The organism is Azospirillum sp., from assembly GCF_035627195.1.
In the GTDB taxonomy this organism is placed as follows: domain Bacteria; phylum Pseudomonadota; class Alphaproteobacteria; order Azospirillales; family Azospirillaceae; genus Azospirillum.
The window spans coordinates 1-54630 of sequence record NZ_DASPMG010000243.1; the positions used below are offsets into that span (position 1 = coordinate 1).

Below are 54630 nucleotides of genomic sequence, written 5' to 3' on the forward strand. Positions count from 1 at the left end.
GGGGCCGGACGACGGCTATCTGCTGGCCGCCCCGCTGACGCACGGCACGTCGTGCTACGTCACGCCGATCCTGGCGGCCGGCGGGCGGCTGGTGTTCCTGGAGGACAAGACGAGCCCGGCCGGCGTGCTGGAGGCGCTGGAGAGCCGCCACGTCACCCTGAGCTTCGTGCCGCCGACGCTGATCTACATGATGGAGCAGGAGCTGGCCGGCCGACGCCCCAACGCGCCGCGCCTGCGCCACCTGATCTACGGCGCTGCCCCCATGCCGCCGGAGAAGGTGCGCCACGCGATCGAGATCTTCGGCCCCGTCATCGGCAGCAACTACGGCCAGACCGAGGCGCCGCAGGTCATCACCGTGATGACGGGGAAGGACTATGCCAACGGCACGCGGCTGGCGTCCTGCGGCCGGCCGGGCCTGCTGGCGCGGGTGGAGGTGATGGACCGCGACGGCCGCATCCTGCCGCCCGGCAAGGAGGGGGAGATCATCGTGCGCGGCGACCTCCTCATGCTCGGCTACCTGGACATGCCGGAGGCGACGGCCGAGACGCTGCGCGACGGGTGGCTGCACACCGGCGACGTCGGCGTGTTCGACGAGCAGGGCTACCTGACCATCAAGGACCGCCTGCGCGACGTGATCATCACCGGTGGCTTCAACGTCTACCCCAACGACGTGGAGGCCGTGCTGGTCCGCCACCCGGCGGTGCAGGAGGCGGTGGTCTTCGGCGTGCCCGACGAGAAGTGGGGCGAGGCGGTGCACGCCGCCGTCAAGCCGCGCGCGGGCGCCGTGGTGGACCCGGAGGCCGTCATCGCCCACGTGAAGGCCGAGCTGGGCTCGGTCAAGGCGCCCAAGCGGGTGCACGTGGTGCCGGAGCTGCCCCGCAACCCCGTCGGCAAGGTGGTACGGCGGGAAGCGCGGGAGCGGATTTTGGGAACCCCTTGACGTCGGGTTTTCAGACGTTGGGTTTTCGCTGGCGCTCAACCCAACCTACGGCGCCGTCGTAGGTTGGGTTGAGGCCAAAGCCGAAAACCCAACGTCGAAAACTCACACCAGCCGGGCGTTCAGGGTGATCTCCGTCCCGGCCAGGGCCTTGGACACCGGGCAGTTCTTCTTCGCACCCTCGGCCTGCTGCTGGAAGGCGGCGGCGTCGAGGCCCGGCACCTCGGCTTCGCAGTCCAGCTCGATGCGGGTGATGGCGAAGCCCTCGCCCACCTTCTCAAGGTGCGCGCGCGCCGTGGTGTGGACGCGCGTCGGCACGTGCCCGGCCTTGGACAGGCCGGCCGACAGCGCCATGGAGTAGCAGCCGGCGTGCGCGGCGGCGATCAGCTCCTCCGGGTTGGTGCCCTGGCCGTTCTCGAAGCGCGAAGGGAACGAGTAGGCGCCCTCGTAGGCGCCGCTGCCCAGCCGCATGGTGCCGCTGCCCTTCATCAGGTCGCCCCGCCACTCGGCGTCGGATTGACGTACCGCCATGCTCTCCTCCCGTTGTGGGTTGCCGTTGCCGACAGGAAGCTAGCGCGCCGTCACCGTTTGGGGAGGCCGAGCAGCGCGATCCAGCGGTCGACCAGCGCTGCGTCGCGCTCGCCGTCGCGCACGAAGCCGTCGATCAGCGGGTGTTCCAGCGGCAGCACCTCGATGAAGGCGCGGCGGTAGAGGGTGAAGGCCTTGCGCTCGCGCTGGATCAGCGCCAGCACCTCGCCCGGCGGCGTTGCCGGGGCGCCGGCCCCCACCACCGGGTACTGGACGGCGAAGCTGCGCAGCTTGACCAGCACGTCGGCGAAATCCAGCAAGTCGATGGCCGCCGTCAGCTCCTTGCGGTCCGCCGGGCGCACGGTGCGCGGCAGGCGGCGCAGCTGTTCCACCAGCCGGCCGCGCACCTCGGCGACCAGCTGGCCGGCCTCGCGCCACTGGCCGCGGGCAAAGAGTTCGGCGAAGCGGCGCTCGGCGGCAAGAACGGTGAGGCGCGCCGCCACCTCGCTCAGCTTCGGCTCATCCGGAAGCTCGGCCAGCACGGGGCGCAGACGGTCCAGCGCGGCTTCCAGCGTCTGCGCCTCCTCGACGGCGCGCGTGGGGTCGGCGCCGTGCGCCAGCACGCCGCGCACCGCCCGGTCGCCATCGGCCAGGGCCGCCTCGATGCGCTGCTGCTTCTGGTAGCCTGGGTACCAGCTCACCACCGCCGCACCGCCCAGGCCCAGCGCCACCACCGCCACCGCCGCGCCGATCACCAGCGGACGTGGGAGCCGGCGGCGCGCGGGTTTCGTCGGCGGCTTGGGCGTGAAGATCGGTTTGCGCTTCGGTGCGGGCTTCGTTTCGGGTGTCGGGGGTGGAGGCGCCTCGGCCGGCGGCGCCCCGTCCACCTCGTAGCGGAAGGCCAGCGATCCCAGGCGCACCTCGTCGCCCGGCCGCAGCCAGGCGGAGCGGACGCGCTCGCCGTTCACGAAGACGCCGTTGCTGCTGTCCAGGTCCTGGATGCCCCAGGTGCCGTTGCCGCCCAGCAGGCGGGCGTGCCGGCGCGACAGCTTGGCGATGGGCAGCACGTGCGTGCAGCCCTCCTGCCGGCCCAGCGTCACCTCCGTGCCGGGCGTCAGCGCCAGGGCCTGCGCCACCGCCGGGTCCGCGCACACCAGCCGCGCGGGCGGCGCCGCCCGGCGGGCGGGCGCGGCGGGTCCGGTGCGGCTGTCCTGCGGGGAATCGGGCATCGGCGGCGGGGATGGGCGAAACGGGATGGGCCGGACGGGGGCGGCATCTTGGCACATCCGCCCCGCCGGACGGGACCGTTTTGTACCGCGGCTTGGCGGCCCGGCGGTTTGGGCGTATACCTAGCGTTCAGCAAGCACCGGCCCGATCGACGCCCGGTTGCAGCGGGGAGCGACGTGAACGACGCGCAGACCAGAGCGCCCGGCGAGCCGGGCCACGAGGCCGCGGCTTCGTCCGGACGGCGCTGGTCCGTGGCCGGCGTGCTGGCGGTCGTGGCCCTGGCGGGCGCGGGGCTGTGGCTGTCCACCCGGCCGGGGCCGCCGCCGGCACCGCCTGCCGAACCGCCGAAGCCGGCGGTGGCGGCAAAGGTCGCGGCGGAGGTCACGGTCGTTGCCGCCGAATCACCGCCCCCTGCACCGTCCTCAGCCGTCGCGCCGGAGCCCCCGGCGCCCGATCCAGCCGTCCAGGCGGCACCCCAGCCGGACCCCGCGCCGGAGCCTCCTCCACCGGAACCCGTTCCCGAACCGCCCGCCGAACCGCCGCCCCCCGCCCCGCAGCCGACCCTCGCCGGGGAGTTGGAGCGCGTGCGCCCGGTACTGGAGCAGCTGCGCTGCTCCCTGCTGCGCGCCGAGGGGGCGGAGGGCGCACTGCTCATCGCCGGCACGGTGACCAGCGAGGCCGACCACGCCTACGTCCAGCGCGTCGCCGCCACGGTGGCCGAGCCGCTGGCCGCCAAGGTCGACGTCGCGGTGGCCAAGCGCGGCCTGTGCGAGCCGCTGACGCTGATCGCCCCGCTGCGCGCCGCCAACACCGAACAGGCGGAGCCGCTGACCGTCGCCATCCGCGCCGTCGGCGGCACGGTGACCGCCGGGCAGGAGCTGGTGCTGGACCTGCGCGGGCCGGCCTTCGCCGGGCATCTGCAGGTGGACTACTTCACGCTGGACGGCGGTGTCGTGCACCTGCTGCCCAACCCGCTGGAGCCGACGGCGCCACTGGACGCCGGTGCGGTGCGCCGGCTGGGCGAGCGGGGCGGCGGCGGGCGATTCTGGTCGGTGCGCCCGCCCTTCGGGCAGGAGCTGGTGATCGCCATCGCCAGCGTCACCCCGCTGTTCGCCACCCTGCGGCCGGAGGCCGAGCCGGCCGCCGCCTACCTGCCGGAACTGCGCAAGGCGCTGGACGACGCCGCCAAGGGCTCCCCTGCGCCGGTCGCCGCCGCCGTGTTCGTGACGACGGCGCCGGGGCCTTAACGGCTGGCCGGACCGCGCAGGCGCTCGCTGCGGCGGCGCAGCCATTCCAGGGTGGCGAGCAGGATCACCGACAGGGTCGTCAGGATCACCGCGGCGGCCGTGATGGTGGGGCTGATGTTCTCGCGGATGCCGGCGAACATCTCGCGCGGCAGGGTGCGCTGCTCCGGCCCGGCGAGGAACAGCACGGTCACCACCTCGTCGAACGACGTGGCGAAGGCGAACAGCGCGCCCGACGCCATGCCCGGCAGGATCAGCGGCAAGATCACCCGGCGGAAGGTCAGCAGCGGCGGCGCGCCGAGCGAGGCGGACGCCCGCGCCAGGTTCATGTCGAAGCCCTGCAAGGTGGCGCTGACCGTGATCACCACGAAGGGTGTGGCGAGTGCGGTGTGCGCCAGGATCAGCCCGGCGTAGTTGCCGGTGAGGCCCAGGGGTGCGAAGAAGAAGTACACGCCCACCGCCGCGATGACGACCGGCACCACCATCGGCGACAGCACCACCGCCATCACCAGAGGCTTCCACCGGCTGTTCCACTGCGCCAGCCCCAGCGCCGCCAGCGTACCCAGGGCCATGGACAGCACGGTGGCCGCGATGCCGATGATGAAGCTGTTCTTCAGCGACAGCATCCACTTGTCGGACGTGAACAGGTCCACGTACCAGCGCAGCGACAGCCCCGGCAGCGGGTAGGTCAGGTACGTCTGCGAGCTGAAGGACAGCGGCACGATCGCCAGGATCGGCGCCATCAGGAAGACGAACACCAGCGTCGCCGCGACGACGGTGGCGCCCCAGCCCAGGCGCTGGCTGAGCACGCGGGGGGCGTGGTTGTCGGACATCACTTGAGCCCTCCCGTCATCTGCTGGCCGTGCACAAGCTTGCCGTAGACCACGGCGAGCACGAGCGTGCACAGCAGCAGCACCGCCCCCAGCGCCGAGGCGAGGCCCCAGTTGACCGTGTCGGTCGTGTAGAAGGCGATGAAATAGCTGATCATCTGGTCCGCCGCGCCGCCGACGAGCGCCGGCGTGATGTAGTAGCCGATGGCCAGGATGAAGACGAGCAGGCCGCCCGCCCCGATGCCCGGCAGCGTCTGCGGCAGGTAGACGCGCAGGAACGCCTGCGTCGGGGTGGCGCCCAGCGAGGTGGCGGCGCGCACGTAGGCCGGCGAGATCGCCTTCATCACGCTGTACAGCGGCAGGATCATGAAGGGCAGCAGCACGTGCGTCATCGCCACGAAGACGCCGACGCGGTTGTAGATCAGGCGCAGCGGCTCCTCGATAAGGCCCAGCCATTGCAGCGCACCGTTGACCACCCCCTCGCTCTGCAACAGCACGATCCAGGCGCAGGTGCGCACCAGAAGCGAGGTCCAGAACGGCAGCAGCACGAAGATCATCAAGAGGTTCGACGGCCCCGCCGGCAGACTGGCCAGCAGGTAGGCGACCGGGAAGCCCAGGATCAGGCACAGCACGGTGACGCCCAGCCCGATGCCCAGCGTGCGCAGGAAGACGTCGCGGTAGATCGACTGCTCGTCCGGCGCATTGACGACGGCGCCGTCGGCGTTGCGCTGCAGGTCGAGTGCCGCCAGCAGGTAAAAGTCGGTGACCGGGCCGCCGGCGTTTTTGATGGCGGCCCAGGTCGTGCGCTGCCCCCAGGCCGGGTCCATGGCGACCAGCGCCGCCTTGGCCTGCCCTTCGGCCGGCACCTCCTTGATCTTGCGGGCGGTGGAGGTGAGCAGCGTGCGGAAGCCGTTGACGGCGTAGTTCAGCCGCTTGGCCGCCGTGGCGACGGTGCGGTCCTTGGTGGCCTGCATCAGGTCGGCGGCGAGCGCGCGGTAGGCCGGGTCGCCCGGCAGGTCGCGCCCGTCCCATGTGGCCAGCGCCGCCACGGTGTTCGGCATCACCTGCTGCACCTCCCAGTCGTCGACGCTGCGCCACAGCATGCCGCCGATGGGGATGAGGAAGGTGAACAGCAGAAAGGCCAGCAGCGGCAGCACGAGCGCCAGCGCCTTGAACTGGCGGGCCCGCTCCGCCCGGCGGAGCCGGCGTTTCAGCGAGATGTCGCCGACGGCGACGAACGCGGCCATGGTCTCTTCTCCCGGCTTTTTCTCCCTCCCCCGCCCCGGGGGAGGGTCGGGGTGGGGGTGCCGCCGAGAATCAGCAACGGATTCTTGCCGCACCCTCACCCGCCCGCTTCGCGGGCACCCTCTCCCCGGAGGGGAGAGGGTTCTTCACGCCCTTACTTCGCCGCCCACTTGTTGAAGCGTTCGGTCAGGCGGTCGATGTTCTCCAGCCAGAAGTTGGTGTTGATCTCGATGGCGTTCTTCATGTTCTCGGGCGCCGTCGGCAGGTCGGCGAGCACCGTCTTGTTCACCAGTTCGGTCGCCTTCTTGTTGGACGTGCCGTAGGCGATGTTCTCCGACAGCTTGGCCTGGTTCTCTGCCTTGCCGACGAAGTTCAGGAACTTGTAGGCGGCCTCGGCGTTCGGGCTGCCCTTCAGGATGACCCAGCTGTCGATGGTGAACAGGGCACCATTCCAGGCCATGCCGAAGTTCTTCTTCTCGTTCTTGTTGGCGGCGTCGATGCGGCCGTTGTAGACCGAGGTCATCACCACCTCACCCGAGGCCAGCAGCTGCGGCGGCTGGGCGCCGGCCTTCCACCAGACGAGGTCGTTCTTGATGGTGTCCAGCTTGCGGAAGGCGCGCTCGATGCCCTCCTCCGTCGCCAACACCTTGTAAACGTCCTTCGGCGCCACGCCATCGCCCATCAGCGCGATCTCCAGCGTGGTCTTCGCACCCTGGCGCAGGGCGCGCTTGCCCGGATACTTCTTGGTGTCGAAGAAGTCGGCCCAGCTCTTGGGCGGGTCCTTCAGCTTGTCCTTGTCGTAGCCGAGAACGAAGTCATAGACGATGGCGCCGACGCCGCAGGGGTTCACCGTCTCCGGCAGGTACTGGGCGTCGCCGCCGATCTTCGAATAGGCGATCTGCTCGAACAGGCCTTCCTCGCAGCCCAGCGCCAGCTCCTCGCTCTCGACCTGCACCACGTCCCAGGTGGCGTTGCCGCCCTGCACCTTGGCGCGCAGCACGCCGATGCCGCCGTCCCAGGATTCGTCGTTCATGGGGGTGCCGGTCTTCTTGAACGGCTCGAAATAAACCTTCTTCTGCGCCTCCTGATAGGCGCCGCCCCAAGACACGACGGTCAGGTCGCGCGCATGGGCGGTGGAGGCGAGCGCGCCGAGAACGGTGGTGGTGGCGAGTGCCAGTGCCAGGCTGAAGCGGTTCATCGTCCCTGTTCCTTTTCGCTGTTGGCGCCGAAGCGGTCGTATTCTTCCCGTCAATGAGGGCCGTTACAGAGGATCCAGCGCGCGGCAGTCCTCCGGACGGAAGGTGATGGTCACCGGCCGCTCCGATTGCAGCCCCGCGTAGGAGCCCGGCGGCAGCTTGACCATGAACTCGGGGTTGCCAGCCACGTCCAGCACCGCCAGCACGTGGTCGCCCAGGTAGATCGTGTCCTTCACCACCGCCGGCAGGCGGTTGGGGCCGTCGCCCGCGTCGCCGTCGGCCAGCACGCGCACGCGCTCCGGCCGAATGGAGAGCGCGGTGCGCTCGCCGGGGGCGCCGACGGCCACGGCGGTGGCGGTCACGGAGCCGCCGGCGGCGAGGCGGACGGTGCAGAAACCCTGTTCAAGATTTTCAACGGCACCGGCCAGCACGTTGTTCTCGCCGATGAAGTTGGCGACGAAGCTGTTGACCGGGCGCTCGTACAGCGCGTCGGGCCGGTCGATCTGCTGGATGACGCCGTCGTTGAACACGGCGATGCGGTCCGACATGGTCAGCGCTTCCGACTGGTCGTGCGTGACGTAGACCACGGTGATGCCGGTCGTCTCGTGGATGCGCTTGATCTCCAGTTGCATGTGCTCGCGCAGGCGCTTGTCCAGCGCCCCCAGCGGCTCGTCCATCAGCACCAGCTGCGGGTTGAAGACCAGCGCGCGGGCCAGCGCCACGCGCTGCTGCTGCCCGCCCGACAGCTGGCCCGGACGGCGGTGCGCCAGCGTTTCCAGCTTGATCATGGCGAGCGCCCGATTGACCCGCTCGCGGATCTCCGAACGCGGCACCTTGCGCACCGACAGCGGGAAGGCGAGGTTCTCGTCCACCGTCATGTGCGGGAACAGCGCGTAGTTCTGGAAGACCATGCCGATGTCGCGCTTGTGCGGCGGCGTGTTCTTGATGGGCTTGCCGTCCAGGTAGATCTCGCCGGTGGTGGGCACCTCGAAGCCGGCAAGCATCATCAGCGTCGTCGTCTTGCCCGACCCGGACGGCCCCAGAAGCGTCAGGAACTCGCCCCGGCGGATGTCGAGGTCCAGCTTCTTCACGACGAGGTGCTCGCCGTCGTAGGTCTTCTGCACCCCCTGGAAGCGCACCAGCGTGTCCGTCTGCGTTTTCGATTCCGCGACCATGCCGCCGTCCATGCGTGTCCCCGTCCCTGTGGCCCATGGTGCGCCGAACGCGGCGGGCCGTAAACATTGGCTGGACGGTAGCAGTGTTTAATAAATTCGACAAGCGGCGGCCATTCGGCCCCGCCGACCGTCCGCACCTGCTGCATTTTTGAGCATTGCTGCCATGCCTGCGCAGCGTGCGACCACCATTCTGCCCACGCCGCGCGCCGTTTGGGAAGCCGATCATCGGGTGATTCTGCGCTTGGATACCCTGTTCCAGCCCGATTCGGCGCCCTCGCAAATCGGCCGTGGCGGGGCCAAGATCATGCGCATGAAGCTCTACGCCATCAGCGACCTGCACGTCGCCCACGCCACCAACCGCGACCAGCTCCTGCGCCTGCGGCCACACCCCGAGGACTGGCTGATCCTGGCCGGCGACGTGGGCGAGCGGCCGGAGCAACTGGCCTGCGTGCTCGAAACGCTGAACACCCGCTTCGCCCGGCTGATCTGGGTGCCGGGAAACCACGAGCTGTGGACCGTCGACCGCGATCCCGCCGCCCCGCGCGGCGAGGCCAAGTACCGGCAGATGGTGGGCGTGGCGCGCGACCACGGCGTGCTGACGCCGGAGGACGACTACCCGCTGTGGACGGGGCCGGGCGGCCCCTGCGTCATAACGCCGCTGTTCCTACTGTACGACTACAGCTTCCGCCCCGACGACGTGGCGGAGGCCGACGTCGCCGCCTGGGCGGCGGAGGAGCGCGCCGCCTGCGCCGACGAGATCTATCTGTCGCCGGAGCCCCACGAGTCCCGCGCCGCGTGGTGCCGGGCGCGGCTGGCGGTGACCGAGGCGCGGCTGTCGGCCCTGCCGCCGGACCTGCCGACGGTGCTGGTCAACCACTTCCCGCTGCGCCGCGATCTGGTGCGCATCCCGCGCATCCCGCGTTTCGCGCCGTGGTGCGGGACGCGCGCCACCGAGGACTGGCACCGCCGCTTCAACGCCCACGTTGTCGTCTCCGGCCACCTGCACGTGCGCCGCACCGACTGGCGCGACGGCGTGCGCTTCGAAGAGGTGTCGCTGGGATCGCCCCGGCAGTGGGACCACGCGCGAGGGGTGGAGGCCTATCTAAGGGAGATCCTGCCGGGATAGCCGAGGCGTAGGTTGGGTTGAGCGCCAGCGAAGCCCAACGTGTTTGCGGTGCGAAGTGTGTTGGGCTTCGCCTGCGGCTCAACCCAACCTACGAATCTCCTGGTAGTCAAGGTTCGGCTCCCCCGCGTGTGGCCAGTCCATCGCCAGCGCCAGGACGTGGCAGCCGGGGCGCCATTGCGTGAACCGCCAGCGCGCGGCATCGCCAAGCGCGGCGTCACCGAAGCTGATGCGCGGCGGGTCCAGCTCGGCGAAGCCGAAGGAGTTCAGCGGCTGCGACAGCCCCTTGCCGATCGCCTTGATGAAGGACTCCTTCAGCGTCCACAGCACCAGAAAGCGTTCGGCCCTGGCGGCCTCGTCCGGCTGGGCGTGGATGCCGGCCACCTCCACCGGGGCGAAGAAGCGGTCGGCAACGCCCAGGTTGAGGCGTGTGCGGTCCAGCGCCTCGACGTCCACGCCGACGGTGACGCCATCGGCCAGCGCCGCCGCCACGCGGCCTTTGGTGTGGGTGATGTTGAAGCGCAGGTCGCGGCCGGCCGGCGGGTCGACAAGGTGCGGTTTGCCATGCTCCCCGGCGGCGAAGCGCCACGCCGCCGGATCGCGGCCACCGGCGGCGCTGAGCTGGTGGCGCAGCAGCGCGTGCGCGGCGATGTAGGCCAGCCGGTCGCGCTCGAAGTGGAAGCGCGCGGCGCGCGCCCGCTCCGCGTCGTCCAGCACGGCCTCCAGCGCCGGCCAGCCGCCCTCGCCCACGTCGTCCAGCGCCAGCGTCCACACCTGCACCGCGCCCTTTGGCACTGCCTCCGTCCGCACCGGCTCCCCTCCCTCGTCAGCGGCCTTCAGCATAGGGGGCCGCACGGATTCTCGCCATCTTCGCCATCGTAAGCCTGGCCGTACAGGGGCCGGTCATGCCGATCCCGAACCTCTGATATTCCGCAGAGTGGATTGCCCGGTCCGCAGAATCGGGCATAACCGTGAAACAATCCATGCCCGGCCCGCGTGGATATTGAAATAATCAGAACGCCCAAGGATCCGCATGTACCGCGATCGCATTCGACTGAAATCCCTGTGGGGCAAGGTGGTCAGCCCCGAGGAGGCCGCCCTCCTGATCAAGGACGGCATGACCATCGGCATGAGCGGCTTCACCCGCTCCGGCGACGCCAAGGCGGTGCCGATGGCGCTGGCCGAGCGCGCGGCGCACGAGCGCCTTAAGGTCACGCTGATGACCGGCGCGTCGCTGGGCAACGACGTCGACAAGACGCTGACGGAGGCCGGCGTGCTGGCCCGCCGCCTGCCCTTCCAGGCCGACCCGGTGCTGCGCAAGGCGATCAACCGCGGCGAGGTGATGTTCATCGACCAGCACCTGTCGGAAACGGTGGAGCTGCTGCGATCCCGCCAGATGGGGCCGGTCGACGTGGCGGTGATCGAGGCCTGCGCCATCACCGAGACGGGCGGGCTGATCCCCACCACCTCCATCGGCAATTCGGCCACCTTCGCCATCCTGGCGGAGAAGGTGATCGTCGAGCTGAACATGACGCAGCCGCTGGACCTGGAGGGGCTGCACGACGTCTACATCCCGACCCGCCGCCCCTTCCGCGAGCCGATCCCGGTGATGACGCCGGAAAGCCGCGCCGGCCTGCCCTACATCCCCATCGACCCGTCGAAGATCGCCGCCATCGTGGTGACGCGCAAGCAGGACAGCTCCGCCAACATCCTGCCCCCCGACGACGACACCAGCGCCATCGCCGGGCACCTGATCGAGTTCTTCGACAGCGAGGTGCGCAAGGGGCGCCTGGGCCGCTCGTTGAACCCGCTGCAGGCGGGCATCGGCACCATCGCCAACGCGGTGCTGCACGGGCTGATCGACGGGCCGTTCCACGATCTGACCATGTACAGCGAGGTGCTGCAGGACAGCACGTTCGAACTGTTCGACGCCGGCAAGCTGAACTTCGCGTCCGGCTCTTCCATCACGTTGAGCGCCGGCAAGTACGCCGAGGTGCTGCCGAAGCTTGGCACCTACAAGGGCCGGCTGCTGCTGCGCCCGCAGGAGATCTCCAACCACCCGGAGGTCATCCGCCGGCTGGGCGTCATCGGCATCAACACAGCGCTGGAGTGCGACCTGTACGGCAACGTCAACTCCACGCACGTCAACGGCACGCACATGATGAACGGCATCGGCGGCTCCGGCGATTTCGCGCGCAACTGCCACCTCGCCGTCTTCGTCACCAAGTCGCTGGCCAAGGGCGGCGCGATCTCCAGCCTCGTGCCCATGGTCACGCACGTGGACCACAACGAGCACGACGTCGACGTGCTGGTGACCGAGGTGGGCCTTGCCGACCTGCGCGGCCTCGCCCCGCGCGAGCGGGCGGAGACGATCATCCGCAACTGCGTCCACCCCTCCTACCGCGAGCTGATGGCCGACTATCACCGCCGGGCGCTCGCCCGCGGCGGCCACACCCCGCACCTGCTGGAGGAAGCCTTCTCCTGGCACCTGCGCTTCCAGCAGACCGGCAGCATGCAGCCGCGGGCCATGGCGGCTGAGTAAAGCCCACGACGCCCCCGCCGGCCAGCGGCGGGGGCGTTCGCGTATTTCAATGCCTCGGCGCGTGCCCTTCCAAATACAATAGAAGGGCTGGGTAATGCGCCTTGTGGTCGCGCGCCAGGCGCTTGCAATAACGCGCCGCCTCGCCCTTGTCGAACCAAGCGCCGAGTTCGCGCGAGAGGCGCTTTTCCGCGAGTTTGCGGTCGAGCTTGTCCAAAACCTTGTGGATCACCACAGGCTCCCTGTCTTTCCAATGCGGCATGAAGTCTCCGCCACACCTTTCGATGCGGCGGAGATCATTATGCGCGCATAGCTCAGGCATAAGCCTTGCGATTTCGGAATGCCTGCGCGCTGCGGCGCACAAAACGCCGCATGGCACCACGTCAGATGATGCCGCGCTCCAAGAGCAGGGCCACCACCTCTTCGGCCAGCGTGTTCGGGTCCTTGGCGCCGGCCTTCAGCACCAGTTCCGGGTGCTCCGGCGGCTCGTAGGGAGAATCGATGCCGGTGAAGTGCGGGATCTGGCCGGCGCGCGCCTTGCGGTACAGGCCCTTGGGGTCGCGGGATTCGCACACCTCCAGCGGCGCGTCCACCCACACCTCGATGAACTCGCCGTCGGGCATCAGGTCGCGCGCCATGCGGCGCTCGCTGCGGAAGGGCGAGATGAAGGAGACGATGGTGATCAGCCCGGCGTCGGCCATCAGCTTCGCGGTCTCGGCGACGCGGCGGATGTTCTCCACGCGGTCCTCGATCGTGAAGCCCAGGTCCTTGTTCAGGCCATGGCGCACGTTGTCGCCGTCCAGCACATAGGTGTGGCGGCCCAGGCTGAACAGACGGCGTTCCAGCAGGTTGGCGACGGTGGACTTGCCGGCACCCGACAGGCCGGTGAACCACAGCACGCAGGGCTTCTGACCCTTGGCGTGGGCGCGGGCCGCCTTGTCGATGTCCAGGTGCTGCCAGTGCACGTTGGCCGCGCGCCGCAGCGGGAAGTCGATCATGCCGCAGCCGACGGTGGCGTTGGTGATGCGGTCGATCAGGATGAAGCCGCCGGTCTCGTGGTTCTCGGCGTAGGGGTCGAAGGCAATCGGCTTGTCCAGGGCGAGGTTGCAGAACGCCACCTCGTTCAGTTCCAGCCGCTTGCCGGCGATGTGCTCCAGCGTGTTGACGTTCACCTTGTGCTTCAGCTCGGTCACCTGCGCGCCGATGGTGCGGGGGCCGAGTTGGAGCAGGTAGGGGCGGCCGGGCAGCAGCGGCTCCTCGGCCATCCACAGGACGTGGGCGGCGAACTGGTCGGCCACGGCGGGGCGGGCATCGGCGGCGGCGATCACGTCGCCGCGGCTGATGTCGATCTCCTCCGCCACGGTCAGCGTCACCGCCTGCCCGGCCACGGCCTCGTCAAGGTCGCCGTCCAGGGTGACGATGCGGGTCACCGTGGTGGTGCGCGCCGACGGCAGGATCACCACGCTGTCGCCGGGGCGCACGCGGCCGCCGGCGATGGTGCCGGAATAGCCGCGGAAGTCCTGGTGCGGGCGGTTGACCCACTGCACGGGGAAGCGGAACGGGCCGTTCTGCCGCTCGCTCACCACCTCAACCGTCTCCAGCAGTTCCAGCAGCGCCGGGCCGTCGTACCAGGGCATGGCGTCGCCCCTGGCGATGACGTTGTCGCCGCGCAGGGCCGAGATGGGCACGGCGTGGATGCTGGGGAGGTTCAGCTTGCCCGCGAAGTCCCGGTACTCCGTCACGATGGCGTCGAACCGGTCGCGGTCGTAGCCGACGGCGTCCATCTTGTTGACCGCCAGGATGACGTGGCGGATGCCCATCAGCGAGACGATGTAGCTGTGCCGGCGCGTCTGCGTCAGCACGCCCTTGCGCGCGTCGACCAGCAGCACGGCGAGGTCGGCCGTGGAGGCGCCGGTCGCCATGTTGCGCGTGTACTGCTCGTGCCCCGGCGTGTCGGCGACGATGAACTTGCGCCGGTCGGTGGAGAAGAAGCGGTAGGCGACGTCGATGGTGATGCCCTGCTCGCGCTCGGCCTGCAGGCCGTCGACCAGCAGCGCCAGGTCGATCTCGCCGCCGGTGGTGCCGAAGCGCGCGCTGTCCTTGGCCAGCGCCGACAGCTGGTCCTCGAACAGCATCTTGGAATCATAGAGCAGCCGGCCGATCAGCGTGCTCTTGCCGTCGTCGACGCTGCCGCAGGTGATGAAGCGCAGGATGTCCTTCTGCTCCTGGGCGTGCAGATAGGCCCCGATGTCGCTGGAGACGGTGATGGCGGACATCAGAAGTACCCTTCCTGCTTCTTGCGTTCCATGGAGGCGGACTGGTCGTGGTCGATCACGCGCCCCTGCCGTTCGGAGGTGCGGGACACCAGCATCTCCTGGATAATGTCCAGCAGCGTTTCCGCCCGGCTTTCCACAGCACCCGTCAGCGGGTAGCAGCCCAGCGTGCGGAAGCGCACCCAGCGCATCTCCGGCACCTCGCCGGGATTCAGCGGCATGCGGTCGTCGTCGACCATCAGGAGCGTGCCGTCGCGCTCCACCACCGGGCGGGGCTTGGCGAAGTACAGCGGCACCACGGGGATCTTCTCCAGGTGGATGTACTGCCAGACGTCCAGCTCGGTCCAGTTGGACAGCGGGAAGACGCGGATGCTCTCGCCCTTGTCGATGCGGCCGTTGTAGGCGTTCCACAGCTCCGGCCGCTGGTTCTTCGGGTCCCAGCGGTGCGTGGACGTGCGGAAGGAGAAGACGCGCTCCTTGGCGCGGGACTTCTCCTCGTCGCGCCGCGCCCCGCCGAAGGCGGCGTCGAAGCCGTACTTGTCCAGCGCCTGCTTCAGCGCCTGCGTCTTCATCACGTCGGTGTGCACGGCCGAACCGTGCGAGAACGGCCCGATGCCCTGGCGCACGCCGTCCTCGTTCACGTGGACGATGAGGTCGAGGCCCAGTTCCCTGGCGCGCTCGTCGCGGAACGCGATCATCTCGCGGAATTTCCACGTGGTGTCCACGTGCATTAGCGGGAACGGCGGGCGCGAGGGGTAGAACGCCTTCATGGCCAGGTGCAGCATCACAGCGCTGTCCTTGCCGATGGAGTACAGCATCACGGGGTTGCGGAACTGCGCCGCGACCTCGCGCATGATGTGGATGCTCTCGGCTTCGAGCTGGCGAAGGTGGGTCAGGCGTACGGGCGTGAGCATGCGAACGGCCAAGTCTGGTGTTGGTGCGGGGAGCTTTAGCACGTGCGGTGTGGAAATGCGAATAGTTTACGCGTTTTACACCGTGAAATTGGAGTTCCGGCAGCGATGAATCACGAAGTGGGATAGCGGATTTCGATCACCTCGATCTCGTCCAGGCCCGCGGGGGTGCGCAGTTCCACCACGTCGCCCTCCTGCGCCTTCAAGAGCGCGCGGGCGATGGGCGACACCCAGCTGACCTCGCCCTTGTCGAGGTCGGCCTCGTCCACGCCGCGGATGGTGATGGTGTGCTCCTCGCCGCGGCCGTTGGCGTAGGTGACGGTGGCGCCGAAGAACACGCGGTCGCGGTTCTTCTGCTGCGCGGGGTCGACCACCTCGGCGATCTCCAGCCGCTTGGTGAGGAAGCGGATGCGGCGGTCGATCTCGCGTAGGCGCTTCTTGCCGTAGATGTAGTCGCCGTTCTCCGACCGGTCGCCGTTGCCGGCGGCCCACGACACCACCTCCACCACCCTGGGCCGCTCGACGCGCAGCAGGTGCTTCAGCTCGTCCTGCAAACGCTGCCAGCCCTGCGGGGTGATGTAGTTCTTCACACCCTTGGGCAATGGCGGCGGGCCGCCGCCCTCGTCGTCATCGTCGTCGCGGTCGGTTTCCTTGGTGAACGCCTTGCTCACGGTCTTCTCCCCGGGGCTGCACCCGTCGCATAGCGCGATAACGCCGCCGGGGCAATGCCGGCGCAGCGATGAACCCGGAAATCCGCAGGAGCGGATGAACACTCAAGACGATCTTTTTATCCCACCCAATGATTCTGATCTATCATCTAGGCTCTATGAAAAATTCGCAAATTGCAAAGAAGTCCACTACCCCAAAATATCAATGAATGAATCCGCATTCCGCTGCGTTTGTCCTCGCATCGCGCTCGCTCATCGAGCACGTCCTGAAGAAAGTGATGGAGGATCCCATGAAAACGCTCCTTGGTGCCGCCGCCGTTGCGGCATTCGTCGCCGCGTCCGGCATGGCGATGGCCCAGAGCTCGACCTCGCCCAGCGCAACGTCGCCCAGTGCGACGTCACCGGGCGCCACCACCGGCTCCACCGCCGGCGCGTCGATGCAGACGGCGACCGGCACGGTCAGCAAGGTCGACCGCAGCGGCAACGCGGTCACGCTGAGCGACGGCAACAGCTACAAGCTGTCGTCCAGCGCCGACCTGTCGAAGGTGAAGGAGGGCGATCAGGTCCGCATCCAGTACCGGACGCAGGGCAGCGACCGCATGGCCAGCGACATCACGTCCATGTCCGGCACGGCCGGCTCGACCGGTTCCACCTCCGGCAGCTCGTCGATGGGCGGAACGTCCGGCTCGTCCTCCAGCGACACGACCGGCACCACGAAGAAGCAGTAACGCCCCGACGTGCGAAGGGTGCGGGCGGGGCCAGCCGGTGGCGCCGCCCGCATCCGCGCGTCAGCCCTCCTCGCCCAGCGAGACGAGCGAGGCGTTGCCGCCGGCGGCGGTGGTGTTGACGGTCAGCGTCCGTTCCGCCGCGAAGCGGTAGAGGTAGTGCGGGCCGCCGGCCTTCGGCCCGGTGCCCGACAGCCCCTCGCCACCGAAAGGCTGCACGCCCACCACGGCGCCGATCATGTTGCGGTTGACGTAGGTGTTGCCCACCGCCATGCGCTCCGCGATGCGGCGCGCGGTGCGGTCGATGCGCGTGTGGATGCCCAGCGTCAGGCCGTAGCCGGTCGCCTCGACGGCGTCCAGCACGGCGTCCAGCCGGTCGCCCTTGAAGCGGATCACGTGCAGGACCGGCCCGAACACCTCGCGCTCCAGCCGGTCCAGGCGGTCGATCTCGAAGGCGTGCGGGGCGACGAAGCTGCCGTGCGCGAGCGCCTCCGGCACCATGCCGGTGACCAGCGGCGTGCCCTCGCGGCCCATGCGCTCGATGTGACGCAGCAGCACGGCCTGGGCATCCGCGTCGATGACCGGGCCGACGTCGGTGGACAGCCGCCCCGGATCGCCCAGGCGCAACTCCGCCGCCGCACCCTGGAGCATGCGGATCACCTTGGGCGCGATGCCGTCCTGCACGAACAGGACGCGCAGGGCCGAGCAGCGCTGCCCCGTCGAGCGGAAGGCGCTGGTCACCACGTCGTCCACCACCTGCTCCGGCAGCGCGGAGTTGTCGACGATCATGGCGTTCTGGCCGCCCGTCTCGGCGATGAAGGGCACCAGCGGGCCGCCGCGCTGCACCAGCGACAGGGCGATGCGCTGCGCCGTCTCGGTGGAGCCGGTGAAGGCCACGCCGGCCACACGCCGGTCGGCCACCAGCCGCCCGCCGACCGTGGCGCCGTCGCCGGGCAGCAGCTGCAGGATTGCGTCCGGCACCCCGGCACGGTGCGCCAGCGCCGTGGCGAAGGCGGCGACCAGCGGCGTCTGCTCGGCCGGCTTGCCGATCACCGCGTTGCCGGCGACCAGTGCCGCCGCCACCTGCCCCAGGAAGATGGCCAGCGGGAAGTTCCACGGGCTGATGCAGACGAACACGCCGCGCCCGGTCAGGCGCAGCTCGTTGCGCTCCCCCGTTGGCCCCGGCATCAGCTTCGGCTCGAAATCGGCGCGGGCGCGGGCGGCATAGTAGCGGCAGAAGTCCACCGCCTCCCGCACCTCGGCCAGTGCGTCGGGGATCGTCTTGCCGGCCTCGCGCACCAGCAGCGCCACCAGTTCGCCGCGCTCCGCCTCCAGCCGATCGCCCAGGCGGTCCAGGCAGGCGGCGCGCTCGGCCACCGGACGCGCCGCCCAGGCGCGCTGCGCGGCGACGCCCGCCGACAAGGCGCGGTCCACATTCTCGGCGGTGGCCTCGACCACGTGGCCGATGATGCGGTGGCGGTCGGACGGGTCGTGCAATGCCGCCGGCGGGCGATCCGCCACCGGACCCGCGACCATCGGTCCGGCCGACCAGTGCCAGGACGCGGCCACGGCGCCCAGCAGCGGTTCGGTCTGCGCGGGGTCGCTGAGGTCGACGCCGTCGCTGTTGCGCCGCTCGATGCCGAACAGGTCGCGCGGCAGCGGGATGCGCGGGTGCGGCTTCACCGGCAGCGCGGCCACGCGCGCCACCGGATCGGCGACGATGGCGGCCACCGGCACCTGCTCGTCCTGGATGCGGTTGACGAAGGAGCTGTTGGCCCCGTTCTCCAGCAGGCGGCGGACCAGATAGGCCAGCAGGTCCTCGTGGCTGCCCACCGGCGCGTAGATGCGGCAGGGCATGCCATCGCCTTGTCCCGGGGGAGCGACGACCTGATGGTACAGCGGCTCCCCCATGCCGTGCAGGCGCTGGAACTCGAAGCCTTGGCGGTCGCCGGCCATCTCCAGGACGGCGGCCACGGTGTGCGCGTTGTGCGTGGCGAACATGGGGTAGAAGGCGTCCCGCGCCGCCAGCAGCCGCCGCGCGCAGGCCAGATAGGACACGTCGGTGGACGCCTTGCGGGTGAACACCGGGTAACCGTCCAGCCCGCGTTCCTGCGCGCGCTTGATCTCGCTGTCCCAATAGGCGCCTTTGACGAGGCGCACCATCAGCCGCCGCCCGGTCGTCCGCGCCAGTTCCTCCAGCCAGCCGACCAGCGGCAGGGCACGCTTCTGGTAGGCCTGCACCGCCAGCCCGAAGCCCTCCCACCCGTCGAGATCCGGGTCGCGGAACACCGCCTCGATGATGTCGAGCGACAGGTCCAGCCGGTCGGCCTCCTCCGCGTCCACGGTCAGGTGGATGCCGGCGGCCTTGGCTTTCAGCGCCAGATCCTTCACGCGCGGCAGCAGCTCCGCCATCACGCGGTCGTGCTGGGCCAGTTCGTAGCGGGGGTGCAGCGCGGAGAGCTTCACCGAGATGCCGGGCGTGGCATACACGTCGCGCCCGCGCCGCGCCCCGCCGATGGCGCTGATCGCCATGGAATAGAGGTCGAAGTAGCGGTCGGCGTCGGCCATCGTCCGCGCCGCCTCCCCCAGCATGTCGAAGGAGTGGCGGTAGCCGTGCGTTTCGTCGTCGCGGGCACGGGCCAGCGCTTCCTCGATGGTGCGGCCCATGACGAACTGGCGGCCCAGGATGCGCATGGCCTGCGTCATCGCCTGCCGAATGATCGGCTCGCCCACCCGGTTCACCAGCCGGTCGAGCAGGCGGCCCGGCTCCTCCGCCGTGTCCAGGCGCACCACCTTGCCGGTCAGCATCAGCGCCCAGGTGGAGGCGTTGACGAACAGGCTGTCCGCCTTGCCCAGGTGGCGGTTCCAGTCGGCGGTGCCGATCTTGTCGCGGATCAGGGCGTCGGCCGTCTCGGCGTCGGGGATGCGCAGCAACGCCTCCGCCAGGCACATCAGCGCGACACCCTCCTGCGTCGACAGGCCGAATTCCTGCAGGAAGGCGTCCAGCGCGCCGAAGCGCGTGCGCGCCGCCCGCACGCCCTCCACCAGCCGTGCGGCCTCCGCCTCCACGCGGCGGCGCGCCGGTTCCGGCAGGGCGGCGGCGCGGACGAGGTCGGTGACGACCATGGCCTCGTCGGCGCGGTAGAGGCGGTGGATGGCGGAGCGGTCGACGGTCGGGGCGGGCGGCGGGGCGGCGGACATGCGGCGGTGTCCCGGTTGGTGAACAATGCACTCACCGTACCGGGAGATTACCTGGATTTGTCATGGATGTGGGCCGGCTCTTTCGAATTATATCCGGCAAAAGGCCCGTCCTATGAACTTCGTTCGGCGGGTGGCCGCAGCGGGATGGCGGTGACGTTCTTCACCTCCTCCATCACCGGGTAGGTGTGCGTCTCGCGCACGCCGCGGGTCATGGACAGGAAGCGGCCGAGGAAGGCGCGGTATTCCGCCATGTCCTTCAGCCGCGCCTTGACGAGGTAGTCGAAGCCGCCGGCCACCATGTGGCACTCCATCACCTCCGGCATGGTGGCGATGGCGCGGCGGAAATCGTCGAACGATTCCGGCGTCGTGCGGTCCAGCACCACCTCGACGAAGACCAGGAGCCCGGCGTCGAGGCGCGCGGGGTCGAGCAGTGCCGTGTACTGTCGGATGTAGCCGTCGGTCTGCAGGCGCTTGACCCGCTCCAGGCAGGCGGCCGGGCTGAGGTGCACGCGCTTGGCGAGGTCCACGTTGGTGATGCGCCCGTCGTCCTGCAGCGCCCGCAGGATGTTGTGGTCGATGCCGTCGAGCGCGCGCGTCATGGGGTCCCGGCTTGAACGTGGGCGGGGCATTATCCGGCAGCGGCCGCGCCGCGTCCAGCCGGGAGGGGAATACCCGCCCGCGCGGGGTGTTGACTCGGCATGAGACCGGCATTCCTGGCCCTGGCGGCGTTCGCCGCCGCATTGCCATGCGCGGCGGCGGCGCAGGACGACGGGCATCCCGAGGTGGTGCTCACCGACCGCGCCACCGGCTGCGCCGTGCGCGACCGTTATCCCTTCCCCGGCAAGGAGGTGCATTGGCGCGGCGTGTGCCGGCACGGCTTCGCCGATGGGCGCGGCGTCCTCGCCTGGGGCGAGTACGGCGCCGAGGAGGGGCGCGTCGAGGGCACCTTCGTGCAGGGCAGCCTGGAGGGCGAGGGCCGCGCCACCTGGGCCGACGGCCGGCGCTACACCGGCGCCTTCCGGCGCGGGCTGGCCGAGGGCTGGGGCACCTTCGTCTGGCCGGACGGCCAGCGTTACGAGGGGGAGTGGCGGGCCGACGCCCGCACCGGGACCGGCACGCTGTTCTTCCCCAACGGCAGCCGCTACGTCGGCAAGTTCGAGAGGAACCGGCCGACGGACGGAGAGTTCATCGCGCCGGACGGCCGGCGCTACGTCGCGGCGGTGGACTCGGAAGGCTCGATCGGGCCGGGCGCGCCGGTGGGCGGGTCCAGGCAGAACGGTTCGGTGCAGTCGGCGGAGCGGCCGGCACCGCCCCCGGAGACGCTGGACGAGTGGCTGCGGCAGAAGCCGCCTTGAGGTGCGAGGTTTTGCCCTCTCAATCCCCCGCCATCCGCAGATGCCGGATCGGCCGCCCGGGCGACATCGCCTCCGCCGCCAGCGCGATGCCCTGGGCGTCGATGCCGAAATGGCGGTAGAGGTCGGCGATGGTGCCCGTCTGGCCGAAATGCTCCACCCCCAAGGCCCGCGTGCGGTGGCCGTGCACGGAGCCCAGCCAGCCCAGCGTCGCCGGGTGCCCGTCGATCACCGTGACCAGCGCGCAGTGCGGCGGCACCGACGCCAGCAGCCGCTCCACGTGCGAGCGGGCGTGCACCAGGCCGCGCTCGCGCGCACGCTGGGCGGCACTCCAGCCGGCCTGCAGGCGGTCGGCGGAGGTGACGGCCAGCAGGCCGACGTCGCGCCGGTCCTCGCCCATCAGGCCGACCGCCTCGATGGCCTCTGGCGCCACGGCGCCGGTGTAGGCGACGACCACCTGGGCGTTCGGCCCCGGCTCGCGCATCCAATAGGCGCCGCCGATGATGCCGCGCTCCAGCTCCGCGGTCATGGGCCGCGTCGGCTGCTCGACGGTGCGCGAGGACAGGCGCAGGTAGACCGAACCGCCGCTCTCGTCGCGCAGCCACGTGTGCTCGTCGGGCTGCCCTTCGCCCCGCTCGCCGTTGCGCTGCATGTAGTCGAAGGCCCAGCGCATGACCACCGCCAACTCGTCCACGAAGGCCGGCTCGAAGTACGCCAGCCCGTCCTGCGCCATGCCGACCAGCGGCGTGCCAATGGACTGGTGCGCCCCGCCTTCCGGCGCCAGCGTCACGCCGGACGGGGTCGCCACCAGCAGGAAGCGGGCGTCCTGGTAGCAGGCATAGTTCAGCGCGTCCGCCCCGCGGTAGATGAAGGGGTCGTACAGCGTGCCGATGGGCAACAGCCGCTCCCCGAACACGGAGTGCGACAGGCCCAGCGCCGAGAGCAGGGTGAACAGGTTGGATTCGGCGATGCCCAGCTCGAAATGCTGGCCCGAGGGCGAGAACTCCCAGGCGTAGGTGGAGGGGATGCGCTCCCGCTTGAACAGGTCGGCGACCACCTCCTTGGCGAACAGGCCGCGCCGGTTCACCCAGGCGCCCAGGTTTGTGGACACCGTCACGTCCGGCGCCGCCGACACGATGCGCTGGGCGAGCGGGCTCTGCTCGCGCCCGACCTCGTTCAGGATCAGGCCGAAGCCGGCCTGCGTGGACAGCGCCTTCTGCGCCGGCACCGGCAGCGCGTCGGGCACCGGCACGGGCGCCGCCGTGTAGCGCCGCCGCCCGCGCGCGGCGAAGGGCACGGCGTCCAGGAAGGCCTGCAGATCGTCCGCCGGCACGTCCAGCCCCTCGAACCGGTCCCACTCGTGGCCGGGGCGGACGTTCTGGGCGGCGCGGAACTCCTCCATCTGCGCGGGCGTCAGCAGGCCGGAGTGGTTGTCCTTGTGCCCGGCCAGCGGCAGGCCGAAGCCCTTTACCGTGTAGGCGATGAAGCACACCGGCCGGTCGTGCGCCTGCGCCGCCTCGAACGCCTCCAGCAGCGACGGCAGGTCGTGGCCGCCCAGGTTGCCCATCAGGCGCGCCAATTCCTCGTCCGTGCGCTTCCCGATCAGCCGCGACACTGGCCCCTGGTCGCCCAGGTCGTCCAGCAGCCGCTGGCGCCACGCCGCCCCGCCCCGGTAGGTGAGTGCCGAATAGAGCTGGTTCGGGCAGGTGTCGATCCACCGCTTCAGCGCCTCCCCGCCCGGCTCGGCGAAGGCGTCGCGCATCAGCCGGCCGTACTTGAGGATCACCACCTCCCACCCGAAGGTGCGGAAGATGCCCTCCAGCCGTTCCCACAGCCCCTCGCGGATGACGGCGTCCAGGCTCTGGCGGTTGTAGTCGACGATCCACCAGGTGTTGCGCAGCCCGTGCTTCCAGCCCTCCAGCAGCGCCTCGAAGATGTTGCCCTCGTCCATCTCCGCGTCGCCGACCAGGGCGACCATGCGCCCCTCCGGCAGGTCCGGCGCCCAGCCGCGGGCCTTCAGGTAATCCTGCACCAGGGAGGCGAACAGCGTCTGCGCAACGCCCAGCCCGACGGAGCCGGTGGAGAAGTCCACGTCGTCCACGTCCTGGGTGCGGGACGGGTAGGACTGGGCGCCCTTGTAGCCGCGAAAACGCTCCAGCGTCTCGCGGGTCTGGTTGCCCAGCAGGTACTGGATGGCGTGGAAGATCGGCCCGGCGTGCGGCTTCACCGCCACCCGGTCCTGCGGGCGCAGCGTGGCGAAGTACAGCGCCGTCATGATGGTGGCCATGGAGGCGGAGGAGGCCTGATGCCCGCCGACCTTCAGCCCGTCGTGGTTGGGGCGGACGTGGTTGGCGTTGTGGATGGTCCAGGAGGCCAGCCAGAGGACCTTGCGCTCCAGGTCGCGCAGGCAGGCCAGATCATCGTTGCTCGCCATGTCCTCCCCCCGTTTTCATCTTTGTCCGTCAGGCCAACAACCTAGCACTGCCCTGCCGCTGGCCCACATGCGGGAGTGACGTCACCGCAGCGCCTGTTCCAGGTCGGCCACGAGGTCCGCCGGGTTCTCGATGCCGACGGAGATGCGGATGGTGGCGTCGGTCAGCCCGATCTCCTCCCGCATCTCGCGCGGCACGCCGGAGTGCGTGGTGGACGCGGGGTGGGAGATCAGCGTCTCCGTCCCGCCCAGGCTGACGGCCAGCTTCATCACCTGCAGCCGGTCGAGGAAGGCGAAAGCCTCCTCCTCCGCGCCCTTCACGTCGAAGGAGAAGGTGGAGCCGGGGGCGACGCACTGGCGGTCGAAGATCGCCCGGCGCGGATCCTGCGGCTCCAGGAAGCCCAGGTAGTGCACGGCGTCGATGCGCGGGTGGTCGCGCAGGTATTCGGCCACCGTGCGCGCGTTCTCGTTGGCGCGCTCCGTGCGGATGCCCAGCGTCTCCAGCGAGCGCAGCAGCATCCAGCAGGAATGCGGGTCCAGTTGCGTGCCCAGCGCGCCGCGCAGCAGGATGATCTTGCGGATAAGCTCGTCCGACCCGCACACGCCGCCGGCCACGAGGTCGCTGTGCCCGCCCGCGTATTTGGTGAGGGAATAGACGGCGAGGTCGGCGCCATGCCGCAGCGGCTTCTGGTACATCGGCCCCATCAGCGTGTTGTCCACGGCGATGGGCGGCCGGTGGCCCTGGGCGCGGCCCAACTCGTCCGCCACCGCCGCCACCGCGCGCAGGTCGACCAGCCCGTTGGTGGGATTGGCCGGCGTCTCCAGCATGATCAGCGCGACGCGGCCGATGGCGCGGGCGCGCTCGGCCGCTTCGGCGATCTGAGCGGGGTCGGTGCCGTCGGCGAAGCCCACCGGCGTGATGCCGAAGTTGGTGAGCTGGTTGCGCATCAGCGTCTCGGTCCCGCCGTACAGCGGGCGGCTGTGCAGCACCGTGTCGCCCGGCCGCAGGAAGGCGAACAGAATGGTGGAGATGGCGGCCATGCCGCTGGCGAAGACGGCGGCGCGCTCCGCCTCGTCCCACACGGCGAGGCGGTCCTCCAGGATCTCGAAGTTGGGGTTGTTGAAGCGGGAATAGACCAGCCCCGCCTTCTCCCCCTCGCGCGGCCGGCGGCGGCCGGCGGTGAGGTCGAAGAAGTCCTTCCCCTGCTGGGCGTTCTCGAACACGAAGGTGGAGGTCAGGAAGATCGGCGGCTTCAGCGCCCCCTCCGACAGGGCCGGGGAGTAGCCGTACCCCATCATCAGCGTCTCCGGGTGGAGGCGATGGTTGTTGAGCGTGCGGTGCTTGTAGTCGTCCTCGGTCATGACGTCTCCCTCCGGTCCATGATCCTGACATGGGGTGCGGACGGGGACGGGGCGATCAGCCTTCCGGCCAGATCATGGCAGACGCGCGGCACGAAGGCGTTGAATTGTTTCATTTGAAACGATACGTTCGGCCAAACGCCGATATCGCCCATATAAAGGAGGGATCATGTCCAAGGCATTCGCCTCGCAGGCCGACCTGGAGGAGAAGAAGGTCAGCTTCGACAAGCTGTCCGACAACGCCTACGCCTACACGGCGGAGGGCGACCCCAACACCGGCATCGTCATCGGCGACGACGCGGTGATGGTGATCGACACGCAGGCGACCCCGGTGATGGCGCAGGACGTCATCCGCCGCATCCGCGAGGTGACCGACAAGCCGATCCGGCACGTGGTGCTGTCGCACTACCACGCCGTGCGCGTGCTGGGCGCCTCGGGCTACGCGCCGCAGCAGATCATCGCCAGCCAGGACACCTACGACCTGATCGTCGAGCGCGGCGAGGCCGACATGGCCAGCGAGATCGGCCGCTTCCCGCGCCTGTTCCGCGCCGTCGAATCCGTGCCCGGCCTGACGTGGCCGACCATCGCCTTCCGCGGCGAGATGACCCTGTGGCTGGGCAAGCTGGAGGTGAAGATCCTTCAGCTCGGCCGCGGGCACAGCAAGGGCGACACGGTGGTCTGGCTGCCGCAGCAGAAGATCCTGTTCTCCGGCGATCTGGTCGAATACGGCGCCACGCCGTACTGCGGCGACGCCTACTTCACGCACTGGCCGGCGACGCTGGACGCCATCGCGGCGCTGAAGCCGGAGAAGCTGGTGCCCGGCCGGGGTGCGGCGCTGACCACGCCCGAGCAGGTGAAGGAAGGCCTGGACGGCACCCGCGCCTTCGTTTCCGAGCTGTTCGCGGAAGTGAAGAAGGGTGCGGCGGCCGGCAAGGACCTGAACGCGGTGTACAAGGACACCTACGCCGCGCTGAAGCCGAAGTACGGGCACTGGGTGATCTTCGACCACTGCATGCCCTTCAACGTCACCCGCGCCTACGACGAGGCCACGAAGTACCCCGACCCGCGCATCTGGACCGCCGAGCGCGACCAGGAGATGTGGCGCACGCTGGAAGGTTGACGTCTGTTTCTCCCTCCCCCTGCTCCGCAGGGGGAGGGAAGCCTGCGAAGCAGGCAGGGTGGGGGCAACGGCCTTCGAGGATCCGCGGCCCGTAGGTTGGGTCTGGACCCAACACCGTCCGCGACGCGAAGGGCGTTGGGTTTTTGCTGGCGCTCAACCCAACCTACGCGTGGATCCTCGGGAAGGCCGTTGCCCCCACCCTTCCCTCCCCCGCCGGAGGCGGGGGAGGGAGATAAAGCGTCACACCCCTTGTCGGGCGATGCGCATGGCGTCCTTCAACACGTCCATATCGCCGACGTGGTTGGCGAGCAGCAGGACGAGCTTGGCGTTCACCATGGCGCTCTGCTCGGCGCTGAGGTCGCGGTGGGTGTCGATCAGCGCCTCGTAGAAGTCGTCGGGGCTGGCGAGGCGGTTGTCGGTCACGAGCTTGGACATGGACACTTCTCCGATCACAGGCCGATGGCGCGGTTCAGCGCGGCGGTGAGCTTGGACGCGTCGAAGGCGCGCCAGCGGGCGGCGACGTGCTGGTCGGGCCGCACGAGGTACACGGTGCCGGGCTTGGCGTCGTAGCGCTCGGCGAAGCGGCCGTTCACGTCCACCAGCGCGTTGGCGCCGGCGTCGCGGCGGCGGTCGGTGACCACGTGCCACGCGAACGGCACCTTGCCCTTCTCCAGCCCGGCCATGGCGTCCGCCACCTCGGCCGGCACCGGCTCCGACCCGGCGTAGTAGAGCGCCACGAAGCGGTTGCCCAGCTTGTCCATCAGCCAGCCCGCACTGTGGTCGGCCGTTTCCACCGGCGCGTCGGTGGCCGGGGCGCCGGGCACCATCTTGCCCGCGAACGCCGTCTCGTCCGGTGTGTTCAGGCGGCTGTCCACGTAGGTGGTCGGCGTCGACAGGCGGCCGGAGTTGACCAGCGAGCGGGCGAACGGATGCTCGGCGGCGAGGCCCAGCACCGCGTCGCGGAAGGTGCGGCTCATCTCGCTCTTGGGCGTGATGAAGTCGGTGGAGCGGGTGGAGTTCAGCAGGTTCTCCTTGGCCGCCGCCACGCGCTCGTCCGAATAGGTGTCGAGCAGGCTGTCGGGCGCCAGCCCGTCCATCACCAGCTTCAGCTTCCACACGAGGTTCTCGGCGTCCGGCACGCCGGAGTTGGCGCCGCGGGCGCCGAAGGGCGACACCTGGTGCGCGCTGTCGCCGGCGAACAGGATGCGCCCGGCGCGGAAGTTCTCCAGCCGGCGGCACTGGAAGGTGTAGACGCTGACCCACTCCAGGTCGAACTCGGTGTCCTCGCCCAGCATGGCCTTCAGGCGCGGGATGACCTTCTCCGGCTTCTTCTCCTCCTCCGGATCGACGTTCCAGCCCAGCTGGAAGTCGATGCGCCAGACGTTGTCGGCCTGCATGTGCAGCAGCGTCGACTGCTTGCGGTGGAACGGCGGGTCGAACCAGAACCAGCGCTCCGCCGGGAAGTCGGCCTTCATCACCACGTCGGCGATCAGGAAGCGGTCCTGGAACACCTCGCCCACGAAGTCCAGGCCCAGCATCTTGCGGATGGAGGACTTGGCACCGTCGCAGGCGATGACCCAGCCGGCCTCCAGCGCGTAGACGCCGTCCGGCGTCTCCACCTGCACCAGGACGCTGTCGTCCTGCTGCTTCACCGACAGGACGCGGGACTTCCAGCGGATGTCGACCAGCCCGGTCTTGCGGGCGTCGTCGATCAGGTACTCCTCCAGGTAATACTGCTGGAGGTTGATGAAGGCGGGGATCTTGTGGTCCGGCTCCGGCAGCAGGTCGAACTGGTAGACCTGGCTGTCGCCGTGGAAGACCTTGCCGACCTTCCACACCACTCCCTTGTCGATCATCCGCTGCGCCGAGCCCAGGCGGTCCCACACCTCCAGCGCGCGCTTGGCGTAGCACACGGCGCGGCTGCCGATGGAGACGGTGTCGTCCTCGTCCAGCACCACCACCGGCACGCCCTTGCGCGCCAGGTCGAGCGCGGCGGTCATGCCGACCGGGCCGGCGCCGACCACGACCACCGGATGGCGCTTCACGGTGCCCGTGCGCTGCTCCTCCGATTGGACGTAGGGGAACTTGGGATACGAGTATGTGGAGAGCATTTTTGGCGTTCCTCCCAACAGGATTATTCCCGGACGATACAGTTTCATCCGAGACGTTTTCAAGTGAAAACATCGACCCTGCCGGCAGTGCGCCGCGCGGTTCAATCCCCCCCGGTCACCCCCTCGGCGACCCCGGTGGCGACTTCATCCGCCAGGGCGGCGATGCGCTCCTTCGGCAGGGCGGCGATCTCCCCGGCCTGGGCCTCCAGCTTGGCGAAGACGGCGTCCAGGTGGGCCTGCTCCTCCGGCCCCAGGGCCGACATCAGCCGTGCCTCGATGGCGCGGGCCAGCGGCACGATCTGCTCGTAGACGCGCCGTCCCTTGGCCGTCAGGCTGACCTGCGCGGTGCGGCGGTCGGCGCGCCCGGTGCCGCGCACGATCAGTTCGGTGTCCAGCATGCGAGCCATGGCGCGGCTGACCTGCACGCGGTCCATGGCGGTGAGGGAGGACAGCGTGGTGCCGCTCAGCGTCTCCCCGTCCTCCAGGCCGCCCAGCACCGCGATGATCCGCCATTCGGGAATGGTGAGGTCGAAGCGGTCGGCGTAGAGCTTGGCCACCGTGTGGCTGACCGTGGTAGCGAGCACGTGCAGGCGGTAGGGCCAATGCCGCTTCAGGGTGAAGGTGTTCGGACCGGCCATCGCGTTCGCCCTTGTTTCGTTCATCCTAGCACGCACCGAACGTCCGTGCGAATGCAACAGTTTCCAGTGAAATAATCGCAAAGCGGCCTGTGGAGCAACGGGTGGGGAGCGGTGTTATGCAGCAGCACCGCCCCGGATCCTGGACATGCCCGACCCCACCCCCTCCACCTGCCCCCTGCCCCTGCGCGCGGCCGATTTCGCGACGCTGACCGACGCCCTGGACTACGCGGCGCAGAGCGAGCGCGGCCTGAACTTCCATTCCGGGCGCGGGGACCTCGTGGAGGCGCTGCCCTACGGCGCGCTGCGCGAGCAGGCGCGTTCGCTGGCCCGGCGCATGCTGGGGGCCGGCTTCCGGCCGGGGGAGCGGATCGCCCTGATCGCGGAGACGGACGGCGACTTCGTGCGCGCCTTCTGCGCCTGCGCCTACGCCGGCCTCGTGCCCGTGCCCATGCCGCTGCCGCTCGCCTTCGGCGGGCGCGAGGGGTACGTGGCGCACATCCACGGCATGCTGCGCACCGCGGGCGTGGCGGCGGCGCTCGCCCCGGCGGCGCTGGTGGCGTGGGTGGCAGAGGCCGCCGAGGGGCTGGGCCTGCGCGCGGTCGGCGACCCGTCGGTCTTCGATCGCGCACCGGAGGACGCGAGCGACCCGCCGGCGGCCGGCCCCGACGACGTCGCCTACCTGCAGTTCTCGTCGGGCAGCACGCGCTTCCCGCTGGGGGCGGCTGTGACGCACCGCGCGCTGCTGGCCAACGCGCGGGCGATCATCGAGCACGGCCTGCGCATCGCCGCGGGGGACCGCTGCGTCTCCTGGCTGCCGTTCTACCACGACATGGGGCTGGTGGGCTTCCTGCTGACGCCGCTGGCCGCACAGATCTCGGTCGACTACCTGCCGACGCGGGAGTTCGCGCGGCGGCCGCTGACGTGGCTTTCCCTCATCTCCCGGAACCGCGGCACGCTGTCCTTCAGCCCGAGCTTCGGGTACGAGCTGTGTGCGCGCCGCGCCGCCACCCTGATTCCGGAGGGGATCGACCTGTCCTCCTGGCGGGCCGCCGGCATCGGCGGCGACATGATCCGCCCGCACATCCTGGCAGGCTTCGCCGAGGCCTTCGCCCCGCACGGCTTCGACCGGCGGGCCTTCGTTCCCAGCTACGGCATGGCGGAGGCGACGCTGGCCGTCAGCTTCGCCCCGCTGGACACCGGCGTGACGGTGGACCGGGTGGACATGGACCGGCTGGAGGACGAGGGCACGGCCGCCCCGCCGGGCGACGGCGCGCGGGCGCGCGACTTCGTGCTGTGCGGGCCGCCGCTGCCGGGCCACGCGGCGGAGGTCCGCGCCGAGGACGGCACGGTGCTGGGCGAACGCCGGCTGGGCCGCATCTTCGTGCGCGGCCCCAGCCTGATGCAGGGCTATGCCGACCGGCCGGAGGAGACGGCGCGCGCGCTCTCCCCCGACGGCTGGCTGGACACCGGCGACCTCGGCTACCGGACCGGCGGGCAACTGGTGATCACCGGCCGCGCCAAGGACCTGATCATCGTCAACGGCCGCAACATCTGGCCGCAGGACCTGGAGTGGAGTGCGGAACGCGTCGATGGACTGCGCAGCGGCGACGCCGCCGCCTTCTCCATCGACCATGGGGAAGCCGAGCGCATCACCGTGCTGGTCCACTGCCGCACGACCGATCCGGCCGCCCGCGCCGCGCTGAAGGCCGCCGTGGCCGGCGCCCTGCGGGCCGAGCACGGGGCGGAAGCCGACGTGCACCTCGTCCCGCCGCACAGCCTGCCGCAGACCTCGTCGGGCAAGCTCAGCCGCAGCCGGGCGCGGCAGCTCTTCCTGGCAGGGGCATTTGGGGCGGGGGCGTGACCCGGCTGGCGGCGGTCACCGGGGGCACCGGCTTCCTGGGGCGCGCCGTCGTCGCCGCACTGGTGGCGCGGGGGTGGCGCATCCGCCTGCTGGCCCGCCGCGACCCGGCCCACCCACAACTCCCCGACCATGAGCCGGAGGCGGTGTTCGGCACCCTGGAGGACGGCGAGGCGCTGCGCCGGCTGGTGCGCGGCGTCGACGCCGTGGTGCACGCTGCGGGGCTGGTCAAGGCGCCGACCGCCGCCGCCTTCCAGGCGGTGAACCGGGACGGCAGCGGCCGGCTGGCCGAAGCACTGGCCGCCGGGGCGCCCGGTGCGCGGCTGGTCCACGTCTCCTCCCTGGCGGCGCGCGAGCCGCAACTCTCGGCTTATGCGGCCAGCAAGAGGGCCGGCGAGGACGCTGCCGTCGCCGCCTGCGGCGGGGCGTCGTGGGTGGTGGTGCGCCCGCCGGCCATCTACGGCCCCGGCGACCGGGCGACGCTGGCCGTGTTCCGCGCCGCGCGCGGCCCGGTGGTGCCGCTCTTCCACGGCGCGGACGCGCGCGTCTGCCTGATCCACGTGGAGGACGCGGCCGACGCCATCGCCGCGCTCTGCGCCGGCGGGCCGTCCGGCCGAGTCCTGGAGATCAGCGACGAGCGGCGCGACGGGTACCCCTGGCGCACCGTGCTGGAGGAGGCGGCGCTGGCCGTGGGCGGCGCGCCCCGGATCGTCCGGGTGCCGGCGCCGGCCGTGCGGCTGGGCTGTGCCGCGGCGGAAACGGCGGCGCGGCTGATTGGCCGCGTGCCCATGCTGTCGCCCGGCAAGGCGCGGGAGATGCTGCATCCCGACTGGTCGTCGGCGCCCGAGCGGCAGCCGCCGCCGGAGGTCTGGTCGCCGCGCATCGTGCTGCGCGACGGCTTCGCCGGCACGGTGCAATGGTACCGCGAAGCGCGGTGGTTGTAGACGCCGCGGCCCGGCCACGCCACAGGCGGCGGCGGCGCGAAGTCCACGCGGGAATGAATCGGGTGTTGCCCTGTTATGGCAGGGTTCAGGCCATGGCACCCCTTGGCATGCACGCAATTCTCTTACGGCAACCCCTTTGAAATGTTTGAAGGAGGTCGAAAACTCTTTACCCTTCGGTCGCGATTAACCATGGCCCGCCGACACGCCTAGTCCCTGCACGTTCCATCCAGCCACCCAGGCGCGAAGCATGACGCAGAACAACACCATCATCGACGTCATCGTCGGCATGATCGGCGAACTGCCCCACGGCATCCAGGGCGTGGGCCCGCAGACGAACATCATCAGGGATCTGGGCCTCGACTCCCTGACCGTGATGAACTTCGTCATGGCGCTGGAGGACCACTTCGACGTGTCGATCCCCATGGACCGTCTGGCCGACATCGAGACCGTCGGCGATCTGGCCGCGGCCATCGCCGACCTCAAGGGGCGTTGAGCCGGATGGGGATCCTCGACAAGTTCCGGCCGTTGCGGGAGTCGTACGACGCCCTGCGGGCCGCCGGCCACGACCCCTTCTCCGTCTGCTTCGACGAGGCGCTGTCGCCGAGCGAGGCGATGCTGAACGGCCGGCGGGTGATCCTGCTGGGCACCAACAACTACCTGGGCCTGACCTTCGACCCCGACTGCATCGACGACGCGGCCGAGGCGGTGCGGCACGCCGGCACCGGCACCACCGGGTCGCGCATCGCCAACGGCACCTACGGCGGCCATGCGGAGCTGGAGCGGCGGCTGGCCGCCTTCTACGGCTGCCGGTCGGCGATGGTGTTCTCCACCGGCTATCAGGCGAACCTGGGCATCCTGTCCACCGTCGCCGGGCGCGGCGACCACATCCTGATCGACGGCGACAGCCACGCCAGCATCTACGACGGATGCCGGCTGGGCAGTGCCGAGGTCATCCGCTTCCGCCACAACGATCCGGACGATCTGGCGCGCCGCCTGCGCCGCCTGAAGGACGCACCCGGCAGCCGCCTGATCGTGGTGGAGGGCATCTACAGCATGCTGGGCGACACGGCCCCCTTGAAGGAGATCGCCGCCGTGAAGCGCGAGTGGGGTGCCCACCTGCTGGTGGACGAGGCGCACTCCATGGGCGTGCTCGGCCGCCGCGGGCGGGGGCTGGCGGAGCAGGCGGGGGTGGAGAAGGACGTCGACTTCATCATCGGCACCTTCAGCAAGAGCCTCGGCGCCGTCGGCGGCTTCTGCGCCTCCAACCTGCCGGACTTCGACGTGCTGCGCGTGGCCTGCCGGCCGTACATGTTCACCGCGTCGCTGCCGCCGTCGGTGATCGCGTCCGTGCTGCGGGCGCTGACGCGGATCGAGGAGGATCCGGGGCTGCGCGCCCGGCTGAACGCCAACGCCCGGCGGCTCTACGACGGGCTGGCGGCGCAGGGGTTCAGCCTGGGGCCGCAGGTGAACCCGATCGTCTCCATCCGCATGCCGTCCATGGAGGTGGCCATCGCGTTCTGGAACGCGCTCCTGGAGGCCGGCGTCTACCTGAACCTCGCCCTGCCGCCGGCCACGCCGGACAACGTGCCGCTGCTGCGCTCCAGCGTCAGCGCCGCGCACAGCGCGGAGCAGATCGACGACGCCGTCGCCGCGATCACCGGCATCGGGCGCGAGCTGGGCGTGGTCGAGGCCCCGGCGCCGCGTGCCCGCGCGGGCGTGCGCTGGGACGCCGTCAGCGGATCACGCCCTCGCGCCAGAGGCGCAGGAGCAGTGCCGGAGCGGCGAGGATCGGGTGCCGGCGCTGCCAGCCGGTGATGCGCACGGGGCGGCCGGCGTGCCGCTCCAGCTTCCACAGGATGTAGTCGACGCCGTTCTCGAAGGTGAAGGCGGCCTTGACAAGGCGCAGCAGGTTCAACCCCTTGCCCGGCCACCGCCGCAGCAGCCAGCGCCGCCGCGCGGATGCCCGGTCGCGGGGCGACGGCTTCCCGGCCAGGGCAAGGGGTAGCAGGCGGTCGTAGCGCGCCGCCGCCCAGGCATACAGCTGGTCGGGCCGGTCGCCGCGCTCGGCCCGCAGCTCGGCGCCGTAGGTGTGGCGGAACAGGGCGGTCCAGAGATCCGCCGGGGTGCCGCCCTCCGGCCCCAGCAGAACGGCCCAGCCGGCCGCCGTCACCACCGCCCGCGCCACGGCGTCGACCACCGCCGCCCGGCTGGCCGCGTCGCGCGCGTGCAGCAGCGCCGCCGGCTGGCAGAAGCGCGCCCACACCGTGGTGTCTATGCCCTGCCCCCGCACGGCGCGCGCGAAGGCCGCGGTGCTCATCACCGCCACCTTGGCCCGCACCGTACCGCTGGGACCCGGCACCTCCAGATAGGACACGGTGGGCGGCAGCGCGGCGTTGAGCAGCGCCGGCCACGCCCGCCCATGGTAGGCGCGCGGCGAATCCGTCAGGACGTAGAGGTCGAGGATCCCGGCGGCGTCCCCCGTGCGCAGGCAGGAGCCGTAGAACAGCACCGCCGCCACGCGGTCGCCATGGCGGGCGAGGATGGCGTCGGTCATGACGCGCGCCTCGGCCATCGCCGGCCGGTCCAGCTCTTCCGCGATGAGGTCCCTGAGGGCGCTCATGGCCCGCCCATCGGCTGCACGAAGCCGACGCGGCGGTCGGCGGACAGGAGAATCCCGCCCAGCCCCGGCGCGAACAGCTCGCCATCCACCACGAAGGGGTGCGCGAGGTCGATGGACAGTTCCCGCGCCCGGTCGCTGGCGTAGCCGGCCGCCGGCATCCACGGGCGCGGGCGCCCGCGCAGCACCGGCAGCAGCGCCGCCGCCAGCCGCCGGGGCGGGGCGGCGATGTCCAGCCAGCGGATCGCCCCTTCCCCCGCCCCCCAGAACGGCGTCAGGTTGAGGACGAGGCGGTCGAGCGTGGTCGCCAGCGTCAGGAAATGCCGCCCGGCGCGGGGCGGGGTGCCGTCCACGCCGACGGTCATGTCCTCCCCCGCCAGCAGCGCCCGCCGCTGCCGGCCGAACAGCGCGGTGCCGGCGGTGGCGGCGATGGACAGGGCCACCGCGGCGGCGTCGTTGAACCCGGCCCGGTGGACGTGGCTGTAGGCCAGCCGCGTCCCCGCCGCGAAGGCGGCGGCGCCGAAGAGGAAGCCGCGCAGCCGCCGCTCCGGCTCATCCCGCCATGCGATCTCCAGCACCGGCCATTCCACCCGCGCCAGGGTCCGGCCGCGCGCCGCGTCGATCAGCCGGCGCAGGGCCGCCGGCCCGTCGCCGAAGCGGCCGCCCACGCGGCTGACCACACGGGCGGCGAGGTTGATCTTGCCGGCCGGCAGCAGGGCGATGTCCGGCTCCTCCCCACCGTAGGCCTGCGGAAGGGCGGTCAGCACCTCGCGCAACGTGCCGTCGCCGCCGCTGACGGCGACGACGCGCACCTCGCGGCGGCGGAACTCGGCCAGCGTGTCGCGCAGTTCGGCCGGCGTGCGCGGCCGGGCGTGCGGCAGGTCGCGGAAACCGGCCGCCGCCGGGTCGAAGCCGCCGTCGCGGTTGTGCCGGCTCAAGGGGTTGACGATGACGCCGACGCGGGTCATCGCGCCAGCCAGGACACCAGCGGCCCGCGCCGCCGCGCCGCCAGCGCCTGCACGATCTGCACCGTGTGCATCAGCAGCGAGGCCACCGTCCACGCGGCGACCGCCAGCATGCCCAGGTCCGGCCGCCCGGCCACGGCACCCAGCGTCAGCAGGATCAGGTTCGGGTTGCGCCGCGCGGTGATCAGGCGGAACCAGCTGTCGAAGGGCCGCCAGATGTGGATCTCCAGCTTGAACAGCGCGATGAACAGCCCCTCCTGCACGCGCTGGAGGACGTAGCCGCCGGCCACCACCGCCAGCACCAGCCCCGGCTGTTCCAGCGCCATCCCAGCCGCGCCCAGCCCGATGATCCACGCCCAGTACCAGAAGGGCGGGTGGATCAGGTCGATGCCGTGGTCGAAGACGTTGCCCAGCTTGGTCGAGGTCAGCGTGACGCGGGCCAGCTTGCCGTCCACCGTGTCCAGGAACGTCATGCCCCAGGCCATCGCGAGCCCGGTCAGGAACCAGCCCTGCCAGAACGCCCCCATGGCGAGCAGCACCAGCACGAGGCTGAGCCACGTCACCGCGTTGGGCGTCACGCCGTGCGTCGCGCACCAGCGGGTGACGCGCAGGGCCGGCGCCGGCCAGACGTGCTTGGTGACAAGGTCGGTGACCCCCTTGTAGGAGCCGGCGAACATCCGCCGCTCCACCTCCGGCCGCGTCTCCTCTGTCAGCGGCAGCAGGTAGGGCGCCTCCCGCTTGCGCAGCGCGTCGTTGTAGGCGGAGCTGAGCGTCGCCGGACCGACGGCGCGCAGGCCCGCCGGCAGCGGCCCGCCACGCGTCAGCAGCGCCGCGGCCTCCTCCACCCTCGGCGCGTCGACGATGGCGGCGACCGGCGTGCCCGCCCCGGTGGTCAGCACCGTGTTGTCGGCGCGGGCGAGGTCGGCGATCAGCACCGCGTCGAAGACGTGGTCGTCGCGCACCAGCAGGTGCCGGCGGCCAGGAACGGGCGCGTCCGGCCAGGACCGCACCTCCGCCACACCGGCACGCGACAGGGCGCGGCGCAACCGCTCCGCCGGGGTCATGCCCCACAGCCGCACCGGGCAGGCGCCGAGGATCAGCGCCACCGGCGGCATGTCCGTGTCCACGGGGCCGCCGTTTCGGGGGCCGCCGTTTCGGGTCAGGGCCGGATCGGCGACGTCGCTCACCGCGTTGTTGTCCTCGTCATGCCCCTGCCCTTCCGTTTCGCCCATTTCTCCGATCCGCACCTGCCGCTAGCGCCCGGCTGGCCGGCCCGGCTGCGCACCCTGGCGGGCAAGCGGCTGCTGGGCTTCCTGTCCTGGCGGCGCAAGCGGCACCGCATTCACCGGCCGGAGGTGCTGGCCGCCCTGCTGGCCGACGTCGCCGCGCACGCCCCCGACCACATCGTGGTGACCGGCGACCTGATCAACATCGCGCTTCCGGACGAATTCGACCGGGCGCGCGACTGGCTCGAACGGGTAGGCCCGCCAGAGCGCCTGTCCCTGGTACCGGGCAACCACGACGCCACCGTCCGGGTTCCCTGGAACCTCGGCCTCGGCCGCTGGCAGCTGTGGATGGCGGGGGATATGGCGGGGGACGAGGCCGAAACGGCCCTGCCCTTCGTGCGGGTGCGCGGGCCGGTCGCCTTCGTCGGCCTGTCCACCGCGGTGCCGAGCCCGCCGTTGCTCGCCACCGGCCGCGTGGGGGCGGAGCAGGCGGCGCGGCTGGAGGAAGTGCTGCGCGACCTCGGCCGCCGGGACCTGTTCCGCGTCGTCCTCATGCACCACCCGCCGCTGCGCGTGGGCGGGTCGGAGCGCACGGCGTTGACCGACCGCCACCGCGTACAGGCGGCGCTGGCGCGCGCGGGGGCGGAGCTGGTGCTGCATGGGCACCACCATCGCGAGCACGTCGGGTACCTGCCGGGGCTGGCCGGCGCCATCCCCGTGGTCGGCGTTCCGTCCGCCTCGGCCGCGCCGGTCGGGCGCGTGCAGCCCGCCCGCTGGATCCGATTCACGGTCGAGCAGCCGGAGGACGGGCGCTGGCGCCTCGCCGCGCTGGTCCGGGGGTATGACGGGGCAGGTTTCCGCACCGAGGCGCGCTTCGCGGTGCATTACCCGGATGTTGGGCCGCGCTGACGCTTGGCGCCAACCTACGGCACCCCATTCTTATGGTCATGTCGAACGCGACGATGCGGAAGTTCGGGCATCCGCGCACCGTAGTGGCGGAAACGGCGCACTGGACCGTGCTGGCACGGCCGCAGCAGGTAACGCTGGGCTCGCTCGTCCTGGCCTGCCGGGAACCGGCGACGGCCTTCGGGCAGGTCAGCCCCGCCGCCTTCGCCGGCCTCCAGGGCGCGGTGGCGGGGGTGGAGGCGATGCTGAAGGGCTTCGTCGGCTTTGAGAAGATCAACTACCTCATGCTGATGATGGTGGACCCGGACGTGCATTTCCACGTTATCCCGCGGTACGAGGGGACGCGCCGCTTCGAGGACCTGGAGTTCCCGGACGCCGGCTGGCCCGGCCCGCCGGCCCTGGGCGCGGCCGTCGAGCCGGACGCGGCGGTGCTGGAGCGCATCGTGGCGGCGCTGCGCGCCCGGTGGACCGGCGCGTAGGGCACCGGCCCTGCCCGATGCCGACAGGGAGTTCCGCGTTGCGCACGATCGACCGGTACATCCTTGTCCAGACCGCGCGGCCGCTGGGCATCTCGCTGGCCGTGGTGCTGCTGGCGCTGGTCCTTGAGCGGATTCTGCGCCTGTTCGACCTGCTGGCCCACCAGGGCAAGCAATTCGACCAGATCGCCGGGATGGCCATGAACCTCGTCCCGCACTACCTGGGGCTGGCGCTGCCCGCGGCCTTCTTCATCAGCATCTTCCTGGTCGCCGCCCGCTTCGCCGAGGACAGCGAACTGGACGCCCTGCGCGGCTGCGGCCTGTCCCTGCGGCGCTTCAGCCGGCCGTTCCTGTGGCTGGGCGTGCTGCTGGGCGGCTTCAGCATAGCGCTGTACGGCTACATCCAGCCCTATTCCCGCTACGCCTACCGGGCGATCTTCCACGCCGTCACCAACGCGCCGTGGGACGCGTCGGTGGTCGCCGGCACCTTCATCGACGCGGGTGGCGGCTACACCATCTACGCCGACCGCACGGACCCCGACGGCCAATGGCTGGAGAACGTCTTCGTGCACGAGGCGCAGCCCGGCGGCGCGGAGGTCGCCACCACCGCCCGGCGCGGCGGCCTGCAGCTCAGCGACGACGGCCAGCACCTGCGCCTCGCCCTGCAGAACGGCGTGCAGATCCGCACCAGCGTGGAGCGCAAGGATTCGGTCGCCGCGTTCGAGCAGCTGACGCTGGACCGCCGCTTTCCCCGCGACATCCCCCTGTTCCGCGCGCGCGGCGACAGCGAGCGCGAGTTGACCATGCGGGAGCTGCGCGACGAGTGGCGGAACCCCGCCTCGACGATCCCGCAGGGCCGGCTGCGGGCGGAGTTCAACGCGCGCCTCGTCCGCTCAGCCTCGCTGCCCTTCCTGCCGATGCTGGCGGTGCCCATGGGCATGGCGGCCAAGCGTTCCTTCCGCTGGCAGGGGATCGCCGTGGCCGCGGTGATCCTGCTGCTCTACCACCACGTCATCCAGTTCGCCGAGAGCATGGCCGACCTCGGCCGGGCCGACCCGATCCTGAGCCTGTGGGGTCCCTTCGCGCTGTTCGCCGCCGGCTGTGCCACGCTGTACGTGCTGGCCGACCGGCGCCCCGGCGCCAACCCGTTCGCGGCGCTGTTCGAGCGGGTGGACATCGTCTTCGGTGCGATCCGCCGCCTGCGGCCCCGGCGGAGGGCGGTGCAGTGACGCTGACCGGCTACTTCACGCGCGCCTTCGCCGGGCGCTTCCTGGCCGTGCTGCTGGCCTTCGCCGGGCTGCTGCAGCTGCTCGACCTGCTCGACAAGGCCAGCGCGGTGCTGGAGCGCGGGCGGGGGGCGGCGGACGTGCTGACCTACGTCGGGCTGCGGCTGCCGATGTTCCTGAACCAGTTGGTGCCGCTGGCCGTGCTGATCGGCGCGCTGACCGCCTTCCTGTCGCTGGCGCAGCACAACGAGATCGTCGCCCTGCGCTCCGTCGGCGCGTCACCCTGGCGGCTGCTGCGCAGCCTGCTGCCCACAGTGGCGGTGATCGCCGCATTGCACGTCCTGCTGCTGGACCAGATCGTGCCGCGCGCCGAACAGGCGCTGCAGGACTGGTGGGCGGCGCGCCCGGCGCCCGCCACGGACGACAAGGAGCCGGCGAAGCCGGTGTGGATCCGCGCCGGGGCCGGCATCGCCTCCATCACGGCGGTGCACGACGGCGGCCGGCGGCTGGACGGCGTCACCGTCGTCCTGCGCGACGAGGAGGGGCTGGCCAACGGCCGCCTGACCGCGCGCGAGGCGCGGTGGGAGGACGGCGGCTGGACGCTGCACGAGGTGGACACCCTGACCATCCTGCCCAACGGCGTGCAGCGCGCCGGACACCGCGACCGCATGCCCTGGCCGGACGGGCCGGCGCCGGAGAACGTCGCCTTCGTCGCCAACCCGACGGAGTTCCTGTCGGTCCGCCGCATCCTGTCCATCATGGAGGGGGCGTGGTCCGGCACCCGCAACCGCGCCTATTACGAGACGCAGGTGCAGAAGCTGTTCTCCATCCCCGCCTCGTCCTTCGTCATGCTGCTGCTGGCCCAGCCGGCGCTGCACGGCATCCGGCGCGGCGGGGCGCTGGGCTCCGGCCTGGCGGCCGGGCTGGCGCTGGGGCTGCTGTTCCTGGTGTTCCAGGGGTTCCTGTCGGCGCTGGCGGAGGCCGACGCGCTGCCGCCGGCGCTGGCCGTCTGGCTGCCGCTGGCGCTGTTCGCCTGCATCGGCGGCGCGGTTCTCCTGTACCTGGAAGAGTAATGGGGAAGAGTGATTGGGAGGAGTGACGGGCATGGCCGGCTGGCACGGGCGGACCTACGACCTGGGGCGGATGGGCCTGCGCGACCTGCTGGCGGCCTACGCGACCTACCCGGCGATCCAGGTCTATGCGGCGATGGCCGTGCTCGGCACGGTCCTGGCGGTGGTTTGGACGGAGGACGGCGTCCGCACGGCTCTGGCGGCGCTGCTGATGGTGGCGCTATACCCCTTCGTCGAATACGGGCTGCACCGTTTCATCCTGCACGGTCGCTTCCTCTACAAGTCGCGGCTGACGGCGGCGCTGTGGAAGCGCATCCATTTCGACCACCACCAGGACCCGCACAAGCTGGAGGTGCTGTTCGGCTCGCTGGCCAACACGCTGCCGCTGATTCTGGCCATCGCGCTGCCCGTCGGCTGGGCGGTGGACGGGCGGGCGGGGGCGGGGGCGGCGCTGGCCTGCGCCACGGCGCTGATGTGCGTGTACGAGTTCTGCCACTGCGTGCAGCACCTGAACGTGAAGCCGCGCAACCGCCTGCTGCTGCGCATCAAGAAGTTGCACCTCGCCCACCACTTCCACGACGAGACGGGCAACTTCGGCATCACCACGCCGCTGGTGGACCATCTGGCCGGCACCCACCGCGCCGACCCGCGCGACCGGCCGCGCAGCCCCACCGTCTTCAACCTGGGCTATGACGTGGAGGAGGCGAAGCGCTACCCCTGGGTGGCGGAGCTGACCGGCGCCCCGCCGCGCGACCGCCCGCCCAATGATGGAAAACCGGGACCTCGGGAAGAGGCGGTGTCGCCATGACCGACCTGCTCAACCGGCCGGCCGCCGGGGCCGCGTCGGACATCGAAATATTGCCGGTGGCCGGGCGCGCGGAGCTGGAGCGCTTCATCCGCCTGCCCTTCGCGCTGCACCGCGACGATCCCCATTGGATCCCGCCCTTGCTGATGGAGCGGCGCGACGCGCTGTCGTCGTCGAAGAACCCCTACTTCCGCCACGCCGAGGCGGCTTTCTGGATCGCCCGGCGGGGCGGGCGCGACGTCGGCCGGGTCAGCGCCCAGTTGGACCGGCTGGCCGCGCCCGGCACCGGCCACTTCGGCCTGCTGGCGGCGGTGGACGACCCGGCCGTGGTCGGCGCCCTGATGGACACGGCGGAGCGCTGGCTGCGGGCGCGCGGCGCCACGCGCGTGCTCGGCCCCTTCAACCTGTCGATCAACGAGGAGACAGGGCTGCTGGTGGACGGCTTCGACACGCCGCCCATGCTGATGATGGGGCACGACCGCCCGTATCTCGGCCGGCTGCTGGAACGCGCCGGCTATGCCAAGGCCAAGGACGTGCTGGCGTACCTGAGCGAGGGGCCGGAGTTGCCGGCCGGCGTGCGGGCCATGGTCGCCCGGCCGCTGCCGCCCAACGTGCGGATCCGACCGTTGCGCATGGCCGACTACCGGCGCGAGGTGGGCGCCTTGACCGCCATCTTCAACGACGCCTGGAGCGGCAACTGGGGCTTCGTCCCGCTGACGGCCGACGAGATCGACCACATGGCCAGGCAGATGAAGCCGCTGATCGACGAGCGGCTGGTCTGGTTCGCCGAGGTGGACGGAGAGCCGGCGGCCTTCGCCGTCTGCTTGCCCAACCTGAACGAGGCGATCCGCGATCTGGACGGCCGCCTGCTGCCGTTCGGCTGGGCCAAGCTCCTGTGGCGGCTGAAGGTGTCGGGGGTGCGCAGCGCGCGGGTGCCGCTGATGGGCGTGCGGCGCAAGCACGCCGACAGCCTGCTGGGCGGCCTGCTCGCCTTCCTCATCATCGCCGCCGTGCGGCGGGAAGCGGCGGCACTGGGCCTGCACCGCATCGAGATGTCCTGGATCCTGGAAGACAACGTTCCCATGCGCCGCATCGCCGAGGCGGTGGGCGGGCGTCCCTACAAGACCTACCGCCTGTACGGAAAGGCGCTGTGAACGGTTCCGTTACAGCCCCCATCACGGCCATCGTGCTGGCCGGCAGCCGCGGTCCGGCCGACCCGGTGGCGGTGGCGGCCGGCGTGTCGCACAAGGCGCTGGCGCCGGTGGCCGGCGTGCCCATGCTGGCACGCGTCCTGGCGACGCTGGCCGCCGTGCCGCGCGTCGGCCGCACGCTGGTGGCGATCGAACGGCCGGAGCTGCTGGGCGCCCACCCCGCCTTCGTCCCCTTCCTGTCCGGCGGCGCCGTCACCGTCCTGCCCGCGGCCCCCTCGCCCAGCCGCAGCGTGCTGGCGGCACTGGACGCGGTGGAGGCGCCCTTCCCCTGCCTTATCACCACCGCCGACCACCCGCTGCTGACGCCGGAGATGGTGGAGCACTTCTGGGCTCGCCTGCCGCCCGATGCCGACGCCGCAGCCGCACTGGCGCGGGCGGAGACGATCCGCGCCGCATACCCGGACAGCCGCCGCACCTATCTGCGTTTCAAGGACGGCGCCTGCAGCGGCTGCAACCTCTTCGCCCTGCGGACGGAAGCCGCGCGCCGGGTGGTGGCGTTCTGGCGGCGGGTCGAGCAGGACCGCAAGCGGCCCTGGCGCATGGTCCGGCGGATCGGCCTTTTCCATCTTCTCTCTTTCGCGCTGGGCCGTCTGACACTGGACGACGCGGTGGCGGCGCTCGGCCGGCGCACGGGTGCGGCGCTGGCGACGGTGGAGATGCCCTTCGCCGACGCCGCCGTGGACGTCGATCGGCCGGAGGACCTGGCCTTGGCCGAGGCGGTTTTGACGAAGAGAAAGGCGTAGGTTGGGTTGAGCGCCAGCGAAAACCCAACAATCCTTGGCGACGCGAAGGATGTTGGGTCTCGACCCAACCTACGAGACTACTCCGCGGCCATCGCGCCGAAGCGGCCCGCCGCGACCCAGCTCTCCACCAGCCGGCGGGCGCGTTCGGCGTCGGCGGGGTAGTCGACCTCGGTCCACTGGCGGCCCTCGATGGACACGGCCTCCACGCGCTCGCCGCCGCGCGCCAGCCGGTCGATCGCCGAGAGGTACCAGTGCCGCGTCCCGCCCGGTTCGTGCAGGATCGCCTGGACGGCGTGCGCGAAGCGGGAGCCGCCGTCGTCGCGGAACAGCAGCAGGCCGATGGACTCGCCGTCCACGCTGTCCGGCGGCAGGGTCTTGCCGATGGCGCGCAGGCGCCGGCCCCCGTCCTGTTCCCGGTCCAGGCACACCTTCATGTCGTCGGCGTCGTAGCGGTCCTTGCGGTCGATGGTGACGGTCACCGGGGCCGTCGCCTGGGCCAGCAGGGCGGCCGGGACGGCCGGCTCGAACAGCGTGTCGCCGTTCACGATCAGGAAGTCGCCCACCATCTCCGGCGCCGCCAGGAAGCAGCTGCCGATGTTGTCGGCCACACCGTAGAACGGGTTGAACAGCGTGCGCACGCGCAAGCCCGGCAAGTGGAGCCCGGCCAGCTCCGCCTCCACGTCGGCGGCGGCGAAGCCGGTGACGACCACCGCCTCCCCCACCCCGGCCACGGCCAGCGTGCGCAGCTGCCATTCCAGCAGCGTGCGGCCGGCGAAGGGCAGCAGGCACTTGGGCTTTGCCGCCGTCAGCGGCAGCAGCCGCTTGCCCTGCCCCGCGCTGAGGATGATCGCCTTCATGCAGTACCCTCCATTACCCCCTCCATCGGTGCCGGCCCCAGCCGGTCCAGGTGGTCGCCCAGGCGCAGGGCCAGCGCCAGGATCGTGTAGGTCGGGTTGGCCCAGCCGGAGGTGGGGAACACGGCGCTGCCCGCCACGAACAGGTTCTCCAGCCCGTGCACCCGGCAATCGCGGTCCACCACGCCGCGCGCCGGGTCGTCCGCCATGCGCGCGGTGCCCATGTGGTGGTAGCCGCCGATCGGGTGCGCGCTGATCAGCGGATCGGTGCGCCAGAGCGTCGTCGGATCCTCCAGCCACGCCGCCGGCACCGCGTGCCCCAGGCCGAGTGTCCGCATCGCCTCCCCCATCGCCGTCACCAGCACCCGGACCGAGTGCTTGTCGAGGTCCGTCAGGCTCCAGTGCAGGTCAACACGCGGAACGCCCAGGGCGTCGCGCTCGCCCGTCAGGGTGAGGCGGCTGTCCGGGTTCGGCGCCTGCTCCGCCCGCACGATCAGCGCCAGTTCGCGCGCACCCGCCCGGACCAGCAGCCAGGGGCGCAGCGGGTCCACCCGCTCGTGCGCCCACAGCGCCGCACCCTTCACGCCGCGCCACAGGCGGCGGTTGAAGGCGGACGGGTCCAGCCGGTGCTTCAGGGCGCCATAGGTCCGCATGGCCCAGAACTGCGCATCCCGCTCCCCCTGCCGCGCACCCAGGGTAAAGGCCGAGTTGAGCGCCGCGTGCGCCCGTTGCGCCTGCGGCTGCAAGCCCAGCAGCGCGGCATGGCGGGCGCCGTCCACCCGGTGCGTGCGGCCGAAGGCGGCGAGCAGTTGCCAGGAGGCCGGCGTCTCCAGCCGCCCGCCGCGCGCGTGCGGGTGTTCCATGAAGAAGCGCCCGACCAGATCGTGCCCGTTCCCGATGCCAGCCGGCGCCACGCCGTTGGAGGCCAGCAGCAGGCGCGGCGTCTCGATCCCGCCCAGCGCCAGCACGAAGCGCCCGGCGCGGATCACCGCCTGCCGGCCGCTCACGTCGCGCACCGTCGCCGACAGGATCCGCCGCCCGTCATCCGACAGGTTGAGCGCGGTGACGGTGGCGTGCGTCAGCAGGCGGGCGCGCGGATGCGCCACCACGTCGTCCAGGTTCGGCAGGGCGAAGCGGTTGGGCCGGTCGTCGAAGCTCCAGCAGCCGACGCGCAGCGTGTCCCCGTCCAGCGCCCGCAGCAGGGGGATGCGCCGCATCAGCACCGCCCGCCCGGCCGCCGGTTCGGCGATCTCCAGCGCCTGCGCCGCCTCGCGGTAGTACGGCGCAAGATCGGCGTGGCCGATGGGCCAGCCGCTGTGCGGCACCCACGGGCGCGGCTCGAAATCGATGGGGTCCAGCTCGGCGCAGCGCCCGCCCCAGATGGGCGTGGTGCCGCCGACCATGCGCAGGTTGACGTTGCCCAGGTCGTAATAGGGATGTCCGCTCGACGTGCCGGCGGCCAAGTCCTGCACCTCGGTCTCGAAATCCGCTCCGCCGCTCTCCGCCACCAGCACTTCGTGCCCACGCGCCAGCAGGCGGCGGGCCAGCGTGATGCCGGCGGCGCCGGCGCCCAGGATGCACACCGGCGCCTCGAACATGTGCGGCCCGGCGATCTCCCTCAGGTCGAGCAGCATGGGAACCTTTGGCGGTGCCGCGGGTCTCCGCAGCGGTGGGGACAGACTTATCTTTGGTACACGAACCGCAACGCGGCGCCCGCCTCTCATCCGGGCTGGCCGGAAAGGGATAACCCTGTTGGATCAGCGCCTTGGCACACACCACACGGGTCTGCTGGCGCGCGCACTGGGCAACGTCGGCCGGCTGCTGACCGGCAAGGGGGCGGGTGCTGCGATGCAGTTGGGCAGCTTCGCGCTGATCGCGCGCGGGCTGGGGCCGGTGGAGTTCGGCCTGTTCGCGCTCTTGCAGACGCACGTGCAGTTCCTGTCCGGCGTCGCCACCGTGCAGTCCAACCAGGCGGTGATCCATTACGGCGTGCGGCATCTGGCGGCGCAGGACCGGACGGCCTTCCAGGCCACGATCAAGGCCGGCACGCTGATGGATCTGGCCGGCGCGCTGGTCGCCATGGTGTTGGCCTTCTTCCTGGCCCCGGTCGTGGCGCCGTTCCTGGAGTGGGACGCGCGCGTCGTCTTCTACGCCCAGTGCTTCACCCCGCTGGCGCTGGCCAACGCCATCGCCACGCCCAAGGGCATGCTGCGCCTATTCGGCCGCTTCGACCTGCTGGCGCGGCACGTGGTGGTGACGCCGGCCGTCCGCCTCGCCGGCTGCGCCGTCGCCTTCGCGGCGGGGGCGCCGCTGCCCGCCTATCTGGCGGTGTGGCTGGTCGCCGGCTACGCCGGGGCGGTGGTGGCGCTGGTCATGGCGTGGCGACAGGCGGCGTCACGCGGGCTGCTGGCCGGGCTGGACGCGGACGTGCGCGGGCTGTCGCAGCCCAATCCGGGGATCTGGCGGTTCATGCTGATCTCCAACCTGCACTCCACGCTGCTGCTGGTGCCGAACCAGCTGTCGGTCTTCCTGGTGGGCGGCATCGCCGGGCCGGCCGCCGCCGGGCTCTACAAGGTCGCGCGCGAGATCGGCACGGCGGTGGGCAAGCCGGTGGACCTGCTGAACCAGGCGCTCTACCCGGACCTCGCACGGCTTGCCTCGGCCCGCGACTGGCAGGGGCTGACGCGCATCGCCGTGCGCGCCGGGCTGCTGGCGGGCGGGGTGGCGGCGCTGCTCTACCTGCTGGCGCTGGTGGCGGGGGAGGCGATCATCGGCGCGCTGTTCGGGCGGGAGTTCGCCGCCGCGGCACCGGTCCTGCAGCTGCTGGTGCTGGCGACGGCCATCTCGGTGACCGTCTTCGCGGCGGAGCCGGTGCTCTACGCGCTGGGCCGGCCGGACGTGTTGCTGAAGATGTCGGCGCTGGTCAACGGCGGGCTGTTCGCGCTGATGGCGTGGATGCTGACGCGCATGGGGCTGATCGGCGCCGGCTGGGCCAGCGTGATCGCCGCCGCGGCCGGCGCCCTGCTGGCCGTCGCCTGCACGCTGGCCACGCTGCGCGGGCGGGCCGCCGCCACCGCCGCCGCCACCGCTGACGGCATGCCCGATCAGTCGCGGTCGGGTGCGCCCGGCGGGAACATCGGGCGGTAGGGCCGCGCCTCGTCCACCGCGCGGGCGAAGGACGGCCGGGCCAGCAGGCGCCGCCGGTAGGCGCGAAGCTCGCCGAACGCCTCGCCGATCGGGTGGACCCAGTCGGCGTAGAACAGCGCCGGTGCGGCGGCGCAGTCGGCGAGGCTGAAGCCGTCGCCCGCCGCCCATTCCCGCCCCTTCAGGGCGCCGTCCAGCCACGCGTACGCGGTGTCGAGCAAGGCCCGCGCCTCGGCCACGCCCTGCGGGTCGCGGGCGTCCGGGGCGCGGATGAAGTCGAACACGATGCGCTGCATGGGCGTCATGACGTAGTTGTCGAAGACCCGGTCCATGGTCCGCACCGGCAGCGCGTCCCGCGCGTCCGCCGGGACCAGACGCACCGGGCCGGGATGGTAGAGATCCAGGTGTTCGATGATGACGCTGGATTCGACGACCGTGCGGCCGTCATCCACCAGCACCGGCATGCGCTGGATCGGCCACAGCGCGGCGAACGCGCGCCCCGCTTCCGCGTCGCCGAAGGCCAGCACGCGGTAGTCAAAGGCGGTGCCGTTCTCGTACAGCGCGATCAGCACCTTCTGGCAGTACGAGGAGAAAGGGTGCCCATGAAACGTCAAGCCCATCACCGTCTCCAACCGCTTTCATTTTGCAAGCGGTTGAGTCTTGCGGAAACCGCTCCTACTTTGCAAGCAGTTTATGGGGAAGAGCGTATCGATGGGTGAGACGCACCGCTCGGGCTGCCCGATCAACCTGACGCTGGAGGTGCTGGGGGACCGCTGGAGCCTGATCGTCATCCGCGACGTCATGTTCGGCAACCGCCGCCATTACCGCGAGTTGCTGAACCGGTCGGAGGAGCGGATCGCCTCCAACATCCTCGCCGACCGGCTGAAGCGGCTGGTCGCAGCCGGGCTGCTGGCGCGCCGCGACGACCCCAGCCACCAGCAGAAGGCGATCTACAGCCTGACCGAACCGGCCATCCAACTGGTGCCGCTGCTCGCCCACATGGGCGCCTGGGGGCGCCGCCACACGCCCGTGACGCCGGAACTGGCGATCCGCGCGCAGCTGCTGGAGGAGGGCGGCCCGCCGCTGTGGGAGGCGTTCATGGCGGAGTTGCGCACGATCCACTTGGGCGCGCCGATGCGCGGCCCGTCCATCCTGGCCGACCTCCAGGCGGCGTTCGAGGCGGAGATGGTGCGGCAGGGGCGGCCCGACGGGCGCTGAAAGGCACGCCGCACTTGCCGCATTTTCCAGAACCATGTCATTGTGTGACCTGAGTGTCGTCAAACAACACAATTCGTGTGCGAAGCGACGGTGGCACCGGCCGCCGGACAGGAGGGGGGAGACATGCCGAAGGCCCATTACGTCACCACCGAACACGGCCAGCTGCGCGTGTGGCGGTCCGGCAGCGGGCCCGACCTGCTGGTGCTGCCGGGGCTGATCACCGCCGCGTCGGTGTGCGCCGGGGCGCTGGCGCGCACCCTGCAGGGCTGGACGGTGACGGTGGTCGAACTGCCGGGCATCGGCGGCTCCGCCGGGGCTTGGGCGGAGGACGTGGACGGGCTGGCGGCGCGCCTCGCCGCGGCGGCCGGGGCCATCGGGATCGGCCCGTGCGCCGTGCTGGCCTTCGACCTCGCCGCGCCGCTGGCGGTCACGCTGGCCGGCCACCTCCCCACCCCGCCGGCCGCCGTGCTGCTGGCCGACGCCGAGGCGGCGGAGGCATGGGCCGGGCGCGGGGTGCACCCGGGCCCGCTGGCGCCGCGCGCCGACGGAACGCACCTCTCCGTCCTGTGCGCCCACGTTCGCGACAGCCACATCCTCGACCCGCGCGACCCGCGCCTGCCCGGCCGCAGCGGCGGCCCGCTGCCCGGCCCGGCGGAGCTGGACGCCACCGTGGTCGCCGCTGCGGTGGCGCCGGAGCGCTACCGGGCGCTGTGGTCGCTATGCTTGGCCGCCATGCCCCGCTGCCGGATCACCGACGTGCGGACCGTGCGGCTGGCGGATACGGACGCAATCCAGGCGGCGCTGGCCGGATTGGCGGCGGGCCTGCCGACGGGCAGCCCGATGCCGGCGACCCGCCCGCCCGCCGGCCCGGCGGCCCTCTGGCACGATTACGTGGACACGCCGCAGGGCCGGGTGCACCTGCGCCGCGCCGGGGCCGGGCGCCCGCTGCTGGCCTTCCAGTCCGCCCCCGGTTCCTCGGCGCCGCTGACGCCGCTGATCCGCGGGCTGGCGCAGGGGCGGGAGGTGATCGCGCCCGACTACCTGGGCAACGGCGATTCCGACAAGCCGGACCGGCCGGTGGACATCGGCACGCTGGCGGACGACGCGCTGGCCGTGGCCGACGCGCTGGGCCTCGACCGCTTCGACCTGTGGGGCACGCACACCGGTGCCGTGGTGGCGCTGGAGCTGGCCGTGCGCCATCCGGAACGGGTCGGCCGCGCCGTGCTGGAGGCGCCGGTGCTGCTGCCACCCGACTTCACCGCCGACATCCTGGAGAACTACCTGCCGCCGCTGCGCCCCGACCGCTGGGGCCTGCACCTGCTGCACGCCTGGAACATGCGGCGCGACATGTTCCTGTTCTGGCCGTGGTACCGGCAGGAGCGCGCCGCCGGCCGCGCGCTGGGCGTGCCGGAGCCGGAGGTGCTGCACGACTGGACCATCGGCCTCTTGAAGAGCGGCGCCACCTACGACCGCTCCTACCGCGCGGCGTTCGAGTACGACACCCGCGCCCGCCTGCCCCGCCTCACCCGCCCCGCCCTGATCTGCGCCGGCCCCGCCGACATGCTGGTCGAGGGCCTGCGCGAGGCGGAGCGGCTGGCCCCCGCCGGCACGGTGGTGACCGGCACGCCGGCCACCGTGTGGTATCCGGGGCAGGCGGACGCGGCGGTGGCCGAGACGTTGCGGGTGTACGACGCGTTTTTGCGCGGATAAGGCTCCGTCACACCGCGCGGATGCCGGACTGCGCCCTGGCGGCGTGGTGCAGCGGCGCCACCGAACCGGAGTAGAGGTTGCTGGAAATCTCCCGCACCGCGGTCCGCAGCTCCTCCAGGAAGGCCGGCTGGCCGTTGCGGATGATGTGCGGCGTCAGGCCGGTCAGGCTCACCGCCGCGACGAGGTGGCCGTGCGGGTCGAAGACCGGCATGGCGATGGCCGACAGCCCCTCGTACACGTCGTCCACCGCGACGGCCCAGCCGCGCTCGCGCACGGCGTCCAGCTCCTTCAGCAGCGTGTCGGGGTCCGTGGTCGTGTGCGGCGTCAGGCGCGTGGTGCCGCGGGCCAGCACGCGGCCCACCTCGTCGTCCGGCAGGTAGGCCAGCAGCACGCGCGGGGCCGCACCGCAATTCATCGGCAGCTGGCCGCCGACGATCCACCAGCGCACCTCCACCGACCGGTCGCTGTGGAACTGGTCCAGGCAGACGGCCGCACCGTCGTGATAGATGGACAGGAACACCGTGCTGCCCGTCGATTTCGCCAGCCGCGACAGGATCGAGGAGGCGATCTGGCGCAGATCGCGCCGTTCCGGCACGGCGCCGGCCAGCTTCAGGATCTCCAGGCCCAGGCTGTACTTCTGCGACTGCGGGTCGAGCGTCACGAAGCCGTCCTGCATCAGCGTCAGCAGGATGCGCCGCGCCGTGCCCTTGTCCAGCTTCGCCGCACCCGCGACCTCGGTCAGCGAGAGCGCCGGCCCCTCCTGGTAGAAGGCGCGGAGCACGGCCAGCGCGCGGGACACGGCGCGGACGTTGAGACCGTTCTTCTCCGTGCCCTGGGAATCGTCGTGAACCTTATCCATGCGCCAAGCCCCTGATGGATGTCCCAATGGATGCCCCTCGTGGATGTCGCAGCCGTGCGGACCCCGGCCCGCCAGGACACTCCCGTTCCGGTAGCATTCCTACCTCCCGAACCGTTGTGCAAGCCGAATGTCTCCACACAGCCGGCCAGCCGCTCCGCTCAGTGTCATTCTACGACATGAATTTTGCCTGTTGACACTTATGCTGGCAAATGGTTTCATTCGCCAACAAACAAAAAGCATGGTGGGGAGGAGATGCACACCATTGCCCTGGGCGCGTTCTCGATCACGCGGATCGAGGAGATGCTGACGCCGGGCTTCGATCCGACCTTCCTGTTCCCCGCGTACGACGAGCGGGTGTTCGAGGACGATCCGGACCTCGCGAACCCGAATTTCCTCGATCCGGCGTCGCGTCGGCTGATGTCGAGCATGCATTCGTGGCTGGTCCGCACCGACCGGCACGTCATCCTGATCGACACCGGCTGCGGCAACGACAAGCCGCGCCCGGAGCCGGCCTTCCAGCGCTTCCACATGCTGGACAAGCCCTACCTCCAGCGCCTCGCCGAGGCCGGCGTGCGGCCGGAGGAGGTGACGCTGGTCATCAACACCCACCTGCATATCGACCACGTCGGCTGGAACACGCGGCTGCTCGACGGGCGCTGGGTGCCGACCTTCCCGAACGCCCGCTACATCTATGGTGCGCAGGAGTTCGCGCATTGGAGCACGCCGGACGGCGGGCTGAAGACCATGCCGGGCAACGCGGCGGTCATCACCGACAGCGTCCTGCCGGTGGTCGAGGCCGGGCTGGTGGAGTTCGTGGAGGACGGCGACCGTGTGCTGGACGGGCTGTCGGTGGAGCTGGCGCCGGGCCACACGCCGGGGCAGATGCAAATCACGCTGACCTCGGGCCGGCACGCCGCGGTGTTCTCCGGCGACGTGCTGCACCAGCCCATGCAGGTCAGCCGCCCGACCTGGAACAGCCGCTTCTGCGAGGACCAGGAGCAGGCCGTGGCGACGCGCCGCCGCCTGCTGGACTTCGCCGCCGACCGCGGGGCGCTGCTCTTCCCCGCCCATTTCGGCGCCCCCCACACCGGCACCGTGCGCCGCCGCGGCGAAGACTTCCGCTTCGAGCCGCTGCACGACACCGCCTGACGCGAAGGGACCACGATGAGCATTACCGCCGAATCCACCACCTCCCTCGCCGCCGCCCTGCGAAACGCGCTGGGCGCCGAGGCCGTGCTGGACGACGAGCGCAGCCGCGCCTTCTACGCCAACGACGTGTTCTGGCAACCCGGCGTGCCGCCGCTGGCCATCGTCCTGCCGCGCACGGCCGAGGAGGTCGCCGCCGCCGTGCGCGCCGCCGCGCAGGCCGGCGTGTCCATCGTGCCGCGCGGCGGCGGCATGTCCTACACCAAGGGCTATCTGCCCAAGCGGCCGGACTCCATCGTCATCGACGGCCGCAAGCTGAACCGCGTGATCGAGCTGAACGCCGACGACCGCTACGTGACGGTGGAGACCGGCTGCACCTGGGCGGCGCTGAACGAGGCGCTGGAGGGTACCGGCCTGCGCACCGGCTACTGGGGGCCGTTGTCGGGGATCAACGCCACCATCGGGGGTGCGCTGTCGCAGAACAGCGCCTTCTTCGGCTCCGGCGTGCACGGCACGGTGGCGGAGACGGTGCTGGGCGTCACGGTGGTGCTGGCCGACGGGCGGGTGGTCACCACCGGGTCGGGCGGGCGCAAAGGCGCCAAGCCCTTCACGCGGGCCGGCGGGCCGGACCTGACCGGGCTGTTCCTGGGCGACAACGGCGCCATGGGGGTGAAGGTGGCGGCCACGCTGCGCCTCTACCCGCGCCCGGCGGAGGTGGATTTCCTGTCCTTCGGCTTCGCCAGCATCGCCGCCATGGCGGCGGCGCAGGTGGAGATGGCGCGCACGCGCTGCGTTTCCGAAGGGTTCGGCATCGACCGCACCAAGGCGGAGCATTCGGCCAGCGTCAACAAGCTGATGGACGGGCTGAAGACGCTGGGCAACGTGGCGATGGCCGGCAAGTCGCTGCTGCAGGGCGCCAAGGACGCGCTGGGCGTGGCCGCCGCCGGCACTGCGTTCCTGAAGGCGCACAACTTCACCCTCCACCTCGTGGTCGAGGGGCGCACGCGGGAGGAGCTGAAGCACTCGGTCGAGACGCTGCGCGCCATCGGCACGCGCCACGGCACGGAGATCGAGAACACCGTGCCGAAGGTCATGCGCTCCAAGCCGTTCGGCCCGGTGCGCGGCATGCTGGGGCGCGACGGTGAGCGCTGGGTCCCCATCCACGCCGTCTTCCCGCTGAGCATGGCGCCCAAGGCGATCGAGGCCAACGATGCCTTCTTCGCGGAGAAGCGGGCGTTCATGGAAAAGCACGGGATCATCTATTCCGTCATGACCATGACGGTCGGCAACGAGTTCTTCCTGGAGCCGGCCTTCTATTGGCAGGACGAGATCACCCCGCTGCACGCCGCCAGCCTGGGCGAGGACGTGGTGCGCCCCTGGCGCGACCGCCCCGCCAACCCGGAGGCACGCAACGCCGTGGCCGAGCTGCGCCGCGCCACGCAGGAGCTGTACGCCGGCTTGGGCGGCGTCAGCTGGCAGGTGGCCCGCGACTATCCCTTCCGCGAGATCCTGGCGCCGGAGACCTGGGCGCTGCTGGAGGGCGTCAAGCGCGCCGTCGACCCGCAGGGGCTGATGAACCCCGGCGCGCTCGGCCTCGACTGACCCGGAGGGCAGACCCCATGGGCTACACCATCACCGAGAAGATCCTGGCCCGCGCCGCCGGCCTGCCGTCCGTCCGGGCCGGCCAGGACATCAAGGCGAAGCCGGACTTCGTCCTCGCCTACGACTTCCCCGGCTACACCGACGTCTACTTCAAGCAGATGAAGGAGGACTTCGGGATCGAGCGGGTGGCGGAGCCGGAACGCTTCGGCATCTTCATCGACCACATGGTGCCGACGGCCACGGCGAAGGAAGAAGAGCTGCACATCAACACCCGCACCTGGTGCGCGGAAAACAACGTGCCGCTGTTCGAACGGCGCGGCATCGGCCACCAGGTGGCGGCGGAGGTGGGCTACGCCACGCCCGGCGCCTTCGCGGTGCACTTCGACGGGCACGTCAGCCAGCTGGGCACCTTCGGCACGCTGGCCATCGGCCTGCGCCGCAACGTGCTGGAGGCGTTCGTCAGCGACACCGTGTCTCTGCGCGTGCCGCACACCGTGCGGGTGAACCTGCACGGCAGCCTCAAGCCCGGCGTTATGGCGCGCGACGTCTTCCACCACCTCGTCCGCGTCCTCGGCCCCAGCTCCTGCCGGTTCCAGGTGCTGGAGATCGGCGGGCCTGCGGTGGCGGAGATCTCCACCGAGGGGCTGCAGACGATCACGGGCCTCGCCATGTTCACCGGCGCGCTGACGGCCATCGTCAACCCCGACCCGGTGCGCCTGGACTACGCCCTGCCGCGCGCGCGCAAGCGCCTCGACCCGGTGTCCAGCGACCCGGACGCCGCGTATTCCGCCGTCCACGACATCGACCTATCGGCCCTGGACCCCGTGGTCGTGGTGCCGCCCAACCCGGCCAACACCCGCGACCTGACGGACTTCCTGGGCCTGGAGATCCACGCCGGTTACCTGGGTTCCTGCGCGTCGGGGCGGCTGGACGACCTGCGCGCGGCGGCCCGCGTGCTGAGCGGCCGGCAGGTGAAGGGCGGCGTGTCGCTGCACATTGTGCCCACCAGCCAGGAGTTGATGGTGGCCGCCGCGCGCGAGGGGCTGATCGCCACGCTGGCCGAGGCCGGCGCCTTCGTCTCCTCGCCCAGCTGCGACTACTGCTTCGGGCGCATCGCCACGATGACGGCGGGGCAGCGCGCCGTCTCCACCGGCACGCTCAACGTGCGCGGCCGCATGGGCAGCCCGGATTCGGAGATCTACCTGTGCAACGCCGCC

At 71.1% G+C, this 54630-nt stretch carries 49 protein-coding genes; 24 read left to right on the top strand and 25 right to left on the bottom strand.

Annotated features, from left to right (window positions below):
* Positions 1-940, top strand: a 940-nt coding sequence (locus VED21_RS21875; protein WP_324885988.1) for an AMP-binding protein, incomplete at its 5' end; no start/stop codon positions are given.
* A gap of 102 nt (positions 941-1042) precedes the next feature.
* On the opposite strand, the gene VED21_RS21880 is transcribed toward VED21_RS21875, so the two are convergent.
* Positions 1043-1468, bottom strand: coding sequence for an OsmC family protein (locus VED21_RS21880; protein ID WP_324885990.1), 426 nt, complete (start codon positions 1466-1468; stop codon positions 1043-1045).
* Positions 1469-1518: 50 nt separating this feature from the next.
* The gene (locus tag VED21_RS21885; RefSeq protein WP_324885992.1) at positions 1519-2694 is read right to left on the bottom strand and encodes an FHA domain-containing protein; all 1176 of its coding nucleotides are present in this window, start codon (positions 2692-2694) and stop codon (positions 1519-1521) included.
* 174 nt (positions 2695-2868) lie between these two features.
* On the opposite strand from VED21_RS21885, the gene VED21_RS21890 reads away from it, so the two are divergent.
* On the top strand, positions 2869-3939 hold the full coding sequence (locus VED21_RS21890; RefSeq protein WP_324885994.1) for a DUF4384 domain-containing protein: 1071 nt from the start codon (positions 2869-2871) through the stop codon (positions 3937-3939).
* Here the strand turns inward: VED21_RS21890 and VED21_RS21895 are convergent.
* From VED21_RS21895 to VED21_RS21910, 4 genes are all read right to left on the bottom strand, one after another.
* Positions 3936-4769, bottom strand: a complete 834-nt coding sequence (locus VED21_RS21895) for an ABC transporter permease (protein WP_324885996.1) — start codon at positions 4767-4769, stop codon at positions 3936-3938. The two genes, VED21_RS21890 and VED21_RS21895, sit on opposite strands and share 4 nt — an antisense overlap.
* Complete coding sequence (locus tag VED21_RS21900) at positions 4769-6013, bottom strand: ABC transporter permease (protein ID WP_324885998.1); 1245 nt, start codon at positions 6011-6013, stop codon at positions 4769-4771. The genes VED21_RS21895 and VED21_RS21900 overlap by 1 nt, the downstream gene beginning before the upstream one ends.
* A gap of 152 nt (positions 6014-6165) precedes the next feature.
* A complete protein-coding gene (locus VED21_RS21905; RefSeq protein WP_324886000.1) occupies positions 6166-7209 on the bottom strand; it encodes an ABC transporter substrate-binding protein in 1044 nt (347 codons plus the stop codon).
* 63 nt (positions 7210-7272) lie between these two features.
* Positions 7273-8394 carry an ABC transporter ATP-binding protein gene (locus VED21_RS21910; protein ID WP_324886002.1) on the bottom strand — a complete coding sequence of 374 codons (1122 nt, stop codon included), beginning with the start codon at positions 8392-8394 and terminating at the stop codon, positions 7273-7275.
* Positions 8395-8545: 151 nt separating this feature from the next.
* Between VED21_RS21910 and VED21_RS21915 the strand changes: the two genes are divergently transcribed.
* Positions 8546-9508, top strand: a complete 963-nt coding sequence (locus tag VED21_RS21915; RefSeq protein WP_324886005.1) for a metallophosphoesterase — start codon at positions 8546-8548, stop codon at positions 9506-9508.
* Between the two features lie 78 nt (positions 9509-9586).
* On the opposite strand, the gene VED21_RS21920 is transcribed toward VED21_RS21915, so the two are convergent.
* The gene (locus VED21_RS21920) at positions 9587-10315 is read right to left on the bottom strand and encodes a 4'-phosphopantetheinyl transferase family protein (RefSeq protein ID WP_324886007.1); all 729 of its coding nucleotides are present in this window, start codon (positions 10313-10315) and stop codon (positions 9587-9589) included.
* A gap of 223 nt (positions 10316-10538) precedes the next feature.
* Here VED21_RS21920 and VED21_RS21925 point away from each other — a divergent pair, with 223 nt between their 5' ends.
* Positions 10539-12047, top strand: coding sequence for an acetyl-CoA hydrolase/transferase family protein (locus VED21_RS21925; RefSeq protein ID WP_324886009.1), 1509 nt, complete (start codon positions 10539-10541; stop codon positions 12045-12047).
* 46 nt (positions 12048-12093) lie between these two features.
* Here VED21_RS21925 and VED21_RS21930 read toward each other — a convergent pair whose 3' ends face one another.
* The 4 genes from VED21_RS21930 to greB all read right to left on the bottom strand — a co-directional run bounded on the left by VED21_RS21930 (position 12094) and on the right by greB (position 15899).
* Entirely contained in the window at positions 12094-12276 is a 183-nt protein-coding gene (locus VED21_RS21930; protein ID WP_324886011.1) for a hypothetical protein, read from the bottom strand.
* 151 nt (positions 12277-12427) lie between these two features.
* Positions 12428-14320 (bottom strand): sulfate adenylyltransferase subunit CysN, encoded by a 1893-nt coding sequence (gene cysN, locus VED21_RS21935; RefSeq protein WP_324886013.1) that lies wholly within the window; start codon positions 14318-14320, stop codon positions 12428-12430.
* Positions 14320-15213: a sulfate adenylyltransferase subunit CysD gene (gene cysD, locus VED21_RS21940; protein ID WP_414638267.1), complete on the bottom strand. Its 894-nt coding sequence runs from the start codon at positions 15211-15213 to the stop codon at positions 14320-14322. Before cysD ends, cysN begins: the two co-directional genes overlap by 1 nt.
* Before the next feature lie 128 nt (positions 15214-15341).
* Entirely contained in the window at positions 15342-15899 is a 558-nt protein-coding gene (gene greB / locus VED21_RS21945; RefSeq protein WP_324886017.1) for a transcription elongation factor GreB, read from the bottom strand.
* A 287-nt stretch (positions 15900-16186) separates the two neighbouring features.
* Here greB and VED21_RS21950 point away from each other — a divergent pair, with 287 nt between their 5' ends.
* Entirely contained in the window at positions 16187-16624 is a 438-nt protein-coding gene (locus tag VED21_RS21950; RefSeq protein WP_324886019.1) for a DUF1344 domain-containing protein, read from the top strand.
* A gap of 60 nt (positions 16625-16684) precedes the next feature.
* Here VED21_RS21950 and putA read toward each other — a convergent pair whose 3' ends face one another.
* Positions 16685-19822, bottom strand: coding sequence for a bifunctional proline dehydrogenase/L-glutamate gamma-semialdehyde dehydrogenase PutA (gene putA / locus VED21_RS21955; protein ID WP_324886021.1), 3138 nt, complete (start codon positions 19820-19822; stop codon positions 16685-16687).
* 110 nt (positions 19823-19932) lie between these two features.
* Complete coding sequence (locus VED21_RS21960; protein WP_324886023.1) at positions 19933-20421, bottom strand: Lrp/AsnC ligand binding domain-containing protein; 489 nt, start codon at positions 20419-20421, stop codon at positions 19933-19935.
* 99 nt (positions 20422-20520) lie between these two features.
* On the opposite strand from VED21_RS21960, the gene VED21_RS21965 reads away from it, so the two are divergent.
* Entirely contained in the window at positions 20521-21177 is a 657-nt protein-coding gene (locus VED21_RS21965; RefSeq protein ID WP_324886025.1) for a hypothetical protein, read from the top strand.
* A gap of 19 nt (positions 21178-21196) precedes the next feature.
* Here the strand turns inward: VED21_RS21965 and VED21_RS21970 are convergent, their stop codons facing one another.
* Positions 21197-23608: a transketolase-like TK C-terminal-containing protein gene (locus tag VED21_RS21970; RefSeq protein ID WP_324886027.1), complete on the bottom strand. Its 2412-nt coding sequence runs from the start codon at positions 23606-23608 to the stop codon at positions 21197-21199.
* Positions 23609-23689: 81 nt separating this feature from the next.
* Positions 23690-24967, bottom strand: a complete 1278-nt coding sequence (locus VED21_RS21975; RefSeq protein ID WP_324886029.1) for a cystathionine gamma-synthase family protein — start codon at positions 24965-24967, stop codon at positions 23690-23692.
* A gap of 166 nt (positions 24968-25133) precedes the next feature.
* Here VED21_RS21975 and VED21_RS21980 point away from each other — a divergent pair, with 166 nt between their 5' ends.
* Positions 25134-26084 carry an MBL fold metallo-hydrolase gene (locus tag VED21_RS21980; RefSeq protein WP_324886031.1) on the top strand — a complete coding sequence of 317 codons (951 nt, stop codon included), beginning with the start codon at positions 25134-25136 and terminating at the stop codon, positions 26082-26084.
* A 240-nt stretch (positions 26085-26324) separates the two neighbouring features.
* Here VED21_RS21980 and VED21_RS21985 read toward each other — a convergent pair whose 3' ends face one another.
* From VED21_RS21985 to VED21_RS21995, 3 genes are all read right to left on the bottom strand, one after another.
* Positions 26325-26519 carry a DUF2783 domain-containing protein gene (locus VED21_RS21985; protein ID WP_324886033.1) on the bottom strand — a complete coding sequence of 65 codons (195 nt, stop codon included), beginning with the start codon at positions 26517-26519 and terminating at the stop codon, positions 26325-26327.
* 14 nt (positions 26520-26533) lie between these two features.
* Positions 26534-28195, bottom strand: a complete 1662-nt coding sequence (locus tag VED21_RS21990; protein WP_324886035.1) for an FAD-dependent oxidoreductase — start codon at positions 28193-28195, stop codon at positions 26534-26536.
* Positions 28196-28296: 101 nt separating this feature from the next.
* Positions 28297-28833: a MarR family winged helix-turn-helix transcriptional regulator gene (locus VED21_RS21995; RefSeq protein ID WP_324886037.1), complete on the bottom strand. Its 537-nt coding sequence runs from the start codon at positions 28831-28833 to the stop codon at positions 28297-28299.
* 145 nt (positions 28834-28978) lie between these two features.
* Between VED21_RS21995 and VED21_RS22000 the strand changes: the two genes are divergently transcribed.
* From VED21_RS22000 to spt, 4 genes are all read left to right on the top strand, one after another.
* The gene (locus VED21_RS22000; protein WP_324886039.1) at positions 28979-30694 is read left to right on the top strand and encodes a fatty acyl-AMP ligase; all 1716 of its coding nucleotides are present in this window, start codon (positions 28979-28981) and stop codon (positions 30692-30694) included.
* Positions 30691-31635, top strand: a complete 945-nt coding sequence (locus tag VED21_RS22005; protein WP_324886041.1) for an NAD-dependent epimerase/dehydratase family protein — start codon at positions 30691-30693, stop codon at positions 31633-31635. The genes VED21_RS22000 and VED21_RS22005 overlap by 4 nt, the downstream gene beginning before the upstream one ends.
* A 247-nt stretch (positions 31636-31882) precedes the next feature.
* On the top strand, positions 31883-32128 hold the full coding sequence (locus VED21_RS22010; protein ID WP_414638265.1) for an acyl carrier protein: 246 nt from the start codon (positions 31883-31885) through the stop codon (positions 32126-32128).
* 5 nt (positions 32129-32133) lie between these two features.
* Complete coding sequence (gene spt, locus VED21_RS22015; protein ID WP_324886043.1) at positions 32134-33450, top strand: serine palmitoyltransferase; 1317 nt, start codon at positions 32134-32136, stop codon at positions 33448-33450.
* Here the strand turns inward: spt and VED21_RS22020 are convergent.
* From VED21_RS22020 to VED21_RS22030, 3 genes are read right to left on the bottom strand one after another with little or no spacing between them, the layout of a single operon-like run.
* The gene (locus VED21_RS22020; RefSeq protein WP_324886045.1) at positions 33368-34255 is read right to left on the bottom strand and encodes a hypothetical protein; all 888 of its coding nucleotides are present in this window, start codon (positions 34253-34255) and stop codon (positions 33368-33370) included. The two genes, spt and VED21_RS22020, sit on opposite strands and share 83 nt — an antisense overlap.
* On the bottom strand, positions 34252-35220 hold the full coding sequence (locus VED21_RS22025) for a diacylglycerol kinase family protein (protein ID WP_324886047.1): 969 nt from the start codon (positions 35218-35220) through the stop codon (positions 34252-34254). The genes VED21_RS22020 and VED21_RS22025 overlap by 4 nt, the downstream gene beginning before the upstream one ends.
* Positions 35217-36449, bottom strand: a complete 1233-nt coding sequence (locus VED21_RS22030; RefSeq protein ID WP_324886049.1) for a CDP-alcohol phosphatidyltransferase family protein — start codon at positions 36447-36449, stop codon at positions 35217-35219. Before VED21_RS22030 ends, VED21_RS22025 begins: the two co-directional genes overlap by 4 nt.
* Here VED21_RS22030 and VED21_RS22035 point away from each other — a divergent pair.
* Genes VED21_RS22035 through VED21_RS22065 form a run of 7 tightly spaced genes read left to right on the top strand, consistent with a single transcriptional unit; the run spans position 36423 to position 42880 of the window.
* Positions 36423-37352, top strand: a complete 930-nt coding sequence (locus VED21_RS22035) for a metallophosphoesterase (RefSeq protein ID WP_324886051.1) — start codon at positions 36423-36425, stop codon at positions 37350-37352. The two genes, VED21_RS22030 and VED21_RS22035, sit on opposite strands and share 27 nt — an antisense overlap.
* A 53-nt stretch (positions 37353-37405) precedes the next feature.
* Positions 37406-37828, top strand: a complete 423-nt coding sequence (locus VED21_RS22040; protein WP_324886053.1) for an HIT family protein — start codon at positions 37406-37408, stop codon at positions 37826-37828.
* 38 nt (positions 37829-37866) lie between these two features.
* A complete protein-coding gene (locus tag VED21_RS22045) occupies positions 37867-39054 on the top strand; it encodes an LptF/LptG family permease (RefSeq protein ID WP_324886055.1) in 1188 nt (395 codons plus the stop codon).
* Positions 39051-40124, top strand: a complete 1074-nt coding sequence (gene lptG, locus VED21_RS22050; protein ID WP_324886057.1) for an LPS export ABC transporter permease LptG — start codon at positions 39051-39053, stop codon at positions 40122-40124. The genes VED21_RS22045 and lptG overlap by 4 nt, the downstream gene beginning before the upstream one ends.
* A 31-nt stretch (positions 40125-40155) precedes the next feature.
* Positions 40156-40929: a sterol desaturase family protein gene (locus tag VED21_RS22055; protein ID WP_324886059.1), complete on the top strand. Its 774-nt coding sequence runs from the start codon at positions 40156-40158 to the stop codon at positions 40927-40929.
* Positions 40926-42080: a dATP pyrophosphohydrolase gene (locus VED21_RS22060; protein WP_324886061.1), complete on the top strand. Its 1155-nt coding sequence runs from the start codon at positions 40926-40928 to the stop codon at positions 42078-42080. The genes VED21_RS22055 and VED21_RS22060 overlap by 4 nt, the downstream gene beginning before the upstream one ends.
* Positions 42077-42880, top strand: coding sequence for a nucleotidyltransferase family protein (locus tag VED21_RS22065; RefSeq protein WP_324886063.1), 804 nt, complete (start codon positions 42077-42079; stop codon positions 42878-42880). Before VED21_RS22060 ends, VED21_RS22065 begins: the two co-directional genes overlap by 4 nt.
* 77 nt (positions 42881-42957) lie before the next feature.
* Here VED21_RS22065 and VED21_RS22070 read toward each other — a convergent pair whose 3' ends face one another.
* Together VED21_RS22070 and VED21_RS22075 are read right to left on the bottom strand one after the other, a co-directional pair.
* A complete protein-coding gene (locus VED21_RS22070) occupies positions 42958-43737 on the bottom strand; it encodes an NTP transferase domain-containing protein (protein WP_324886065.1) in 780 nt (259 codons plus the stop codon).
* Positions 43734-45368: a GMC family oxidoreductase gene (locus VED21_RS22075; protein ID WP_324886067.1), complete on the bottom strand. Its 1635-nt coding sequence runs from the start codon at positions 45366-45368 to the stop codon at positions 43734-43736. Before VED21_RS22075 ends, VED21_RS22070 begins: the two co-directional genes overlap by 4 nt.
* 118 nt (positions 45369-45486) lie before the next feature.
* Here VED21_RS22075 and VED21_RS22080 point away from each other — a divergent pair, with 118 nt between their 5' ends.
* Positions 45487-46881: a lipopolysaccharide biosynthesis protein gene (locus VED21_RS22080; protein WP_324886069.1), complete on the top strand. Its 1395-nt coding sequence runs from the start codon at positions 45487-45489 to the stop codon at positions 46879-46881.
* Here the strand turns inward: VED21_RS22080 and VED21_RS22085 are convergent.
* Positions 46839-47498 (bottom strand): glutathione S-transferase family protein, encoded by a 660-nt coding sequence (locus VED21_RS22085; protein ID WP_324886071.1) that lies wholly within the window; start codon positions 47496-47498, stop codon positions 46839-46841. The two genes, VED21_RS22080 and VED21_RS22085, sit on opposite strands and share 43 nt — an antisense overlap.
* A gap of 91 nt (positions 47499-47589) precedes the next feature.
* On the opposite strand from VED21_RS22085, the gene VED21_RS22090 reads away from it, so the two are divergent.
* Together VED21_RS22090 and VED21_RS22095 are read left to right on the top strand one after the other, a co-directional pair.
* Positions 47590-48096: a helix-turn-helix domain-containing protein gene (locus VED21_RS22090; protein ID WP_324886073.1), complete on the top strand. Its 507-nt coding sequence runs from the start codon at positions 47590-47592 to the stop codon at positions 48094-48096.
* Positions 48097-48219: 123 nt separating this feature from the next.
* Complete coding sequence (locus tag VED21_RS22095; RefSeq protein ID WP_324886075.1) at positions 48220-49806, top strand: alpha/beta hydrolase; 1587 nt, start codon at positions 48220-48222, stop codon at positions 49804-49806.
* 7 nt (positions 49807-49813) lie between these two features.
* On the opposite strand, the gene VED21_RS22100 is transcribed toward VED21_RS22095, so the two are convergent.
* Positions 49814-50665 (bottom strand): IclR family transcriptional regulator, encoded by an 852-nt coding sequence (locus VED21_RS22100; RefSeq protein ID WP_324886077.1) that lies wholly within the window; start codon positions 50663-50665, stop codon positions 49814-49816.
* A 252-nt stretch (positions 50666-50917) separates the two neighbouring features.
* On the opposite strand from VED21_RS22100, the gene VED21_RS22105 reads away from it, so the two are divergent.
* From VED21_RS22105 to VED21_RS22115, 3 genes are all read left to right on the top strand, one after another.
* Positions 50918-51814 (top strand): MBL fold metallo-hydrolase, encoded by an 897-nt coding sequence (locus VED21_RS22105; protein WP_324886079.1) that lies wholly within the window; start codon positions 50918-50920, stop codon positions 51812-51814.
* A gap of 15 nt (positions 51815-51829) precedes the next feature.
* Entirely contained in the window at positions 51830-53413 is a 1584-nt protein-coding gene (locus VED21_RS22110; protein WP_324886081.1) for an FAD-binding oxidoreductase, read from the top strand.
* A 17-nt stretch (positions 53414-53430) separates the two neighbouring features.
* Positions 53431-54630, top strand: a 1200-nt coding sequence (locus tag VED21_RS22115; RefSeq protein ID WP_324886083.1) for an aconitase family protein, incomplete at its 3' end; no start/stop codon positions are given.

Excerpts from the sequence above, each read along its gene's own strand:
- VED21_RS21880 (WP_324885990.1), bottom strand. The coding sequence starts at position 1,468 with ATGGCGGTACGTCAATCCGACGCCGAGTGGCGGGGCGACCTGATGAAG.
- VED21_RS21885 (WP_324885992.1), bottom strand. The coding sequence starts at position 2,694 with ATGCCCGATTCCCCGCAGGACAGCCGCACCGGACCCGCCGCGCCCGCC.
- VED21_RS21895 (WP_324885996.1), bottom strand. The coding sequence starts at position 4,769 with ATGTCCGACAACCACGCCCCCCGCGTGCTCAGCCAGCGCCTGGGCTGG.
- VED21_RS21900 (WP_324885998.1), bottom strand. The coding sequence starts at position 6,013 with ATGGCCGCGTTCGTCGCCGTCGGCGACATCTCGCTGAAACGCCGGCTC.
- VED21_RS21905 (WP_324886000.1), bottom strand. The coding sequence starts at position 7,209 with ATGAACCGCTTCAGCCTGGCACTGGCACTCGCCACCACCACCGTTCTC.
- VED21_RS21910 (WP_324886002.1), bottom strand. The coding sequence starts at position 8,394 with ATGGACGGCGGCATGGTCGCGGAATCGAAAACGCAGACGGACACGCTG.
- VED21_RS21915 (WP_324886005.1), top strand. The coding sequence starts at position 8,546 with ATGCCTGCGCAGCGTGCGACCACCATTCTGCCCACGCCGCGCGCCGTT.
- VED21_RS21925 (WP_324886009.1), top strand. The coding sequence starts at position 10,539 with ATGTACCGCGATCGCATTCGACTGAAATCCCTGTGGGGCAAGGTGGTC.
- cysN (WP_324886013.1), bottom strand. The coding sequence starts at position 14,320 with ATGTCCGCCATCACCGTCTCCAGCGACATCGGGGCCTATCTGCACGCC.
- VED21_RS21950 (WP_324886019.1), top strand. The coding sequence starts at position 16,187 with ATGAAAACGCTCCTTGGTGCCGCCGCCGTTGCGGCATTCGTCGCCGCG.
- putA (WP_324886021.1), bottom strand. The coding sequence starts at position 19,822 with ATGTCCGCCGCCCCGCCGCCCGCCCCGACCGTCGACCGCTCCGCCATC.
- VED21_RS21960 (WP_324886023.1), bottom strand. The coding sequence starts at position 20,421 with ATGACGCGCGCGCTCGACGGCATCGACCACAACATCCTGCGGGCGCTG.
- VED21_RS21965 (WP_324886025.1), top strand. The coding sequence starts at position 20,521 with ATGAGACCGGCATTCCTGGCCCTGGCGGCGTTCGCCGCCGCATTGCCA.
- VED21_RS21970 (WP_324886027.1), bottom strand. The coding sequence starts at position 23,608 with ATGGCGAGCAACGATGATCTGGCCTGCCTGCGCGACCTGGAGCGCAAG.
- VED21_RS21975 (WP_324886029.1), bottom strand. The coding sequence starts at position 24,967 with ATGACCGAGGACGACTACAAGCACCGCACGCTCAACAACCATCGCCTC.
- VED21_RS21980 (WP_324886031.1), top strand. The coding sequence starts at position 25,134 with ATGTCCAAGGCATTCGCCTCGCAGGCCGACCTGGAGGAGAAGAAGGTC.
- VED21_RS21985 (WP_324886033.1), bottom strand. The coding sequence starts at position 26,519 with ATGTCCAAGCTCGTGACCGACAACCGCCTCGCCAGCCCCGACGACTTC.
- VED21_RS21990 (WP_324886035.1), bottom strand. The coding sequence starts at position 28,195 with ATGCTCTCCACATACTCGTATCCCAAGTTCCCCTACGTCCAATCGGAG.
- VED21_RS21995 (WP_324886037.1), bottom strand. The coding sequence starts at position 28,833 with ATGGCCGGTCCGAACACCTTCACCCTGAAGCGGCATTGGCCCTACCGC.
- VED21_RS22000 (WP_324886039.1), top strand. The coding sequence starts at position 28,979 with ATGCCCGACCCCACCCCCTCCACCTGCCCCCTGCCCCTGCGCGCGGCC.
- VED21_RS22010 (WP_414638265.1), top strand. The coding sequence starts at position 31,883 with ATGACGCAGAACAACACCATCATCGACGTCATCGTCGGCATGATCGGC.
- spt (WP_324886043.1), top strand. The coding sequence starts at position 32,134 with ATGGGGATCCTCGACAAGTTCCGGCCGTTGCGGGAGTCGTACGACGCC.
- VED21_RS22020 (WP_324886045.1), bottom strand. The coding sequence starts at position 34,255 with ATGAGCGCCCTCAGGGACCTCATCGCGGAAGAGCTGGACCGGCCGGCG.
- VED21_RS22025 (WP_324886047.1), bottom strand. The coding sequence starts at position 35,220 with ATGACCCGCGTCGGCGTCATCGTCAACCCCTTGAGCCGGCACAACCGC.
- VED21_RS22035 (WP_324886051.1), top strand. The coding sequence starts at position 36,423 with ATGCCCCTGCCCTTCCGTTTCGCCCATTTCTCCGATCCGCACCTGCCG.
- VED21_RS22030 (WP_324886049.1), bottom strand. The coding sequence starts at position 36,449 with ATGGGCGAAACGGAAGGGCAGGGGCATGACGAGGACAACAACGCGGTG.
- VED21_RS22040 (WP_324886053.1), top strand. The coding sequence starts at position 37,406 with ATGCGGAAGTTCGGGCATCCGCGCACCGTAGTGGCGGAAACGGCGCAC.
- VED21_RS22055 (WP_324886059.1), top strand. The coding sequence starts at position 40,156 with ATGGCCGGCTGGCACGGGCGGACCTACGACCTGGGGCGGATGGGCCTG.
- VED21_RS22060 (WP_324886061.1), top strand. The coding sequence starts at position 40,926 with ATGACCGACCTGCTCAACCGGCCGGCCGCCGGGGCCGCGTCGGACATC.
- VED21_RS22070 (WP_324886065.1), bottom strand. The coding sequence starts at position 43,737 with ATGAAGGCGATCATCCTCAGCGCGGGGCAGGGCAAGCGGCTGCTGCCG.
- VED21_RS22075 (WP_324886067.1), bottom strand. The coding sequence starts at position 45,368 with ATGCTGCTCGACCTGAGGGAGATCGCCGGGCCGCACATGTTCGAGGCG.
- VED21_RS22085 (WP_324886071.1), bottom strand. The coding sequence starts at position 47,498 with ATGGGCTTGACGTTTCATGGGCACCCTTTCTCCTCGTACTGCCAGAAG.
- VED21_RS22090 (WP_324886073.1), top strand. The coding sequence starts at position 47,590 with ATGGGTGAGACGCACCGCTCGGGCTGCCCGATCAACCTGACGCTGGAG.
- VED21_RS22095 (WP_324886075.1), top strand. The coding sequence starts at position 48,220 with ATGCCGAAGGCCCATTACGTCACCACCGAACACGGCCAGCTGCGCGTG.
- VED21_RS22100 (WP_324886077.1), bottom strand. The coding sequence starts at position 50,665 with ATGGATAAGGTTCACGACGATTCCCAGGGCACGGAGAAGAACGGTCTC.
- VED21_RS22105 (WP_324886079.1), top strand. The coding sequence starts at position 50,918 with ATGCACACCATTGCCCTGGGCGCGTTCTCGATCACGCGGATCGAGGAG.
- VED21_RS22110 (WP_324886081.1), top strand. The coding sequence starts at position 51,830 with ATGAGCATTACCGCCGAATCCACCACCTCCCTCGCCGCCGCCCTGCGA.